Source organism: Streptomyces sp. NPDC059248 (assembly GCF_042753905.1).
GTDB lineage: Bacteria > Actinomycetota > Actinomycetes > Streptomycetales > Streptomycetaceae > Streptomyces.
This window is the reverse complement of record NZ_JBHYZV010000018.1, coordinates 62,913-104,898: the sequence shown is the minus strand read 5'-3', so window position 1 is coordinate 104,898 and position 41,986 is coordinate 62,913. Positions and strand designations below refer to the sequence as shown.

Annotated in this window: 37 protein-coding genes; 23 read left to right on the top strand and 14 right to left on the bottom strand. The window is 72.3% G+C overall.

Translation table 11 applies throughout. The features are described from left to right. Positions 1-223 precede the first annotated feature (223 nt). From ACFXG1_RS10570 to ACFXG1_RS10515, 12 genes are all read left to right on the top strand, one after another. On the top strand, positions 224-790 hold the full coding sequence (locus ACFXG1_RS10570) for a GNAT family N-acetyltransferase (protein ID WP_384714227.1): 567 nt from the start codon (positions 224-226) through the stop codon (positions 788-790). Between the two features lie 746 nt (positions 791-1,536). Beyond that, complete coding sequence (locus ACFXG1_RS10565; protein ID WP_384742049.1) at positions 1,537-3,234, top strand: nitrite/sulfite reductase; 1,698 nt, start codon at positions 1,537-1,539, stop codon at positions 3,232-3,234. Then, positions 3,231-3,428, top strand: coding sequence for a hypothetical protein (locus tag ACFXG1_RS10560; protein ID WP_384714233.1), 198 nt, complete (start codon positions 3,231-3,233; stop codon positions 3,426-3,428). The genes ACFXG1_RS10565 and ACFXG1_RS10560 overlap by 4 nt, the downstream gene beginning before the upstream one ends. Beyond that, positions 3,425-4,123: a phosphoadenylyl-sulfate reductase gene (locus ACFXG1_RS10555; RefSeq protein WP_384714236.1), complete on the top strand. Its 699-nt coding sequence runs from the start codon at positions 3,425-3,427 to the stop codon at positions 4,121-4,123. Before ACFXG1_RS10560 ends, ACFXG1_RS10555 begins: the two co-directional genes overlap by 4 nt. A gap of 79 nt (positions 4,124-4,202) precedes the next feature. After that, complete coding sequence (gene cysC / locus ACFXG1_RS10550) at positions 4,203-4,772, top strand: adenylyl-sulfate kinase (RefSeq protein WP_384714239.1); 570 nt, start codon at positions 4,203-4,205, stop codon at positions 4,770-4,772. Between the two features lie 5 nt (positions 4,773-4,777). Continuing rightward, entirely contained in the window at positions 4,778-5,710 is a 933-nt protein-coding gene (gene cysD, locus ACFXG1_RS10545; protein WP_384714251.1) for a sulfate adenylyltransferase subunit CysD, read from the top strand. 2 nt (positions 5,711-5,712) lie between these two features. Next, positions 5,713-7,089, top strand: a complete 1,377-nt coding sequence (locus ACFXG1_RS10540; protein ID WP_384714242.1) for a sulfate adenylyltransferase subunit 1 — start codon at positions 5,713-5,715, stop codon at positions 7,087-7,089. 204 nt (positions 7,090-7,293) lie between these two features. After that, a complete protein-coding gene (locus ACFXG1_RS10535) occupies positions 7,294-8,406 on the top strand; it encodes an aliphatic sulfonate ABC transporter substrate-binding protein (protein WP_384714245.1) in 1,113 nt (370 codons plus the stop codon). Positions 8,407-8,439: 33 nt separating this feature from the next. Then, entirely contained in the window at positions 8,440-9,243 is an 804-nt protein-coding gene (locus tag ACFXG1_RS10530; RefSeq protein ID WP_384742046.1) for an ABC transporter ATP-binding protein, read from the top strand. Further along, entirely contained in the window at positions 9,230-10,144 is a 915-nt protein-coding gene (locus ACFXG1_RS10525) for an ABC transporter permease (protein WP_384742044.1), read from the top strand. Before ACFXG1_RS10530 ends, ACFXG1_RS10525 begins: the two co-directional genes overlap by 14 nt. Positions 10,145-10,153: 9 nt before the next feature. Further along, positions 10,154-10,957 (top strand): sirohydrochlorin chelatase, encoded by an 804-nt coding sequence (locus ACFXG1_RS10520; RefSeq protein ID WP_384724025.1) that lies wholly within the window; start codon positions 10,154-10,156, stop codon positions 10,955-10,957. 169 nt (positions 10,958-11,126) lie between these two features. Then, the gene (locus tag ACFXG1_RS10515; protein WP_384742042.1) at positions 11,127-11,321 is read left to right on the top strand and encodes a DUF4236 domain-containing protein; all 195 of its coding nucleotides are present in this window, start codon (positions 11,127-11,129) and stop codon (positions 11,319-11,321) included. 24 nt (positions 11,322-11,345) lie between these two features. Here the strand turns inward: ACFXG1_RS10515 and ACFXG1_RS10510 are convergent, their stop codons facing one another. Beyond that, entirely contained in the window at positions 11,346-11,891 is a 546-nt protein-coding gene (locus tag ACFXG1_RS10510; protein WP_384722798.1) for a DUF1697 domain-containing protein, read from the bottom strand. Between the two features lie 224 nt (positions 11,892-12,115). Between ACFXG1_RS10510 and ACFXG1_RS10505 the strand changes: the two genes are divergently transcribed. Then, positions 12,116-14,440 carry an MMPL family transporter gene (locus ACFXG1_RS10505; RefSeq protein ID WP_384742040.1) on the top strand — a complete coding sequence of 775 codons (2,325 nt, stop codon included), beginning with the start codon at positions 12,116-12,118 and terminating at the stop codon, positions 14,438-14,440. A 167-nt stretch (positions 14,441-14,607) separates the two neighbouring features. Here the strand turns inward: ACFXG1_RS10505 and ACFXG1_RS10500 are convergent, their stop codons facing one another. Genes ACFXG1_RS10500 through ACFXG1_RS10490 form a run of 3 tightly spaced genes read right to left on the bottom strand, consistent with a single transcriptional unit; the run spans position 14,608 to position 17,710 of the window. After that, a complete protein-coding gene (locus ACFXG1_RS10500; protein WP_384742038.1) occupies positions 14,608-15,909 on the bottom strand; it encodes an ABC transporter substrate-binding protein in 1,302 nt (433 codons plus the stop codon). Next, positions 15,909-16,811, bottom strand: coding sequence for a carbohydrate ABC transporter permease (locus tag ACFXG1_RS10495; protein WP_384742036.1), 903 nt, complete (start codon positions 16,809-16,811; stop codon positions 15,909-15,911). Before ACFXG1_RS10495 ends, ACFXG1_RS10500 begins: the two co-directional genes overlap by 1 nt. Beyond that, positions 16,808-17,710, bottom strand: coding sequence for a carbohydrate ABC transporter permease (locus ACFXG1_RS10490; protein WP_384718275.1), 903 nt, complete (start codon positions 17,708-17,710; stop codon positions 16,808-16,810). The genes ACFXG1_RS10495 and ACFXG1_RS10490 overlap by 4 nt, the downstream gene beginning before the upstream one ends. A gap of 215 nt (positions 17,711-17,925) precedes the next feature. Here ACFXG1_RS10490 and ACFXG1_RS10485 point away from each other — a divergent pair, with 215 nt between their 5' ends. Continuing rightward, positions 17,926-18,777, top strand: a complete 852-nt coding sequence (locus ACFXG1_RS10485) for a phosphotransferase enzyme family protein (RefSeq protein ID WP_384718273.1) — start codon at positions 17,926-17,928, stop codon at positions 18,775-18,777. 164 nt (positions 18,778-18,941) lie between these two features. On the opposite strand, the gene ACFXG1_RS10480 is transcribed toward ACFXG1_RS10485, so the two are convergent. Together ACFXG1_RS10480 and ACFXG1_RS10475 are read right to left on the bottom strand one after the other, a co-directional pair. Next, the gene (locus tag ACFXG1_RS10480; RefSeq protein ID WP_384742033.1) at positions 18,942-19,664 is read right to left on the bottom strand and encodes an exonuclease domain-containing protein; all 723 of its coding nucleotides are present in this window, start codon (positions 19,662-19,664) and stop codon (positions 18,942-18,944) included. Between the two features lie 66 nt (positions 19,665-19,730). Next, positions 19,731-20,975 carry an SAV2148 family HEPN domain-containing protein gene (locus ACFXG1_RS10475; protein WP_384742031.1) on the bottom strand — a complete coding sequence of 415 codons (1,245 nt, stop codon included), beginning with the start codon at positions 20,973-20,975 and terminating at the stop codon, positions 19,731-19,733. A 433-nt stretch (positions 20,976-21,408) separates the two neighbouring features. Here ACFXG1_RS10475 and glgX point away from each other — a divergent pair, with 433 nt between their 5' ends. Continuing rightward, complete coding sequence (gene glgX / locus ACFXG1_RS10470; RefSeq protein WP_384716743.1) at positions 21,409-23,655, top strand: glycogen debranching protein GlgX; 2,247 nt, start codon at positions 21,409-21,411, stop codon at positions 23,653-23,655. Between the two features lie 81 nt (positions 23,656-23,736). After that, positions 23,737-26,136, top strand: coding sequence for a malto-oligosyltrehalose synthase (gene treY / locus ACFXG1_RS10465; protein ID WP_384742029.1), 2,400 nt, complete (start codon positions 23,737-23,739; stop codon positions 26,134-26,136). Positions 26,137-26,199: 63 nt separating this feature from the next. On the opposite strand, the gene ACFXG1_RS10460 is transcribed toward treY, so the two are convergent. Next, positions 26,200-26,769: an FHA domain-containing protein gene (locus tag ACFXG1_RS10460; protein WP_384716737.1), complete on the bottom strand. Its 570-nt coding sequence runs from the start codon at positions 26,767-26,769 to the stop codon at positions 26,200-26,202. Between the two features lie 427 nt (positions 26,770-27,196). On the opposite strand from ACFXG1_RS10460, the gene ACFXG1_RS10455 reads away from it, so the two are divergent. The 4 genes from ACFXG1_RS10455 to ACFXG1_RS10440 all read left to right on the top strand — a co-directional run bounded on the left by ACFXG1_RS10455 (position 27,197) and on the right by ACFXG1_RS10440 (position 31,994). Continuing rightward, positions 27,197-28,087, top strand: a complete 891-nt coding sequence (locus ACFXG1_RS10455) for a GNAT family N-acetyltransferase (protein ID WP_384724452.1) — start codon at positions 27,197-27,199, stop codon at positions 28,085-28,087. 96 nt (positions 28,088-28,183) lie between these two features. After that, positions 28,184-29,038: a DUF4253 domain-containing protein gene (locus ACFXG1_RS10450; protein ID WP_384742027.1), complete on the top strand. Its 855-nt coding sequence runs from the start codon at positions 28,184-28,186 to the stop codon at positions 29,036-29,038. Between the two features lie 108 nt (positions 29,039-29,146). Beyond that, positions 29,147-30,928: a malto-oligosyltrehalose trehalohydrolase gene (treZ, locus tag ACFXG1_RS10445; RefSeq protein ID WP_384711822.1), complete on the top strand. Its 1,782-nt coding sequence runs from the start codon at positions 29,147-29,149 to the stop codon at positions 30,926-30,928. A gap of 70 nt (positions 30,929-30,998) precedes the next feature. Further along, positions 30,999-31,994: an aldo/keto reductase gene (locus tag ACFXG1_RS10440; RefSeq protein ID WP_384711791.1), complete on the top strand. Its 996-nt coding sequence runs from the start codon at positions 30,999-31,001 to the stop codon at positions 31,992-31,994. A gap of 90 nt (positions 31,995-32,084) precedes the next feature. Here the strand turns inward: ACFXG1_RS10440 and ACFXG1_RS10435 are convergent, their stop codons facing one another. The 7 genes from ACFXG1_RS10435 to ACFXG1_RS10405 form a co-directional block, all read right to left on the bottom strand. After that, on the bottom strand, positions 32,085-33,233 hold the full coding sequence (locus ACFXG1_RS10435) for a M24 family metallopeptidase (protein WP_384742025.1): 1,149 nt from the start codon (positions 33,231-33,233) through the stop codon (positions 32,085-32,087). 95 nt (positions 33,234-33,328) lie between these two features. Beyond that, positions 33,329-34,282, bottom strand: a complete 954-nt coding sequence (locus ACFXG1_RS10430) for a hypothetical protein (protein ID WP_384711797.1) — start codon at positions 34,280-34,282, stop codon at positions 33,329-33,331. Positions 34,283-34,462: 180 nt separating this feature from the next. Then, positions 34,463-35,122, bottom strand: a complete 660-nt coding sequence (locus tag ACFXG1_RS10425; RefSeq protein WP_384711800.1) for a nucleoside/nucleotide kinase family protein — start codon at positions 35,120-35,122, stop codon at positions 34,463-34,465. A 13-nt stretch (positions 35,123-35,135) separates the two neighbouring features. Then, positions 35,136-35,591: a peptide-methionine (R)-S-oxide reductase MsrB gene (gene msrB / locus ACFXG1_RS10420; protein ID WP_384711803.1), complete on the bottom strand. Its 456-nt coding sequence runs from the start codon at positions 35,589-35,591 to the stop codon at positions 35,136-35,138. 13 nt (positions 35,592-35,604) lie between these two features. After that, entirely contained in the window at positions 35,605-37,017 is a 1,413-nt protein-coding gene (gene murC, locus ACFXG1_RS10415) for a UDP-N-acetylmuramate--L-alanine ligase (protein ID WP_384711806.1), read from the bottom strand. A 58-nt stretch (positions 37,018-37,075) separates the two neighbouring features. Next, complete coding sequence (locus tag ACFXG1_RS10410) at positions 37,076-37,546, bottom strand: indole-3-glycerol phosphate synthase (RefSeq protein ID WP_384711809.1); 471 nt, start codon at positions 37,544-37,546, stop codon at positions 37,076-37,078. A 107-nt stretch (positions 37,547-37,653) separates the two neighbouring features. Beyond that, complete coding sequence (locus ACFXG1_RS10405; protein WP_384742022.1) at positions 37,654-38,427, bottom strand: pyrimidine reductase family protein; 774 nt, start codon at positions 38,425-38,427, stop codon at positions 37,654-37,656. A gap of 37 nt (positions 38,428-38,464) precedes the next feature. On the opposite strand from ACFXG1_RS10405, the gene zapE reads away from it, so the two are divergent. The 3 genes from zapE to ACFXG1_RS10390 all read left to right on the top strand — a co-directional run bounded on the left by zapE (position 38,465) and on the right by ACFXG1_RS10390 (position 41,833). Continuing rightward, on the top strand, positions 38,465-39,610 hold the full coding sequence (gene zapE, locus ACFXG1_RS10400; RefSeq protein WP_384711812.1) for a cell division protein ZapE: 1,146 nt from the start codon (positions 38,465-38,467) through the stop codon (positions 39,608-39,610). 127 nt (positions 39,611-39,737) lie between these two features. After that, entirely contained in the window at positions 39,738-40,163 is a 426-nt protein-coding gene (locus ACFXG1_RS10395; protein WP_384711815.1) for an OsmC family peroxiredoxin, read from the top strand. 308 nt (positions 40,164-40,471) lie between these two features. Continuing rightward, complete coding sequence (locus tag ACFXG1_RS10390; RefSeq protein ID WP_384742020.1) at positions 40,472-41,833, top strand: alkaline phosphatase PhoX; 1,362 nt, start codon at positions 40,472-40,474, stop codon at positions 41,831-41,833. The last annotated feature ends 153 nt before the right edge of the window (positions 41,834-41,986 follow it).

The window sequence follows — 41,986 nt, the reverse complement described above, 5'->3', positions numbered from 1 at the left end:
CCGGTCCGGCAGCAACGGCTCGATCCGCGCCCACTGCGCGTCAGTCAACGACACACATCAACCAACGATCAGATGATCCGAGAGAAACGCCCTAGTGCTGTGACCGGAAGGGTTCACCGGCCCACGACGCCCGGCACGGCACGCCCCCGGGGCGGGACACTGTGTCCCGCGTCCCTCCCGTCCACCCTTCCGGGCCGGGCCCCGCCCGTGATTCCCTGGCCACATGAGCATCACCGTCACCACCTGGTCTCTTGAGCAGACCTCGGCCGCCGATCTGCGGCCCGCCGTGCCCACCGGGCCCGATGTCACGATCACCCGGTCGTCGATCCCGTCGCCCGAGTTCAGCCGATTCCTGTACTCCGCCGTCGGCGGGGATGTGACCTGGACCGATCGGCTCGGGATGACCTACGCCGAGTGGGAGGCGGTGCTCGACCGGCCCGGCACGGAGACCTGGGTGGCGTACGAGAAGGGGACACCCGCCGGATACGCGGAGCTCCAGGCCCAGGACGACGGCACGGTGGAGATCCTCTACTTCGGACTGATCGCCGCCTTCAGGGGCCGCCGGATCGGCGGTCATCTGCTCTCCTACGCGACCGCGCGCGCCTGGGACCTGGCGGACCGCTGGCCCGGGCTCACCCCCACGAAGCGGGTCTGGGTGCACACCTGTTCCAAGGACGGCCCCCACGCCATGGACAACTATCTGCGGCGCGGCTTCACGCTCTTCGACACGGCGGTGGCCGAGGAGCCGGAGACGGCGACCCCCGGCCCGTGGCCCGGCGCCCACGGCTGATCCACCGGCCCCTCCGTAGATCCTCTACGCCCTTCCTCACGCCCCCTGGTGTACGTCCTCTTTTGTGCGTCCCTTTTATACGCCCCGCCCTCCCGGGCCCGCTCCGCCCACAGGGCTCCCCCCTGTCCCGCACAACCCCGCGGCCCCTCGGACATCACGTCCGGGGGGCCGTGGGAGTTTCCGGCGCGGCCGTGCAACGCGCACTCCGGCGCGCCCGGCGGCATCCGGTCCCGTACGGGAGGTCTTCCGATGCGGCTCCCCTATCCCGGATCGGCCATAAGGAACAAGCCATCGTGTGACCGCCGCCACGCGTCTCACAAGGCGAGATACTTTTGTCCATCATGCGGATAACGGTGGACTCTCCTCCAATCGCCGTGCCACGCTTTCGCCATGGATCGAGCTGGAATTGCCTTGGTGAGTCGGCGGCACGTCGACCACGGCCGCATGTCCAGCGCCATCTGTCCCGCCTGCTGAGACCCCAGCACCGCCGCACACCCGGGTAGCCGTCACCGGCCGAGCACCCAGCCGCCGGATCCGCCGAGAACGCCGATCCTCCCGCCCGCTCCACCTGCGCGTTCGCACCAGTTCCGACTGAACACCGCCTGATCGCCGTCTGAGCACCGCCCGATCTCCGCCCTGTTCTCCGCCTGCCCCATCCCCGCACCTCCGCACCCCGCGCACCGTCGCGCGGACCGTCAGTGTGCGGTCGCGAGCCGCCCTCCCGTTGCTTCGAAGGACATACCGCCATGGCCGCCACACCGGACAAGCCCGCTCCCGCAGCGTCCCGCCGCAAGGCCGGGCGCCACCGCGGCGAAGGACAGTGGGCCGCAGGCCATCTGACGCCGCTGAACGCCAATGAGCAGACCAAAAAGGACGACGACGGTCTCAATGTGCGGACACGCATTGAGACGATCTACGCCAAGCGGGGCTTCGACTCCATCGACGGCGCCGACCTCCGCGGCCGGATGCGCTGGTGGGGTCTGTACACCCAGCGGAAGCCCGGGATCGACGGCGGGAAGACCGCGATCCTGGAGCCCGAGGAGCTGGACGACAGCTACTTCATGCTCCGGGTCCGGATCGACGGCGGTCGGCTGACCACCCGCCAGCTCCGGGTCATCGGCGAGATCTCCGAGGAGTTCGCCCGCGGCACCGCCGACATCACCGACCGGCAGAACGTCCAGTACCACTGGATCCGGATCGAGGACATGCCGGAGATCTGGCGGCGCCTCGAAGCCGTCGGGCTCTCCACCACCGAGGCGTGCGGCGACACCCCGCGGGTCATCCTCGGCTCCCCGGTCGCCGGGATCGCCGAGGACGAGATCATCGACGGCACGCCCGCGATCGACGAGATCTACCGCCGGATCGTCGGCAACAAGGACTTCTCCAATCTGCCGCGGAAGTTCAAGTCCGCGATCTCCGGCTCGCCGCTGCTGGACGTGGCCCACGAGATCAACGACATCGCCTTCGTCGGGGTGGACCACCCCCAGCACGGCCCCGGCTTCGACGTCTGGGTCGGCGGCGGGCTCTCCACCAACCCCAAGATCGGTGTCCGGCTGGGCACCTGGGTGTCCCTCGACGACGTACCCGATGTGTACGAGGGCGTCATCTCCATCTTTCGCGACTACGGCTACCGCCGGCTCCGCAACCGCGCCCGGCTGAAGTTCCTGGTCGCGGACTGGGGGCCGGAGAAGTTCCGCCAGGTGCTGGAGGACCAGTACCTGCTGCGCAAGCTGCACGACGGGCCCGCGCCCGAGGTACCCGTCCAGCAGTGGCGCGACCACGTCGGGGTCCACCGCCAGCAGGACGGCCGGTTCTACATCGGCTTCGCCCCACGCGTCGGCCGGGTGGACGGCACGATCCTCACCAAGATCGCCGACCTGGCCGAGGCGCACGGCTCCGGCCGGGTACGGACCACGGCCGAGCAGAAGATGATCGTCCTCGATATCGAGGAGGACCAGGTCGAGTCGGTGGTCTCCGGTCTTGAGGCGCTGGACCTGCGGGTCACCCCGTCCCCCTTCCGGCGCGGCACCATGGCCTGCACGGGCATCGAGTTCTGCAAGCTGGCGATCGTCGAGACCAAGGGGCGCGGCGCGTCCCTCATCGACGAGATGGAGCGACGCCTGCCGGAGTTCGACCAGCCCATCACCATCAACCTCAACGGCTGCCCCAACGCCTGCGCCCGTATCCAGGTGGCGGACATCGGTCTCAAGGGCCAGCTGATGCTCGGTGACGACGGCAGTCAGGTCGAGGGCTACCAGGTCCACCTCGGTGGCGCGCTCGGCCTCGAACCCGGCTTCGGCCGCAAGGTCCGCGGCCTGAAGGTGACGGCCGCCGACCTCCCCGACTACGTGGAGCGCGTCCTGCGCCGCTTCCAGGAGGAGCGCGAGGACGGCGAGCGGTTCGCCCAGTGGGCGGCTCGTGCCTCCGAGGAAGCCCTCTCATGAGTGAGCGCGCGGCGCCGTTCTACTGCCCGTACTGCGGGGACGAGGATCTGCGGCCGAGTGAGCAGGGGCACGGCTCCTGGGAGTGCGCGGCGTGCAATCGGGCGTTCCAGGTGAAGTTTCTCGGGCTGCTGGCCCGGGGGCTGCGCGGGCGCGGCAGTGGTGACGGGGACGACCGGGGAGGGGACGCGATATGACGGTCACGGAGACGGCGGGGCTGCGCGCCCTGGCCGAGCGGGCCGGGCGCGATCTGGAGGACGCCCCGGCCCTGGAGATCCTGACCTGGGCCACCGAGAATTTCGGTGACCGGTTCTGTGTGACCTCCTCCATGGAGGACGCGGTCGTGGCGCATCTCGCCTCCCGGGCCGCGCCCGGAGTGGACGTCGTATTCCTCGACACCGGCTACCACTTCCCGGAGACCATCGGCACCCGCGACGCCGTCGAGGCCGTGATGGACGTCCGCGTCATCACGCTCCTCCCCCGGCAGACCGTCGCCGAGCAGGACGCCGAGTACGGGCCGCGGCTGCACGACCGCGACCCCGACCGCTGCTGCGCGCTGCGGAAGGTCAGACCGCTGGAGGAGGGCCTGACCGGGTACGACGCCTGGGCCACGGGGCTTCGCCGCGACGAGTCCCCGACCCGGGCGAACACCCCGGTGGTGGGCTGGGACGAGCGCCGGCGGAAGGTGAAGATCTCACCGATCGCCCGCTGGACCCAGGACGACGTGGACGCCTATGTCGCCGAGCACGGTGTGCTCACCAATCCGCTGCTGATGGACGGCTACGCCTCCGTGGGCTGCGCCCCCTGCACCCGCCGGGTGGAGGAGGGCGAGGACGCCCGGGCCGGGCGCTGGGCCGGGCGCGGCAAGACGGAGTGCGGGCTGCACGGCTGACCGCCGACGACAAGGCGGACGACGGCGGGCCGACGAAGGCCGCGCCGCACCGCACCGCCGACCCATGACGATGTCACCCATGACAGAGCCGCTGATGACGAATCGGGAGAATCACATGACCGGGGCCACGATCTGGCTCACCGGCCTGCCGAGCGCCGGAAAGACCACGATCGCGCACGAGGTCGCCGGACGGCTGCGTGCCCGTGGGAGACGTACCGAGGTACTCGACGGGGACGAGATCCGCGAGTTCCTCTCCGCCGGTCTCGGCTTCGACCGGGCCGACCGTGACACGAACGTCCAGCGGATCGGCTTCGTCGCCGAGCTGCTCGCCTCCCACGGTGTGGTCGTCCTGGTGCCGGTGATCGCGCCGTACGCGGACAGCCGTGAGGCGGTCCGCAAGCGGCATCGGACCACGGGTACCGGCTATGCCGAGGTGCATGTGGCGACACCGGTGGAGATCTGCTCCGAGCGGGATGTGAAGGGGCTCTACGCCAAGCAGGCGGCGGGTGAGATCAGCGGGCTTACCGGGGTCGACGACCCCTACGAGGTCCCGGACGCGCCCGATCTGACGATCGAGTCGCAGAACCAGACCGTGACCCAGTCCGCGGACGCGGTGTGGGCGTTGCTGGCGGAGAGGGGCCTGGTGTGAGTGGCGTGGTGACGGGCGTGGGTCAGGGCGTGGACGACAGTCCGTACGCGCTGACGCATCTGGACGCCCTGGAGTCGGAGTCGGTGCATATCTTCCGCGAGGTGGCGGGCGAGTTCGAGCGGCCGGTGCTCCTGTTCTCCGGCGGCAAGGACTCCATCGTCATGCTGCATCTGGCGCTGAAGGCGTTCGCCCCGGCCAAGGTGCCCTTCGCCCTGCTGCATGTGGACACCGGGCACAACTTCCCCGAGGTGCTGGAGTACCGGGACCGGGTGGTGGACCGGCACGGGCTGCGGCTGCATGTGGCGTCGGTGCAGGACTACATCGACCGGGGTGTGCTGCGGGAGCGGCCCGACGGCACCCGTAATCCGCTCCAGACGCTGCCGCTGACGGAGAAGATCGCGGCCGACCGGTTCGACGCGGTGTTCGGCGGCGGGCGGCGCGACGAGGAGAAGGCGCGGGCGAAGGAGCGGGTGTTCTCGCTCCGGGACGAGTTCTCGCAGTGGGATCCGCGACGCCAGCGCCCGGAGCTGTGGCAGCTCTACAACGGCAAGCACGCGCCCGGTGAGCACGTCCGGGTCTTCCCCCTCTCCAACTGGACCGAGCTGGACGTCTGGCAGTACATCGCCCGGGAGAAGATCGAGCTGCCGGCGATCTACTTCGCCCATGAGCGCGAGGTCTTCCCGCGCGGCGGGATGTGGCTGGCCGGGGGAGACTGGGGCGGCCCGGCCGACGACGAGCCGGTGGAGCGGCGACTGGTGCGCTACCGCACGGTGGGCGATATGTCGTGCACCGGTGCCGTGGACTCGGACGCCACCACCCTGGAGGCGGTGATCGCGGAAATCGCCGCGTCCCGGCTCACGGAACGGGGCGCGACCCGCGCGGACGACAAGCTGTCCGAGGCGGCGATGGAGGATCGCAAGCGGGAAGGCTACTTCTAGTCATGACATCCACCCCCCTCACCGACGACGGGAGCGCCGCCGAGGCGCTGCTTTCGGCGACGACGCTGCTGCGGTTCGCCACCGCCGGTTCGGTCGACGACGGTAAGTCGACCCTGGTCGGACGGCTTCTCCATGACTCCAAGTCGATCCTGACCGACCAGTTGGAGGCGGTCGAGCACGCCTCGCGGAGCCGGGGCGCCGAGGGCCCCGATCTGGCGCTGCTCACGGACGGTCTGCGGGCGGAGCGGGAGCAGGGCATCACCATCGATGTCGCGTACCGCTACTTCGCGACCACCCGGCGGCGGTTCATCCTCGCGGACACCCCGGGGCATGTGCAGTACACCCGGAACATGGTGACCGGCGCGTCCACCGCCGATCTGGCGGTGGTCCTGGTCGACGCCCGCAACGGGGTGGTCGAGCAGACCCGCCGCCATGCCGCCGTCGCCGCCCTGCTGCGGGTGCCGCATGTGGTGCTCGCGGTCAACAAGATGGACCTGGCGGGGTACGCGGAGGACGTGTTCGCCGCGATCGCCGAGGAGTTCACCGCGTACGCCACGGCTCTCGGCGTCCCCGAGATCACCGCGATCCCGATCTCGGCCCTGGCCGGGGACAATGTGGTCGAGCCTTCGGCGACGATGGACTGGTACGGCGGCCCCACGGTGCTGGAGCATCTGGAGACCGTGCCGGTGAGCCACGATCTGGCGTCGTGCCACGCGCGGCTCCCGGTGCAGTACGTGATCCGGCCGCAGAGCGCCGAACACCCGGACTACCGGGGGTACGCGGGGCAGATCGCGGCGGGCACGTTCCGTACCGGTGAGGCCGTGACGGTCCTGCCGAGCGGGCGGACGTCCACCGTGCGGGGGATCGATCTGCTGGGCGAGGCGGTGGACGTCGCCTGGTCCCCGCAGTCGGTGACCGTCCTGCTGGAGGACGACATCGACATCTCGCGCGGTGATCTCATCGTGCCCTCGTCGGACACGCCGCGGCAGACGCGGGACGTGGAGGCCACGGTCTGCCATGTCGCCGACCAGCCGCTGACCGTGGGCCACCGGGTGCTGCTGAAGCACACGACCCGGACGGTGAAGGCGATCGTCAAGGAGATACCGGCCCTGGTCACCCTCGACGATCTCTCCCATCACCCGGAGCCGGGCCGGCTGGTCGCCAACGACATCGGTCTGGTGAAGCTGCGGACCGCCGAGCCGATCGCGCTGGACTCCTACGCGGAGTCCCGCCGTACCGGCTCCTTCCTTCTGATCGACCCCGCCGACGGCACCACGCTGGCGGCGGGGATGGCGGGCGATTCCTTCGCCACCGCCGACAGGTCCGCGACAGCGGATCCGAACACCACGACCGGCCAGGACGCGGAGTGGGATTTCTGATGACGAACGTATTCGCCACCTTCGCCATCGAAGGTGGCCGGGTGGGCAGCGGAAGGCTCGGCTCGGGGTCGGGGGGTGTCGCGCGATGTGTGCGATGACCCGACGACCGAACCATCCGATCCGGACACGACCGACGACCACCCTTGTCCCGGCCGCCGCGCCCGCGCGGCGGGTGCGCCGGGGCTTACGAGAGGAAACCCTCGCGTGCCTGCTCTTCCGAGAACCCGCCTTCGCCGCTCGCTCGCCGCGGCCGCCGCACTGCCGCTGCTGATCGGGGCCGTCGCGTCCTGCGGCTACGGCTCCGACAAGGACGACAAGGACGACAAGGCCCCCGTGGCCAAGGGTGAGAAGCTCTCCGCCGACACCGTGCGGGTGGGCTACTTCCCCAATCTGACGCATGCCACCGCGCTCGTCGGCGAGCAGGAGGGCATCCTCCAGAAGGAGCTGGGCGGCACCCAGATCAAGTCGACCACCTTCAACGCCGGTCCCTCCGAGATCGAGGCGCTGAACGCGGGCTCCATCGACATCGGGTTCATCGGCCCCTCCCCCGCCGTCAACGGCTTCACCAAGTCCAAGGGCGAGAACCTGCGGATCGTGGCCGGTTCGGCGTCCGGGGGCGTGAAGCTGGTCGTCAACCCGGAGAAGATCAAGACCCTGGACGATCTCAAGGGCAAGAAGATCGCCACGCCGCAGCTCGGCAACACCCAGGACGTGGCCTTCCTCAACTGGATCGCGACCCGGGGCTGGAAGACCGACGCCCAGAGCGGCAAGGGCGACGTCTCCGTCGTCCGTACGGACAACAAGATCGCCCCGGACGCCTACAAGTCGGGCTCCATAGACGGCGCCTGGGCGCCGGAGCCGACCGCGTCCCGGCTGGTCGCCCAGGGCGCGAAGGTCCTGCTGGACGAGTCGACCCTGTGGCCGGACAAGAAGTTCGTGATCACCCATGTGATCGTCTCCCAGAAGTTCCTGAAGGACCACCCGGACGTGGTGGAGGCGTTCGTCCGCGGCACGGTGAAGACCAATGCCTGGATCAACGCCGACCCGGCCCGTGCCAAGGCGTCCGCCAACGCCCGGCTGAAGGCGCTGACCGGCAAGGAACTGCCCAAGGAGATCATCGACGGCGCCTGGCCCTCGATCACGTTCCTCGACGACCCGCTGGCGTCGACGCTTCAGACGCAGGCCGACTACGCGGTCAAGGCCGGACTGCTGAAGGAGCCCGACCTGATCGGGATCTACGACCTCAAGAGCCTGAACAAGGTGCTCAAGGCGGCGGGCAAGCCCGAGGTCGCCGATGCCGGACTCGGCGTCAAGTAGCCGTACGCGCAGGAATCCCAGGAGGTGACGATCATGGCCAGCACAACGCTGCCGAAGGGCCGGACGGAAGCCGGCACCGAGCCCGCCCCGGATTACGCGGCGCGTATCGAGCACGTGTCGAAGTCCTTCGCCGCGCCCGGGGGGCGGCAGCTCGTCCTCGACGACATCAGCATCGATGTCGCGCCGGGCGAGTTCGTCACCCTCCTGGGGGCGTCGGGCTGCGGCAAGTCCACACTGCTCAATCTGGTGGCGGGCCTCGACGCGCCCTCCGCGGGGTCGATCGAGACCCCCGGCGGGCGGCCCGCCCTGATGTTCCAGGAACACGCCCTGTTCCCGTGGCTGACGGCGGGCAAGAACATCGAACTGGCGCTGCGGCTGCGCGGCGTCCCCAAGGCCGAGCGGCGCCCGGAGGCGGAGCGGCTGCTGGAGCTGGTCCGGCTCTCGGGCTCGTACGGCAAGCGGGTGCACGAACTGTCGGGCGGGATGCGGCAGCGGGTCGCCCTGGCCAGGGCGCTGGCCCAGGACAGCCAGCTGCTGCTGATGGACGAGCCGTTCGCGGCGCTGGACGCCATCACCCGGGACGTGCTCCACGACGAGCTGACCCGGATCTGGCGGGAGACCCGGGTATCGGTGCTCTTCGTCACCCACAACGTCCGTGAGGCCGTGCGGCTGGCCGAGCGGGTGGTGCTGCTGTCGTCACGACCGGGCCGGATCGCCCGGGAGTGGCGGGTCGCCATCGAACAGCCGCGCAGGATCGAGGACTCGGCGGTCGCCGAACTGTCCGTCGAGATCACCGAGGAACTGCGGGGGGAGATCCGCCGACATGGCCAGCACTGAGACACCGTCCCCGGCGAAAGGCCGGTCGGGGGATGACGGCGGGAATCACGATCTCGCCGGTCTGGAGGCCGGGCTCGACGCCCTGGACTCCGTCGAGACACAGCGGGCCTCCTTCGGGGAGGTCCTGCTGACCAAGGTGGTGCCACCGCTGACGGCGGTGGCGCTGGTCCTGATCATCTGGCAGACCCTGGTCTGGACGGAGGTCACGGACGAGGGCAGCCTGCCGTCCCCGTCCGCGGTCTGGGACAGCGTGTCCGATCTGTGGATGAAGGGCACGCTGCTCGAAATCGTCTGGACGAGTGTCTCGCGCGGTCTGCTGGGCTTCCTGCTGGCCCTGGCCATCGGCACGCCGCTGGGCCTGCTGGTCGCCCGGGTGAAGTTCGTCAAGGCGGCGATCGGGCCGATCCTCTCCGGTCTCCAGTCGCTGCCCTCGGTGGCGTGGGTGCCGCCGGCGGTGATCTGGCTCGGGCTCAACAACCAGATGATGTACGCGGTCATCCTGCTGGGCGCCGTGCCGTCGATCGCCAACGGCCTGGTGTCCGGGGTGAACCAGGTTCCGCCGCTGTTCCTGCGGGCGGGCCGCACCATGGGCGCGACCGGTATGAAGGGCACCTGGTTCATCGTGATGCCGGCCGCGCTGCCGGGTTACGTCGCGGGGCTCAAGCAGGGCTGGGCGTTCTCCTGGCGGTCCCTGATGGCGGCGGAGATCATCGCCTCGTCGCCGGATCTGGGCCTCGGGCTCGGCCAGTTGCTGGAGAACGGACGGAACAACTCCGATATGCCCGGGGTGTTCCTGGCGATCCTGCTGATCCTGGTGGTCGGTATCGCCATCGATCTCCTGATCTTCAGTCCGCTGGAGCGCGCGGTCCTCCGGGGCCGCGGTCTCCTCGTCAAGAGCTGAGCGCCCGTCATGGACCGACCCCGTCTCCTCGTCGTCGCCCACGGCAGCCGTGATCCCCGGCACGCCGCGACCGTCCACGCCCTGGTGCGCCGGGTCCGGTCGCTGCGGCCCGGGCTGCGGGTGGAGACGGGGTTCCTGGACTTCAACACGCCGTCCGTGCCGCGGGTACTCGAACGGCTCGCCGCCGAGGACCCGACCGCGGACGTCGTGGCGCTCCCCCTGCTGCTGACCCGGGCCTTCCACGCCAAGTCCGACATCCCGGTGGTCCTGGCGGACGCGTCCGCCGGGCTGCCGGGACTGCGGATCCGGCAGGCCGGGGTGCTGGGCCCGTCACCACTGCTGACGGGCGCGATACGGCGGCGGCTGTACGAGGCGGGGGCCGGGCGCACCCTCGCCGACCGACGCTCGACGGGGCTCGTCCTGGCCTCGGCGGGCTCCACGGACCCGGAGGCGATCGCAGCGATCGCAGCCATGGCGCGGGAGCTGGGGCGCACCGGTTGGTGCTCCGTGCGGCCTGCGTTCGCCTCCGCATCCCTTCCGCGTACGGAGGACGCCGTACGCGGGCTCCGGGACGACGGCTGCGCCCGGGTGGCCGTCGCCCCGTTCGTGATCGCGCCCGGCCGGCTGCCGGACCGGATCGCGGCGGGCGCCCGGGACGCGGACGTCCTCGCGGACGTCCTGGGGCCCTGCGCCGAGCTGGCCCGGCTGATCGTACGGCGCTACGAAGAGGCGGCGGCCACGGCCGCACCCGTGAAGAACGAGGCCACCGCGGCCGCTTCGGAGGCGCTCGGACGCCTCGGGGTTACCGCCTGATCCACCGGTGCCCGACCCCGAGTCCTTCTCGGGGTCGGAGCCGGGGCCGCGCCCCGGCCCGGCCGCCGGTGACACGATCGTGGCGGGGCGGTGACGGACACGGGCCGGAGACGGCGCATCATGGAGCCACGACCTTGGGGTAGGCGTCCCGAGGGGAAGGAGGCCCGGCATGCCGTTCCACTACCACAAGCGGATCACCGTGATCCCGAAGCTGCTCCATGTCACCATCAGCCGCCACGGCTGGTCCTGGTCGTTCGGCGGACGCCGGGCGCACATCACGGGCGACCGGCGCGGGCCGCGCGGAGGCGCGGTCAGGCTGCCCGGCGGCTTCACACTGCGGCGGGACCGCCGCCGCCACCACTGACGGCCCTCCTCGTCGGCCACCGGATCAGCCCGTCAGCTCGGCCAGCTTTCCGACGGTGTTCCAGTTACGGGTGGTGGCGACGAGGCCCCTGGTCAGCGTGGGGCGCGCCAGGGCATCGGCCAGCTTGGAGCGGCCCAGTCCATCGGGCGCGTACAGATAGAGCGCCCGGTCGCCCAGCCGGAAGTCCTCGGGGGCGTGGGCCCGCCGGTCGACGCCGGCGAACCGCTCGGCGGACACGGGCTGCGAGAAAAAAGTGACATGCAGCTGGCGGCCTTCCAGCTCGGCGGCCGGGAACGGGCAGTCGTCGACGACGGCCCTCAGATAGGCCGCGTTCCGTACCAGGATGTCGACGGCGAACCCGAAGTGCTCGTCGACGGCGCTTTCCAGCTCCCGGGCGAGGGCGTCCTCGTCGTCGGAGGCGCTGGTGAAGACGGCGTTGCCGCTCTGCAGATAGGTGACGACCCCACCGTGGCCCAGCCCTTCGATGATCCCCCGCAGCTCGGCCATGGGCACCTTCCGGTGCCCTCCGACGTTGATCCCCCGCAGCAGCGCCGCGTATCCGGTGGTCATGGGCTCAGCCTAGACAGCCGGTGCCCGGCCCGTCAGCCCGATAGGTGTAAGGGGCCGAGAGTTTCCGCGTCGGGGACGTGACCGGTACCGGCGGAGGAGAACGGCGGCTCCCGGCTCACCGGTGAGACGGATCCCCCGGCCGGTGGCCGCCCCTAGCGTCGATGTCCGTGGCGGGAAGTCGTCGGCGCGAGGCCGACGCGTTGCCGGGAGGGGCACGGACGCACATGGCGCACACAGTGGGACACACCGGGACGGCCGGAGGGCCGGGCGGAAGACCGGGGAGCGGCGGGGGGCGGGGCCGGCGACCGCGCGGTTTCGCGGCGCGGGCCGGTGGCTGGAGCGCCCGTCACCGCTGGGCCGCCGTGGGGATCTGGGTGCTGTTCGTCCTGGTGACGATGGTCGCGGGTTCGGCGGTCGGACAGAAGGACCTCAAGGAGAGCGACCAGCTCAAGGGGGAGACCTCCCAGGCGGCGCGGATCATCGAGGACGCGGACATCGAGGACCCGGCGACCGAGCAGGTGCTGCTCACGGCGCGGGACGCCGAAGGACCGAAGGCGAAGGACCCGGAGTTCAGGGCCGCCGTCGCCGCGGTGATCAAGGAGGTCGGGGCGACCGGCGAGGCGACCGAGCCCACGTCGCCGTATACGACCGGGGCGATCTCCGCGGACGGTCGCAGCGCGCTCGTCCAGTTCGACGTCCGCGGGGACCCGGAGACGGCGGCCGACCGGGTCGAGCCGCTGCTGAAGGCCGTCGCCGAGGCGCAGGACCGGCACCCGGAGCTGCGGATCGAGCAGGTCGGCGGCGCCAGTATGAAGCGCGTCGTCGACAAGGCGTTCGGCGACGACTTCAAGCAGGCCGAGTACTCCGCCGTACCCGTCGCCCTGGGCATTCTGCTGATCGCCTTCGGCGCGCTGGTGGCCGCCCTGGTTCCGGTCGTGCTGGCGATCACCGCGATCATGGCGACGATCGGGCTGATGGGCCTGGTCAGCCAGGTCATGCCGCTGACGGACACCGCGAACTCGGTGATGCTCCTGGTGGGTCTCGCGGTCGGCGTCGACTACTGCCTGTTCTATCTGCGGCGCGAGCGCGAGGAGCGGGCGGCGGGACGGGACGCGGAGACGGCGCTGCGGATCGCCGCGGCGACCAGCGGCCGGGCCGTGGTGGTGTCGGGTGTGACGGTCTGTGTGGCCATGGGCGGCATGCTGTTCACCGGTATCGGCGAATTCAAGTCGATGGGCCTGGCGTCGCTGATCGTGGTCGCGGTGGCGATGGTCGGCTCGGTGACCGTGCTTCCGGCGCTGCTGTCGCTCCTCGGCGACCGGGTCGAGAAGGGCCGGGTGCCGTTCCTGGCCCGGCTGAAGAAGGGCAACGGCGAGAGCCGGTTCTGGCGCGCGGTGCTCGGCCGGGTCCTGAAGCGCCCCGTGGTGTCCCTGGTGGTCGCCACCGGCGCGCTGGCGGCGATCGCGCTGCCCGCGATCGGGATGAAGACCGCGGACCTGAAGCTGAACCAGGAGTTCGGGTCCTCGGTACCGATCGTGGCGACGTACGAGCGGCTCAACAAGGCGTTCCCCGGCGGTGCGGAACCCGCGACGGTCGTGGTGAGCGCCGACGACATCGACGCGGCGCCGGTGAAGGCCGCGATCGACACCTTCACGAAGCGCGCGGTCGCGTCGGGCGCGTCCCAGGGCCCCGTGAAGGTCCAGGTCCATGCCGACCAGGACGTCGCGTTCATCTCCGTACCGCTGATCGGCGGCTCCGACCAGGAGCGGGCCGAGAAGAGTCTCGACCTCCTGCGGAACGAGGTCAGGCCCGCGGCCTTCGGCTCACTCTCCGGCGTGGAGGCGCCGGTGACCGGTCAGGTCGCCGGGTCGAAGGACTTCAACGACCAGCTGTCGGGCTCGGTGGCCCCGGTCTTCGCCTTCGTCGTGGTCTTCGCCTTCGTCCTGATGCTGCTGTCGTTCCGCTCGCTGACCATCGCGGTCACCTCCATCGTGCTCAACCTCCTCTCGGTGGGCGCCGCGTACGGCATCCTGACCGCGGTCTTCCAGCACGGCTGGGGCGCGTCGCTGGTGGGCGCCGAGGGCGTCGGCGCGGTCGTGGCCTGGCTGCCGCTGTTCCTCTTCGTGATCCTGTTCGGACTCTCGATGGACTACCACGTCTTCGTGGTCTCCCGGATCCGTGAGGCGAAGCTCCGCGGCCTGGACACCCGGGACGCGATCACCCACGGGGTCGTCACCACGGCGGGCGTCGTCACCAGCGCCGCCGTCATCATGGTCGCCGTCTTCGCGATCTTCGGCACCCTGTCGATGCAGTCGATGAAGCAGATGGGCGTCGGCCTCGCGGCGGCGGTGCTGATCGACGCGACGGTCATCCGGGGGGTGCTGCTGCCGGCGGTGATGGCGCTGCTGGGCGACGCGAACTGGTACTTCCCGAAGTGGCTCCACTGGCTCCCGGACCTCACCCACGACGAACCGCCGCGTGCGGCGGAGCCGGAGGTTCTGGGGGCGCCCGAGGAGGACGGCGACCGCCGGGCGCCGGTGGGCGTCTGACGGGGTAGCCCCGGTTCGCTCGGTTCCCCGCGCCCCTTCAACAGCAAGGCCGCTGAGCCCAGGGCTTTCAGGGGCGCGGGGAACTGCGCGACAAGCCACCATCAGGCTGCGGACGGCTGACGGCGGTCATCGGGCAGACGGTCTCCGATACCCCCGGGGCTCAAGCGTCAGCGGCGTTGGTAGCGCGCAAGGACGAGGTTGCCGTCGCGCTCCAGGCGGCGCTTCAGTTCTCGTTCGCCGATCGCACCGCTGTAGTACTCCTGGTACGCCGGGGTCGCCACCTTGTCCTTCCACTCCGGGTAGCCCCGTACCGACTGCGCGGGCGCCGAGCGCAGGCCCGCGGCCAGCGCCGTACCGACGGACCAGCCGTCGTCGGTGACGCTCAGGGACGGGTCCGCCAGCGCCGTACGCCCCGTGGGCAGCATCCAGTCGCCCCGCGCGAGCCGTACCGTGTTCGCGGGCCGCAGCAGGAAGTCGACGAACCTCGCGGCCTCCCGCTTGTGCCGGGTCTCCTCGGCGACGGACAGCGTCTGCGGGCTGACGCCCTGCACCGCGCCCTCGGGCCCGACCGGCATCGGCAGGACCGTCCACTCGAAGCCGTCCGGCGCCTGCTGCGCGATCTGCTGACGGTACGAGAACCCGAGCGGGACCATCGCGTACTTGCCGCCGAAGAAGCCCGGCAGGGCGTCGGAGCCGCCGGAGCCCAGGATCGTCCGGGACGCCGTACCGTCCTCGTTGACCTGGTCGCGGATCACCTCGGGCACCAGCGCGTCCCCCGTGCCGAAGCGGATGCGGACCTTCCCGTCGGACTCGCGGTGGAACAGCCGGCCGCCCGCCGAGAGCCCGAGGTTGAGCGTCGTGGCCACCGGCTCCTTCAGCGGCCAGGCCACCGCGTGCTTCCCCTCCCCCATCGACCGGGTCAGCTCCCGGCTGACCTCCCGGAACTCCTCCCAGGTCCATGGCCGCTGGGGCGTCGGCAGTCGTACGCCCGACTCCTCGACGAGCTTCCGGTTGGCGATGAGGACCTTCGGCTCCTGGAGGAACGGCACCCCGTAGACGCCCTCGCCGAACGTCGTGGTCTCCCAGCTCGCCGCCGGGATGTCGGCCGTCAGCCGCTCCGGCAGCAGTGGCCGCAGATCCGCGAGATAGCCGCCGTAGGCGAAGTCCGCCAGGTCGTCTGAGGCGTTGTGGATGATGTCGGGGGCCTCACCGCCCTCGAACGAGGTCAGCAGCTGGTCGTGGACGCTGCTCCAGCTCCCCTGGACGTACTGGACCCGCACCCCGGGGTTGGCCGCGTTCCACTCCCGTACCAGCTCCTTGTTGGCGTCGACGGACTCCTGCTGCCAGGCCAGCGACAGGAACCGGAGCCGGATCACCCCGTCCCCGGAGCCCTCGTCGCCGGTGACGCAGGCGGCGGCGGCGGTCCAGATCAGCAGTACGGCCGCGACAGCCGCGAGCGCGCGCCGCATCACTTCACCGCCCCCGCGAGTACGCCGCCGGTGATCCGCCGCTGGATCACCGCGAAGATCACCAGCGATGGCAGGGTGGCCAGGAACGCCGCCGCCGCGAGGGGCCCGAGGTCGGCGACGCCCTCCGCGCCCAGGAAGTGCGTCAGCACCACCGGGAGGGTCTGTTTCTCCGGTGACTTCAGCAGCACCAGGGCGAAGAAGAACTCGTTCCACGCGATGACGAAGGCGAACAGCGCCGTGACCACGATCCCCGGCGCGAGCAGCGGTGCCGTCACCGAGACCAGGGTCCGCAGCCGCCCGGCGCCGTCGACGGCCGCGGCCTCCTCCAGCTCCTTCGGTACGGCGCGGACGTAGCCGACGAGCATCCACAGCGCGAACGGCAGCGCCCAGACCACGTACACCAGGATCAGCCCCCACAGGGTGTTGATCATCCGGAGGTTCTTCAGGACCAGGAACAGCGGGATGATCAGCAGGACGAAGGGGAACGCCTGGCTCACCACCACCCAGGCCGTGGTGGCGGTGGCGAGCCGGCCGCGGATCCGGGCGACGATATACGCGGCCGGGGTCGCGATCAGTACCGCGATCGCGGCGGCCGCAGGCGCGACGAGAAGGCTGTTCCCGGCCGCCCGCAGCAGCGGATGCTCGTCGAACGCCTGCCGGAAGTTGCCGAGCGTCGGATCGTGGGGGATCCACGTCGGATCGAGGGACGCCAGCTCGCGCGCCGGTTTGAAGGCGGTGGAGACCAGCCACAGGAACGGCAGCGCGAGGAAGAGGAGATAGCCGGCGAGGGCGGCGTACTGTCCGGCCCGGCCGAGCGCCCGGCGCGGATTCCGGGGGCGCCCGGCCGCGGGTGTCGCCGCGGGTGCCGGCGCGGGTGCCGCCGTGGGTGGACGCGTCCTCACTCGTCGCCTCCTCTGAGCCGCCCCACCAGATACACGGCGAGCATCACGGAGACCACCGCGACCATCGCCAGACCCATCGCGGCGGCGTAGCCGAACTGGCCGTACCGGAAAGCCTGCTCGTAGGCGAAGAGCGTGGGCAGCCGGGTACGGCCGCCTGGTCCGCCGCTGGTGAGCACCCATACCAGGGCGAAGGCGTTGAAATTCCAGATGAAGTTGAGCGCCGTGATCGCCAGCGCGACGGGCCGCAACGCGGGCCAGGTGACGGTACGGAACCGGCGCCAGGCGCCCGCGCCGTCGAGCGCGGCGGCCTCGTGCAGTTCGCGCGGGGTGTTCTGGAGCCCGGCGAGCAGGGCGACCGTGGTCTGCGGCATACCCGCCCAGATCCCCACGACGATCACCGCGGGCAGGGCCGTGCCCAGACCGGTCAGCCAGTCCCGGCCGTCCCCGAAGCCGAAGTTCCCGAGGGTCTCGTTGAGTACGCCCGCGTCCGGGTGGTACACCAGCCGCCAGATGATGCCGACGACGACCTCCGGCATCGCCCACGGAATGATCGCCAGGGACCGCGCCAGCCAGCGCAGCCGCAGCCGCTGGGTGAGCAGCAGGGCCAGACCGAGGGCGAGCAGGAACTGGGGGACGGTCACCCCGACGGCCCACACCAGGCCGATCCCGAAGGACTCCCAGAAGAGGGTGTCCTGCCGCAGATCGCGGAAGTTGAGGAGCCCGATCCACTGGGTGGACTCCGTTCGGCCCGACTGGGCGTCCGTGAAGGCGAGCCCCACGCCGTACAGCAGCGGGCCGACGCTGAGGATCAGGATGGGGATCAGTGCGGGGAGTACGAGGAACCAGGCACCGCGGTCGAGAGGTCTCGCCGCCTCGGGCGCGGCCTGCGCACCTGTCACCGATTCGGCTCCTTCGCCTCGTGGCCGTGGACCGGGTGCGGTCGGTGTGACCCCCGTCACGGACCCAGGTCATGGTCCTGACCTGCCGGGGGCGCGTCAAGAACGCGTGCCGCGGATGCGACACTTTGGCGTGTTCGCACGGGTGGGAAGCGGTGTGGACGCGGGCGCGAGTGCGGGTGCGGAGTACGGAACGCGGAAGGACGGCGGGCACGGCGGTGGACGGGACAAGGGCACGGGAGGTGCTGGCGGCGGCCGGGCTGCCGGAGGGCGAACTGATCGCCCTCGGGGAGAACGCGGTCTTCGCCGTCGGCGACCTCGTCGTCAAGATCGGCCGGACGGCGGAGCTGCTGGCGCGGGCGGAGCGGGAGGTGGCGGTCGGCCGGTGGCTGGCGGAGGCCGATGTGCCCGCGGTACGTCCGGCGGAGCACGCGGCCCGGCTCGTGGACGGTCACCCGGTGACGGTCTGGCACCGGCTGCCGGACGCGGTACGCCCCGCGGGCCCGGCGGACCTCGGCGCGCTGCTGCGCCGGGTCCACGCCCTTCAGTCCCCGCCGCCCGGGCCGGTGCTGCCGCCGCGTGAGCTGCTCGGCGGGGTGGAGCGCTGGCTGCGGCTCGCGGGCGACGCGATCGATCCGGCGGACGCGGCGTATCTGCGGGAGCGGCGGGACGGTTTCGCGGCGGCGGCCGCGGCGCTGACACCCCGGCTGGCGCCGGGCCCGATCCACGGGGACGCCCTGCCGCGCAATGTCCATGTCGGCCCCGACGGTCCGGCCCTGGTCGACCTGGAGACCTTCTCGGTGGATCTGCGCGAGCACGATCTGGTGGTGATGGCCCTTTCCCACGACCGGTACGGGCTGTCGGCGGAGGCGTACGACGCGTTTGTGACGGCGTACGGCTGGGACGTCCGCGAGTGGGACGGCTGCGGGGTGCTGCGCGGCGCGCGGGAGACGGCGAGCTGTGCGTGGGTGGCCCAGCACGCCCCGGCGAACCCCGCGGCCCGCGCCGAGTTCACCCGCCGCGTCCACTCCCTCCGGGACGGCTCCCCCACCCGGTGGTACCCCTTCTGACGAACGCCTCCCCCCGCGGGGAAGCGCCTGGGGGGCTCCGAGGGCGATCAGCTCGGAATCCAGGGGCGCGAGGAACTGCGCGAGCAACCAGCAGCGGCCCGCGGTCGACAACGGTCATGAGCGTGCCGCTCCTGCTCGCGGCACCCCGCGGCGGGAGGCGTCCGTCAGGTGAGGGCCTGTGCCGGGGCGCGGAAGGGCCAGGCGCCGTCCACCACGGCGGAGGCGTCGCCCTTGCGGCGGAGGAAGGACTCGAAGTCCCTCGCCCATGCCTCGTACCACCGCACCTGCCGCTCGTGCAGCTCCGTGACGGAGAGCGCCGCCACCGAGGGGTGACGGTCCGCCAGCGCGCGGGCGACCGCGACCGCCGCCTCCGCGTCCGCCGTGGCGTCGTGGGCGTCGGCGAGCGCGACACCGTACTCCGCGGCGGCGGCTTCCAGGGTGCGCTTCCCCTTGCGGTAGCGGTCGACCGCCCGGTCGATCGTCAGCGGGTCGACGACCGGTCCCGGGGCCCCGCCGTCCAGCCGGTCGGCGAGGGACGGCAGCCCGTGGCGGGCCAGCTCGGCACCGAGGAGGGTGAGGTCGAACGACGCGTTGTACGCCACCACCGGCACCCCCCGCGCCCAGTGCCCGCACAGCGCCGCCGCGACCTCGTCGGCGACCTCGCGGGCCGGGCGGCCGTCCGCCGTCGCGCGCTCGGTCGTGATGCCGTGGATCGCCGCGGCCTGTTCGGGGATGCGGATCCCGGGGTCGGCGAGCCAGACCCGGCGGTCGAGGACGCCGCCGGGGCCGGTCCTGACGACCGCCGCGGTGACGATCCGGGCCTCCCGGGGCTCCGTACCCGTCGTCTCCAGGTCGAAGCCGACGAGTTCTTCCGTGTGCCAGGTCATGGTGGACCCCTCCTCGGTGGTGCTGTTCCCCGTAATGCCGTTCACCCTGTCATGTGCCACTGACACTCAGGAGACGGGGCGGGAATCGGCCCACACCGACTCGAACTCCTCGCGGTAGGTCTGGAAGAGTCCGTGCTCGCCCGGGTCGTCCGGCTGTCCCGCGCGGACCACGGAGCGCCGTCCGCCGCCCCGCAGCACCAGGACGGGCGCCTCCATGCCGCGCGCGTTGCGCAGATACGTCTGGACGACGGCGACCCCGTCGGGCCCGTCGCCGTCGACGAGGTAGGCGGTGAATCGGGGGGTCTCGTCGAAGACCTGGATCTCGAAGGCGCCGGGGTCGCGCAGCCGGGAGCGGACCCGGCGCATATGGAGGATGTTCATCTCCACGGTGCGGCTCAGCTCGCCCTTTCTGAGGCCGAGTTCGCGTTCGCGGCGTTTGACGGCGCTGCTCGCGGGGTTGAGGAAGAGCAGCCGGACCCGGGCACCGCCCTCGGCGAGCCGGACGAGCCGGCGGCCGGAGAAGTTCTGGACGAGGAGGTTGAGCCCGATGCCGATCGCGTCGAGCCTGCGCGCCCCGCCGAAGAGGTCCTCCGCGGGGAGCTGGCGCTGGAGGCGGACCCGGTCGGGGTGGACGGAGACCACGTCCGCGTACCGGTCGCCGACGAGGTCCTCGACGGCGTCGACGGGCATCCGGTCCGCCGACCGGGAGCCCGTGCCGCTGCCGAGTATCTCCAGCAGCCGGGCGGAGGCCCGCTCCGCCTGGGCGAGCACGGCCTCGTTGAGGGCCCGGTTGCGGGAGACCACGTTACGCGCGACCTCCAGTTCATCGAGCGCCAGCTCGACGTCCCGGCGGTCGTCGAGATAGGGCTCGAAGCAGGGCCAGTGCTGGACCATCAGCTCCCGCAGCTGCGGCAGGGTGAGGAAGGAGAGCACATTGTCGTCGGCGGGGTCGAGGAGATAGCCCTTGCGGCGGGAGACCTCGCGTACGGCGACGGCCCGCTGGACCCATTCCTGTCCGGCCGGGCCCGCCGCCGCGACCACCCAGTCGTCGCCGTGCACCGGCTCGTACACCGGCCGCAGGACCGCGGCGACCACGGCGCGCAGCCGCTGCTCGACCAGATTGAGCCAGATGTACGCCCGGCCCGCGCGCTGGGCCCGGGTACGCACCTCGGCCCAGGAGTCGGCGTCCCAGTCCAGTTCCGCCCCGATCTCCAGCGGTCTGGCGACGGACACGGCCCCCGGCGGGACATCGGCCGGGTCCCCCTCGTGACCACCGCCACCGGGGGGTAGCTCCAGCCCTCCCGCGCTCACCCGCGTCCCCTTCCCGTCCCCCACCAAAGATCAACGCAGACTACTCCGGGAGCGGGACGAGGTGCAGCCGGATCGTCGGGCCGCTTTCCCAACTACCGCGTGTATCGCGGGCGTTCCGGCCTGTGAAGGGGTCCGGAGTGAGCGGATTCATAGCGGATCCGTCCCGGACGCCCCCGGATCCGCCCCGTACGCGCCCCGGACGAGGCGCCCGGTACGGCGCGAACGAGCCACGGGCGTCACCCGGGACGTCCGGTGTCCCATCGCACCGGCACCGGCACCGGCACCCGGGGTAGGCCGTTCGGGTGACGGTCGGAACGCATGGTTGACGCGGCGTCGTCCGACAGCGCGCGCCGGGGATGCTCACGGTACGTTCGAGCGGGATCCGGGCGCCCTGTCCCCCACCCACCCGGATCGGAAGGGGCGGAGTTCATCCATGCAGGTCTGGCCGGGGCAGGCGTATCCCCTCGGTGCCGCTTTCGACGGCGCCGGCACGAATTTCGCGGTGTTCTCCGAGGCGGCGCGGCGCGTCGAGCTGTGTCTGCTGGGGGACGACGGCTCGGAGGAGCGGGTGGAGCTGCGCGAGGCGGACGCGTTTGTCCGGCACGCGTATCTGCCGGGGGTGATGCCGGGTCAGCGGTACGGCTTCCGGGTGCACGGCCCCTACGCCCCCGGGCAGGGGCAGCGGTGCAACGCGTCGAAGCTGCTCGTCGATCCGTACGCACGGGCCCTCAGCGGCTCGGTGAGCTGGGGCGAGCCGGTGTACGGCTATCACTTCGGCCGCCCGGAGTCGCGCAACGACCTGGACTCGGCCCGGCACACGCTCGCGTCGGTCGTGGTGAATCCGTACTTCGACTGGGGGGACGACCGGTCCCCCCGGACGGAGTACCACCGGACGGTGATCTACGAGGCCCATGTGAAGGGTCTGACGATGCTCCATCCGGAGCTGCCGCCGGAGCTGCGCGGCACCTATGCGGGCCTCGCCCATCCGGCGGTGATCTCGCATCTGACGGAGCTGGGCGTGACGACGCTCGAACTGATGCCGGTCCATCAGTTCGTCGACGACCACCGGCTGGTGGACGCGGGCCTGAGCAACTACTGGGGCTACAACACCATCGGTTTCTTCGCGCCGCACAACGCCTATGCCTCCTGGGGCGAGCGGGGCGAGCAGGTCCTGGAGTTCAAACACGCGGTCCGGGCCCTGCACCAGGCGGGGATCGAGGTCATCCTCGACGTGGTCTACAACCACACGGCGGAGGGCAACCATCTGGGCCCGACGCTCTCCTTCCGGGGCCTGGACAACGCCTCGTACTACCGTCTCGCGGAGGACCGGCGGCACTACACGGACACCACCGGTACCGGTAACTCCCTGCTGATGCGCTCCCCGCACGTCCTTCAGCTGATCATGGACTCCCTGCGGTACTGGGTGACGGAGATGCACGTCGACGGGTTCCGCTTCGATCTGGCGGCGACGCTGGCCCGGCAGTTCCACGAGGTGGACCGGCTGTCGTCCTTCTTCGACCTGGTGCAGCAGGATCCGGTGGTGAGCCAGGTGAAGCTGATCGCCGAGCCGTGGGACGTCGGCGAGGGCGGCTACCAGGTGGGGAACTTCCCGCCGCTGTGGACCGAGTGGAACGGCAAGTACCGGGACACGGTACGGGATCTGTGGCGCGGCGAGCCGAAGACGCTGGCCGAGTTCGCGTCCCGGCTCACCGGCTCGTCCGATCTGTACCAGTGCGACGGCCGCCGCCCGCTGGCCTCCATCAACTTCGTCACCTGCCACGACGGTTTCACCCTGCGGGACCTGGTGTCGTACGACGGCAAGCACAACGAGGCCAACGGTGAGGGGAACCGCGACGGCGAGAGCCACAACCGGTCGTGGAACTGCGGGGCGGAGGGCGAGACGGACGATCCGGAGATCCTCGCGCTGCGGGACCGCCAGACGCGGAACCTGCTCGCGACCCTGATGCTGTCGCAGGGTGTGCCGATGCTCGGACACGGCGACGAGTTCGCCCGTACGCAGCACGGCAACAACAACGCCTACTGCCAGGACAACGAGCTGTCCTGGGTGCGCTGGCCCAAGCCGGGCGAGGTCGCGGTGCCCGGCGAGCAGTCGCTGCTCGACTTCACCCGGACGATGGTGTGGCTCCGCCGCGACCATCCGGTCTTCCGGCGCCGCCGCTTCTTCCGGGGGCTCCCCCTCGCCCCGGAGGGACCCGAAGGACCGGAAGGACCGGAAGGACCGGAGGTGCCTGGAGGACCGGACGTCGAGGGTCCCGGCGGCGGAAACCCCGGCGCGCTGACCGATATCGCCTGGTTCACCCCTGAGGGCGATCCGATGACGCAACGGGACTGGCAGGCGGCCCGGCCCGGGGCCCTGTCGGTGTTCCTCAACGGCGACGCGATCTCGGAGCCGGGACCGCGCGGGGAGCGGATCGTCGACGACTCGTTCCTGCTGATGTTCAACGCGGGGCCGCTGGACCTCGATTTCACGGTCCCGGCCCGGCACGGCCGCCGCTGGCGGGTGATCGTGGACACCGCCCGTCCCGAGGGCGTTGTGCCCGGGGGCGGGGCGGAGGTCGCGGCGGGGGCCCGGCTGCGGCTGGTGAACCGCAGTCTGACGGTGCTGCGCCGCCCCGTCCGGGCCGTGGCGGGCGGTCGCGCCGGGGCCCCGTCCGGGTGATCCGCCGGGCTCCCCCGTCCGGCCCAGTGCCGGGCGGGGGTCGATGACAGGGACGGCGGCCCGGCGGGTACGTACGGCTCCATGACCCCCACGCCCGTCCCCACCGCGACGTACCGGCTCCAGCTCCAGCCCGACTTCCCGTTCGCCCGCGCCGCCGCCGTCGTGCCGTATCTCGCCGGTCTCGGGGTGTCCCATCTCCATCTGTCGCCGGTCCTGGAGGCCGTCCCCGGCTCGACGCACGGCTACGACGTCACCGACCCCACCCGGGTCCGGGAGGAGCTGGGCGGCGAGGCGGGCCTGCGGGCGCTCGCCGATGCCGCGCGGGAGCACGGCCTCGGCCTGGTCGTGGACATCGTGCCCAACCACATGGCGCTGGAGCCGGCCCACAGCCCGGCCCTGTGGGACGTGCTGCGCCACGGCCCGGAGTCCCCGTACGCGCGCTGGTTCGCGGTGGACTGGGAGGCGGGCGGCGGGTGGGTGCTGCTGCCGGTACTGGCCGGGCCGTTCGGCGAGGAGCTGGGACGGCTGCGGATCGCGGGGGACGTCCTGGAGTACGGGGAGCGGAGCTTCCCCCTGCGGCCGGGCACCGTGCCCGACGGACCCGACGCCGACCTGGTCTCCGTGCTGGACGCCCAGTGGTACCGGCTCGGCTGGTGGAGGCTGGCCCGTACCGAGCTGACGTACCGGCGGTTCTTCACCGTGTCCGGGCTGATCGGGGTGCGGGTCGAGGACCCCGGGGTCTTCGACGCCACCCACGCCAAGATCGTGGAGCTGGTCCGGGACGGGGTCGTGGAAGGGTTGCGGGTGGACCATCCGGACGGTCTCGCGGACCCGGAGGGATATCTGCGGCGGCTGGCGGAGGCGACGGGCGGCGCGTGCTGGACGGTGGTCGAGAAGATCCTCTCCGGCGACGAGCGGCTGCCGCAGTCCTGGCCGGTGGCCGGGACGACCGGGTACGACGCGCTGTACCGGATCGACGGCCTGTTCACCGACCCGGCGGGCGCGGCGGAGCTGACGAGTCTGTACCGGGAGTTCACCGGCGTACCGGCGGACCTGGGCGGCCGGTGGGAGCCGACGCGGCTGCGCGCCGCGTACCGGATGGTCTCCCACGAGCTGGCGGCGGAGGTCTCGGCGCTGACCCGGCTGGCGGCCCGGGTCTGCGCCGGGGACCCGGGGCTGCGGGACCACGCGCCGTGGGCGCTGGCGACCGCGATCCGCGAACTGCTGGTCCGGCTGCCGGTGTACCGGCCGTACGGGACCGGCGGCTCCGGCGGCTCGGTCGGCTTCGGCCCCTCCGGCGAAGAGGTGCTCACCCTCGCGGCAGCGGCGGCGGCGAAGGCCGCGTTCCCGGTGGCGGCGGAGAGCACGGCGGTGGACGCGGTACGGGAGCTGGCGCTCGGGCGACGCGGCGCGGGACCGGACCACGAGGCGTTCCGGGCCCGGTTCGCGCAGACCGCGGCCGCGGTACGGGCCAAGTCCGTGGAGGACACCGCGTACTACCGCTACACACCGCTGCTGAGCGCGAACGAGGTCGGCGGCGACCCGGCGCGCCCTGCGGTGTCCCCGGCCGGGTTCCACGCCCACGCGGAGCGGATCGCCCGGGACCTGCCCGCGACGGGCACCGTACTGACGACGCACGACACCAAGCGGAGCGCGGACGTCCGGGCCGGGATCGCCGTTCTGTCGCAGTGCCCGGAGCGGTGGGCGGCCTTTCTGCGGGAGGTCACCGAGGAGACGGCCCGTCAGGACGGCGGCCGGGCACCGGATCCGCATACGGCGTGGACGGCGTGGCAGACGGCGGTCGGCTTCGGCTTCCCTTACGAGGACCGGCTGGCGGCGGCCCTGTTGAAGGGCGCGCGGGAGGCGGCCGTACGGACGGACTGGTCGGAGCCGGACACTGCGTTCGAGGCGGCGCTGGCGGTGTTCGTGGCGGCGGGCCCGGCGGGTCCCCCGCTGTACTCGGTGGCCCGGTTCGTCCGGGAACTGGAGCCGTACGTCCGGGCGGACGCGCTGGGCGCGGCGCTGCTGCATCTGACGATGCCGGGGGTGCCGGACCTCTACCAGGGCACCGAGCGGGAGTACCGGGCCCTGGTCGACCCGGACAACCGGGCGCCGTTCGAGGAGGGCACGGCCACGGAGCGTACGAAGCTGACCCGGGCGGCGCTGCGGCTGCGCCGGGAGCGGCCCCGTGTCTTCGGCCCCGCGGGTACGTACGTCCCGCTGGCGGTGTCGGGCCCGGCGGCCGGGCACTGTCTGGCGTACTGCCGTACGGGCGAGGTCGTCGCGGCCGTCACCCGGCTGTCGCTGCGGCTCACGGAGGCCGGCGGCTGGCGGGGGACGGAGGTGGAGCTGCCGGAGGGGCCGTGGTCGGACCTGCTGTCGGAGCGGCGGGTCCGGGGCGGCCGGGTCGCGGCGGCCGAGCTGTTCCTCGAAGGACCGGTGGCGCTGCTGGTCCGGGACGAACCCTCCGGCGGCCGGTGACCGGGCCCCGGTCGGCTCCGGTCGGCTCCGATCGGCTCCGGTCGGCTCCGGTCGGCTCCGGGGTCAGCGCTTGGTGAGCCGGAAGGCGATCTGGCCGAAGGACACCACGTCACCGTCGCGTACGGGCACCGAGCCGGTCACCCGCAGCCCGTTGACGGTGGTCCCGTTCATCGACCCGAGGTCGCGCAGCACCCAGACGGGCCCGTGCGGGATCAGCTCGGCGTGCATCCGGGAGACGCTCTCATGGGTCAGCCGGAGACCGCTCCCCGGGTCGCGGCCTATCCGCAGGGGATGCGGTCCGGGCTCCGGGAACAGCAATGGCGGCAGTTTCTCGGCGGCCCAGGCGCGGCGCAGCCGGACGAGGAACGCGGACACCCCGCCCACCGAGCGGACCACCCGCCCGGACAGCCCGTCGTCGGCCCGCAGATCGGCGGTGAGGACCTTCAGCTCCTCGGGGCTGCGGGCGGCGAGCGCCAGCTCCATCCGGCGCACGAAGGTGTCGTGCGAGATGCGCCCCGCCGCGGCGCCTTCCTTCAACACGTCCACCGCCCGGTCCCGTTCGGCGTCGGAGGGCCGCAGCGGAACGGGCTGACCGGAGAACCCGGGCGACGGGGACGGCAGGGAGGAGGTCACCCGGCAATTGTCGGCCCGGGGGCGGTGGAGTGTCCAGAAAGGCGAGGGCGATATCGCCCCGAAACCTCGCCTGACCTGCGTGGAAGGAACAGTTCCGAGACATTGTCCCGGCTTGGTTCCGGTGTGGCGACCGGCCGCGACGGTCCGTCGGATCGGCGCCTCGTACGTCGGCGGGGACGCCGATGGATCCGGAGCCGCCCCGCCCCGCCCCGCCCGCCGGCCGGCCGGCCGGCCGCGGGAAAACCTCTGGACGTCCGCCGGGTCATCCGGATAACGTGATCACCACGCCGCTGAACGAACGGAAGGAGGCGAGTGCCGTGCAGTCCATCCACATTTCGCGCTCCCTCCTTGTCCGCCGGGCGTTCGTCGACTGATCCCCGGGAGCGCGGAGCACTTTTCCGCAATTCTTTCCGGAGGAACACCTCTTATGACCGAGACGGTCATCCGCGCGCTCTCCGAGAGCGACGCCCATCTCTTCGACACCCTGCCCGACCCGCTGGGCATCGGCAGTGTGCTGGCCCATGTCACCCACCGTCCCGCGTGGAAGCGGGTCGCCCTGCGCGACGGCCGGGTCGTCGCCCGCGCCGCCTGGTGGGGCGCCGACGACGACACCTCCCCCGTCAATGTGAACTGGTTCGACGTCGCCGACGGCGAGGAGGAGGCGGGTGCCGAGCTGCTGCGCACCGCGCCGTACCAGGTGGACTACGAACTGCTGCTGCCGCCCGGCTGGCGGGACGACCCGGAGCTGAAGGCCGCGGGCGAGATCCGGATCCGGGCGGCCGAGGCGGCCGGGATGCGGGTACTCGTCGAGCGCTACCGCTACCGCTGGACCCCGGAGCGGGGCCTCCCGGAGCGCCTCTCCCGGCTGGTGTACCGCCCGGAGCCGGACGACGAGGTGATCCTCGACATCCTGCGCCGCGTGCACTCTGCGACCCTCGACGCGCACGCCCTGCGCGCGATCGAACAGGGCGGCGTCGACCAGGCGGCCCGTGAGGAGCTGGAGTTCTTCCACTGGTGCCCGTCGCCGCGCGAGTGGTGGCGCGTCGCCCACACCCCCGAGGGCGAACTGGTGGGCCTGCACATCCCGGCCCGGGTCCCGGCCGGCGCCACCGCCGGCTTCATCGGTGTCGTCCCCGAGGCCCGGGGCCACGGCTACGCCTACGACCTGCTGACGGAGTGCCTCCACTTCCTCGTCGACGAGGGCGTGGACTCCGTCCTGGGCGCCACGGACCAGGGGAACATCCCCATGGCCAAGCACTTCGCCCGTGCGGGCTTCCCGGTGATCCAGGAACGGATCGACTTCGTGCCGGGAGCCTGACCCGATCCCCGTGGCGGGCCCGTCGCCGGGCCCGCCACGGGCCGCGCGCCACAGCTCCCGGCGGCGATGTCAGTGGTGGGGTCTAGCGTTCCCGTTGTGAACCTTCGACCTCTTCCCGCCGAACTGCACCCCCTCTTCCCGCCGGGCGGCGCCGACGAACGGCGGCTGTCCGCGGAGTTGCCCGCAGGACGTGTCATACGGTCCGACGAACGCGAGGGCGGGGCGCCGGTGCTCTGGCTCGGCGACGGGCCGGCAACCGCCGCCGCGTATGCGCGGTTCCGCGCCGACCACGCCCGTTCCGGGCTCCAGCCGCTGCTGCTGGACGCGCTCGATCCCGACGACGACGCGTACCGGCCGTGGGCGTGCGGTGAGCTGTTCCCGCCGAAGGAGTCCGGGGGCGAGCGGGATCCCGCCGCCGTACTCGCCGAGTGGTGGCGGGGGCATACGGGGGTGGCCGACGGCGACGAGGCCGAGCAGGACGACGACGAACGGTTCTCGGAGGTGTTCGCGCCGTTCGGGACGGGCTGGCCGGGGCTCGCGCCCGCGCCGGCCCCGGCCGGTGATCCGGGGCGGCTCGCCGACGCGCTCGCCCGTGAGCTGCTCGCCATGTCCCCCTGGCTGCGGCTCGGGCTGGTCGCGGCGCCGTCGGCCGCCGCCGCGCTCACCGTCGCGGGGTGGTCGGGGCCGGTCAATATGAGCGGGGACATCACGGCCTTCTCCGCGGTCCTCGACGACTGGGAGCGCCGGTTCGGGGCCCGGGTGGTCGCGGTCGGCTTCGCCACCCTGCGGCTGAGCGTCGCCGCGCCGCCTGTCGGCCGGGAGGCGGCGCTGGCCCTCGCCGCCGAGCACTTCGCCTTCTGCCCCGACAACATATGGCAGGGCGCGGGCAGCGTCGGCGCGTACGCGGAGGCGATCGACGGGATGCGGGAGTGGTACTTCTGGTGGGACTGAGCCCCGAGGCGGCCATGACCTCAACGGCGGTACGGACCGCCCGTCGCGGCCCGGGTCTTGCCAGGATGGGCGGGAGGCAAGGGTGCCGACGACGGACGGGGTGTGCCGGTGCTGTTCGAGGTGTGGGCGCCGACGGCGCGCGAGCGGGTCGCGCTGCGGACCGGCGGTGACGCCGGCCGTGACGACGGATCGACGACGGAGCTGGCGCGGGATCCCGACCGTGCCGGCTGGTGGACGGCGGAGGCGGCGGCCGGGGACGGCACCCGGTACGCCTTCGTGATCGACGACGGGCCGCCGCTGCCGGATCCCCGGGCCCGGCGGCTGCCCGACGGGCCGGGGAGACCGGGCGCGGTGGTCCTCCCGGACACCCATGTCTGGCGGTACGACTGGCCGGGCCGTGGGCTGCGCGGCGCGGTGCTGTACGAGCTGCACATCGGCACCTACACCCCCGACGGCACCCTCGACGCGGCCGTCGCACACCTCGGTGAGCTGGCGGAGCTGGGCGTCACCCATGTGGAGCTGATGCCGGTCTGCCCGTTCCCCGGAACGCACGGCTGGGGGTACGACGGTGTGGCGCCCTGGGCCGTGCACGAGCCGTACGGCGGGCCCGCGGCGCTGAAGCGGTTCGTGGACGCCGCCCACGGGCACGGCATCGGGGTGGTGCTGGACGTCGTCCACAACCACTTCGGCCCGTCCGGAAACGTCCTGCCCGCCTTCGGCCCGTATCTGACGGACACCCGGCGCACCCCGTGGGGCGCCGCGGTCAATCTCGACGGGCCCGGCTCGGACGAGGTCCGGGCCTTTCTGCTGGGCAGCGCGCTGATGTGGCTGCGCGAGTACCGGATCGACGGGCTGCGGCTCGACGCGGTGCACGCCCTCGCCGACGACCGGGCGCTCACCTTCCTGGAGGAGCTCTCGGCCGCGGTGGACCGGCTCGCGGGCGAGCTGGGCCGACCGCTGTTCCTGGTCGCCGAGTCCGACCGGAACGATCCGCGGACGACCGAGCCGCGGGCGACGGGCGGTATCGGGCTGCACGCCCAGTGGAACGACGACTTCCATCACGGGCTGCACACCCTGCTCACAGGGGAGTCGCAGGGCTACTACACCGATTTCGCGCGGGCCGAAGGGGGCCCGCGGGCGGCGCTGGCCCGGTCGCTGACGCGGGTGTGGTTCCACGACGGTACGTACTCCTCGTTCCGGGGCCGTACCCACGGCCGCCCGGTGGACCCGGCGACTACCCCCCTCGGGCGCTTCGTCGGGTTCGCCCAGTCCCATGACCAGATCGGCAACCGGGCGGCGGGCGACCGTCTCACGGCGCTCCTCTCCCCCGGTCTGCTGGCGTGCGCGGCGGCCCTGGTGCTGACGGGTCCTTTCACCCCGATGCTGTTCATGGGCGAGGAGTGGGGCGCGGGCACACCGTGGCAGTACTTCACCGACCACACCGACCCGGCGACGGCCGGCCTGGTGCGCGCGGGTCGGCGGGACGAGTTCGCGGCGCACGGCTGGGATCCCGGGGACGTGCCCGATCCGCAGGATCCGGAGACCCGGCGCCGTTCGTGTCTCGACCGGGCCGAGCGGACCCGCCCCCCGCACGCCCGGCTGCTGGCCTGGTACCGGGAGCTGATCGCGCTCCGCCGGGACCAGCCCGATCTGACCGACCCCGATCCGGCCGCGGTGGACGCGGCGTACGACGCCGAGGGCGAGGGCGGCCGGTTCGTCGTGCGCCGGGGCGAGCTGAGGGTCCTGTACAACCTGGCGGGGTCACCGGCCCGGTTCGCGGTCGGCACGGGCGCCCAGGTCCTCGCGTCGTGGGAGCCTTCGCCGGGTCCTGACGCGGCGGGGGAGCTGACGCTGGGCCCGGAGTCCTGCGCGGTGGTCCTGGCGCCGTGAGGGACCGTCGGCCGGGTTCACCCGGTGATGGGTTGCCCGGCGGCCGGGCATGCTTCTACGGTCGCCCGTCATGAAGCAGAAGAACCTCGGCAGGAGCGGTCTGCGGGTCGGTGAGCTGTGTCTGGGCACGATGAGCTTCGCCGGTGACGAGGACGGGCACCGGATCCTCGACGCCTTCGCGGAGGCGGGCGGTACGTTCGTCGACACCGCCGATATGTACGCGCGGGGCGCGTCGGAGGAGATCCTCGGGCGCTGGCTGGCGAAGCGGCGGCGGGAGGACGTCGTCGTGGCCACCAAGGTGTGGGGGCCGATGGGCGACGCCGCCAACGACCGGGGGCTCGGCCGCAAGCACGTCGTCGCGGCCGTGGAGGCCAGTCTGCGACGGCTGCGTACCGACTACATCGATCTGTACCAGACCCATATCTGGGACGCGACGACTCCGCTGGATGAGACCCTGGCGACCCTGGACTCCCTGGTGACGGCGGGCAAGGTGCGGTACGTGGGGACGAGCAATGTGACGGCGTCCCAGCTCCAGCGCGCCCTGGACACCTCCCGCCACCGGGGCTGGGAGCCGTATGTCTGCCTCCAGCCGCGGTACAGCCTGCTGAGCCGGGAGACGGAGTGGGAACTGCTGCCGCTCTGCGCCGAGCAGGGCGTCGGGGTCATTCCGTGGGGGCCGCTGGCGGGCGGCTGGCTGACGGGCAAGTACCGGCGCGGTATGGAGTCCGTCCCGACCGGCTCCCGGGAGGCGTACCGGCAGCAACGGAGCGGGAAGGAGGGCTGGCGGGAGCGGGCGACGGAGGAGACCTGGCGGGTGGTGGACGCCCTCGACGAGGTGGGCGCCGAGGCCGGGCGTACGCCGTCGCAGGTGGCCCTGCGCTGGCTGATGGAGCGCCCCGGGGTCACCGCCCCGATCATCGGGCCGCGCACCCCGGAGCAGTTGGCCGACCATCTGGGCGCGGTCGGCTGGGAGCTGACGGACGGGCAGCGGAAGCGGCTGGACGAGGCGAGTGCGCGCCCGCTGCCGTACCCGTACGACATGCTGGCGAACCTCGACGGCGTGTGACGCCGCCGCGGTGCCGGAGGGCGGCGGACCGGGGGCTTGCGGCCGCGACCGCGGCTACGGCTACGGCTACGGCTACGGCTACGGCTACGGCTACGCGACGATCGCCATCGCGCGGTCGGTGTTGTTGAGCCGCCGCCCGCCGTCCTCCGTCACCGCGACGATGTCCTCGATCCGGACCCCGAAGCGGCCGGGCAGATAGATCCCCGGCTCGACGGAGAAGCACATCCCGGGGACGAGCGGCTGCTCCTCGCCCTCGATCATGTACGGCGGTTCATGGGTGGTGACCCCGATGCCGTGTCCGGTGCGGTGGATGAACAGGTCCCCGTACCCGGCCGCCTCGATGATCTCGCGGGCCGCCCGGTCGACGTCCTGGCAGGCGGCGCCGGGCCGGACCGCCTCGTATCCGGCCTGCTGCGCCTCGCGGACGACGTCGTGGACGTGCTGCTCGGCGGGGGTCGGCTCGCCGACGTGGACCGTGCGGCTGGTGTCGGAGCCGTAGCCGTCCTTGAGTCCGCCGAAGTCCAGGACGACCGTGTCGCCGGGCTCGATGGTCCGGTCCCCGGCCTCGTGGTGCGGGTTGGCGCCGTTGGGGCCCGAGCCGACGATGGTGAAGTCGACCTGGGAATGGCCGAAGTCCCGCAGCAGACCGGCGAGGTCGGCGGCGACCTCGGTCTCGCGGCGGCCCGCGAAACGGACTTCGAGGATCTTCTCGTACGCCGCGTCGGCCGCGGCGCCCGCGGCGGCGAGCCGCTCCAGCTCCCGGGCGTCCTTGACGGCGCGCAGCATGGGGAGGGCGTCGGTGAGGGCCGTGTACGCCGTGCCGGGCAGGGCCGTGCCGAGGCCGAGGAGGTGCAGGGCCCAGGTGTTGTCGCTGACCGCGAACCGGCCCGCCGGGTCCAGCAGCCCGGCCGTCACGGCGTACGGGTCCTTGCCGTCGGCCCAGTCGCGCAGGGCGATCCCGGGCGCGCCGGCGGCCTTCTCGGCGTCGGGGGCCTCCAGGGCGGGGACGACGAGGACGGGTTCGCGTCCGGCGACGAGGACGAGGAGGGTGAGGCGCTCGGTGGTGGGCGGCGCGTAGCCGGTGAGATGGACCAGGTCGGGTCCTGGGGCGACGAGGACGCCCGCGAGTCCGGCGTCGGCGGCGGCGCGGGCGGCCCGGTCCATCCGGGCGCGGTAGTCGTCGGCCGTGAAGGGCGCGGGGGGCGTCTGCGTTTGCGTCGGCGGCGGCGTCATCGGCATGGCTCCATCCTGCCCGGGGCGCGGAAGGGGCGCGAGCCCGGTGGGCCGTGCCCCGTACCCCCGTACCGCGATACCCCCGTACCGCCGTACGTCGGTCAGCCGTCGTCGTCGCCGACGAGACGTTCCAGCAGTTCCTGGAACTCCTCCCCCACCACGATCCGCAGCCCCTCCCCGTCCTCGTCGTGGTCGCTGAGCTGGGTGAGGGTGCCGTCGCGCCACCAGTAGACGTACGGCGAGATCGCTCCGGGTGTGTCGGCGAAGCCGGACGCCGCGAACGACGTCATGGCGTTGAGGGCCGGGATCAGTCCGGCGTCCCGGATGACGTGGAAGGCGAGCTGGTGCCGGAAGGGGAAGGCGACCAGGGCGCCGTCGGACGACAGCGTCTCGCCCGTCACCTCCCGGACGACGCTCTCCAGCGTCAGGACCCGGCTGGCGGTGTAGAAGGAGTCCCCGATGACGACCTCGAAGCGGAGCCCGTCGCCGCCCTTGACGGTCTCATGGCCCTCCAGTGGCAGTCCGCGCAGGTTGTACAGGGCCTGTTGGCGCAGGTACGGCAGATCGCCGAGGGGGGCGAGGGCGTCGTCGGTGAGCATCATGACGCTCTCCGGCAGGTCGAGGGCGATGATCTCGTAGAGGCCGGGCGCGATCCGGCGGGCGTAGTGGAAGTTCTCCGGGTCGAAGCCCTCGGCGCCCAGGACCCGGGGGTAGAGCTGGGCGCGGATCTGCTCGGTGGAGAGGGTGTCGAGGGCGGAGGGCGCGTCCATGGTCCGCAGCACCATGCCCACATGCCGCCGGACGAGTTCCGGCCAGGCGCGCGGCCCCCGGTCGTCGTTGTGAAGGACGGCGGCGAGATTGGCGAGTCCGAACTGGCGTCCGGCGCTGTCGGTGACGACGTCGGTGTAGACCGTCACTTCGAGGCCCTGTTCGGCGAAGGCCTCCCGGACCTGGGCGCGGAACCGGGTGCCCTCGTCGGCCGACAGGTAGGAGAACTCGGGGTCCCGTGGCGCGTCGCTGCGGTCGCGCTTCGACCCCCGCCGGAACAACCCCACGTCAACCGCCTCCCGCTCGACCCGCCACACCTCGGGATCGAGCCTACCCACCCCGGTAGCCCGGCCCGGCAAAGATCCGTTCAACAGATCGGTTCGGGGCCGGGGCGGGATCCGGACCAAAGCGCGGCCGGGGACGCGGACCGAGACGGGCGCAGGGGCGCGACCGGGTCGGGGCAGGAGTCAGGGCAGGGGGACGACGAGGTCGGCGCGGGCCCGGCCGCGGGCCACGAGCCGGGCGTTGGGCTGGTCGGATTCGGTCACCCAGCGCCGGGCGTGACCGGGTTCCTTGCCGTAGGCAATATGCCGGGCGACGAGCCGCCGCAGCCGGGTGGCCTCGTCGGGTTCCACGTACCAGATCTCGTCGATCAGGGGCCGTACCCGGCTCCAGGGCCCTTCGTCGTGGAGGAGGTAGTTGCCCTCGGTGACGACGAGGGGGACATCGGGCGGTACGGGCACGGCTCCCGCGACCGGCTCCTCCAGGGCCCGGTCGAAGGCGGGGGCGTAGACGGTGACTCCGGCTTCGGCGGCGCGCAGCCGGGTGAGCAGGGCGACGTATCCGTCGGCGTCGAAGGTGTCGGGCGCCCCTTTGCGGTGGTCGCGTCCCAGCCGCCGCAGCTCGGCCCCGGCCAGGTGGAAGCCGTCCATGGGGACGAGGACGGCGGCCGGTCCCCCGCCGAGCGCGGCGACCAGCCGGGCGGCGAGGGTGGACTTCCCGGCGCCGGGCGCCCCGGCGATACCGAGGATCCGCCGCCGCCCGGGCACGGCGAGGGCCCGGGCGCGGGCGGTCAGCTGCTCGGGAAGGACGGCGGTGGGCCCGGTGTCGGGCCCGTTGGCTGACACGGTCGGCGCGCCGCTAGACGGCGCCGCCGGAACCCTCGGAACCGCCGGAGCCTTCGGGGCCTTCGGAACCGTCAGGGGTCAGCCGGAGGGAGATGCTGTTGATGCAGTAGCGCTGGTCCGTCGGGGTCGGATACCCCTCACCTTCGAACACATGTCCGAGGTGGGATCCGCACCGGGCGCATCGGACCTCCGTACGGGCCATGCCGTGCGAGCGGTCCTCCAGCAGCTCCACCGCGTCGGAGTCCTTCGGATCGAAGAAGGACGGCCAGCCGCAGTGGGAGGCGAACTTGGTGTCGGAGCGGAACAGCTCGGCGCCGCAGGCACGACAGGAGTACACACCCTCGGTGGTGGTGTCGGTGTACTCACCGGTGAACGCGGGCTCGGTGCCCGCCTGCCGCAGGACCTGGTACTCGGCGGGGCTCAGCTCCACGCGCCACTGCTCGTCCGGCTTCTGGATCTCGTACGCCATGGGAACCGCTTCCTCAGCTCGACGAAAGGGTCCGGCCGGAGAGCCGGGCCAGGATCACGGGGCCGAGGTCGGTCACGTCCCCGGCTCCCATGGTGAGAACGAGATCGCCGGGCCGGGCCATTCCCGCGATCGTGTCGGCGACCGCCGCCTGGTCGTGCACGGGAGTGACGTCGGCGCCCGCGGCCCGGGCGGCGTCCACGATCAGGGCGCTGGTGACACCGGGGATCGGGTCCTCACGCGCCGGGTAGACGTCCAGGACGACGGAGGCGTCGGCCAGGGCGAGCGCGTCGCCCATCTCCTTGCCCAGCTCCCGGGTGCGGGAGAACAGGTGCGGCTGGAAGACGACGAGCAGCCGGGAGTCGGCAGCGGCGCCCCGCATGGCCTCCAGGTCGGCGGTCATCTCGGTGGGGTGGTGGGCGTACGAGTCGATGACCCGCACCCCGTCCGCCTCGCCCTTGAGCTGGAGGCGGCGGCCGACGCCGGTGTACGTGCCGAGGGCGGAGGCCAGATTGTGCGCCGGGATGCCGAGGGCGACCCCGGCGGCCAGCGCGGCGACCGCGTTGTGCGCGTAGTGGCTGCCGGGGACCGAGACCGTGAAGGTCAGGAACCGGCCGTCGAGCAGGACCGTGACCTCGGTGGTCAGCCCACGCGGGGTGATCCGGTGGATGCGGATGTCGGCGGTCTCGGACTCGCCGTAGGTGACCACGTTCAGCCCGTCCCGGCCGCGGACCCGCTCGGTCAGCTCGACCGCGCCGGCCTGGTCGGCGGAGACCACCAGCGTGCCGCCGGGGACGATCCGGCCGGCGAAGGTGTCGAAGGACTCGTGGATCTCGGCCATGGAGGCGTAGTTGGCGTGGTGGTCCAGCTCCACATTGAGGACGATCGCGACCTCGGGGGCGTACTTGTGGAAGCTGCGGTCGCTCTCGTCGGCCTCGGCGACGAAGATCTCGCCGTCGCCGTGCCGGGCGTTGGTCCCGGGGCCGGCCAGATCGCCGCCGATCGCGTACGAGGGGTCGAGGCCCAGCTCCGAGAGGGCGACCGCCAGCATGGACGTGGTGGTGGTCTTGCCGTGCGTACCGGCGACGGCGATCGGGCGGAGCCCGTCCATCAGGGACGCCAGCGCGTCGGCGCGGTGGACCACCGGCACCGAGAGCCCGGCGGCGCGCACCAGCTCGGGGTTGTCGGCGCGGATCGCGCTGGAGACGACGACACAGCTGGCGTCGTCGGCGAGGTGCTCGGCCGCGTGTCCGATGTGGACGGTGGCGCCGAGGGCCCGCAGGGCATCCGCCGTGGCCGACTCCTTGGCGTCGCTGCCCGCCACCTGCGCGCCGCGGCGGGCGAGGATCTTCGCGATACCGGACATCCCGGCGCCGCCGATGCCGATGAAGTGGGGGCGTGCCATGGCGGTGGGGATGGCGGATGCCATGCGTGTCTCCGCTTTCTGTTCGGGTCTGCGGCCGGTCGCTCTCCGGCCGGTGACCACCCTATTCGCTGTGGGCGAAGAGCTTGAGCACCGGGACGCCGACCTTGTGCCGGGCCCTGGAGGCCCAGTCCCGGTGGAAGAACTCCTCCACGTAGTGCGGGGCGGTCAGCACGATCACCTCGTCGGCGTTCGACTCGTCGACCACGGTCCTCAGCATGTCGAGGGGGTGGTCCTCGACGACCTGGCCCACGGCCTCGGAGCCGGCCCCGCGCAGGGCGCGCAGGGAGTGTTCCAGGGCCAGCTCGGCGGGGGCGACCGCGTCGTCGCCCTCGGGTACGTCGCCCTCGCGCACGGCGTCCTTCAGCTCGCCGAGGGCCACGTCGTCGATCGCGCGCAGCAGGACATCGGCCTGGGCACCGCGGGGCTGCATCAGCACGACGAACGAGACGGCCTCGTCCCCGTGGAGGGTTGTCACAAAATCCACATCGACGGACGTCAGGGGCTTCTCGATCATCAGTACGCTTGTGAACACGTTCAGGAGCCCTTCTGCGGAAACCATCCTTCCCCGTGACCGCACGGGGTCTGCGAAAGTAAGTCTGCCCAGCCGAAGCTAACCGGAACGGGAAATTCCGCCGATTGTCAGATGCGACGGTAGCGGGTGAAGAGGAACCCCGCCTCCTCCAGTACGGACACCAGTGCGAACCGTTCGGGAACGGTCACTCCCGGGCCGTCGGTGATCCGCTGGGCGTCGCCCGCGGTCATCACGGGCGCCACCGTCAGACACAGCTCGTCCAGTACGCCGGCGGCCACGAACCGGCCCAGCAGCCGGGGGCCGCCCTCGACGAGCTGCCGGGTCAGTCCCCGCCCGGCCAGCGCCGCCACGGCCTGCGCCGGGTCCACCCCGGGCCCGTCACCCGCGATCACGACCTCGGCGCCCGCCCGCTCGGCGGCCCGCACCCGCTCCGGCGCCGCCCCCGCGCCGGTGAGGATCAGCGTCGGCACCAGCGGCTCGGTGAAGAGCGGAGCCGTCAGATCGAGGTCGAGGGACGCGCTGACCACCGCGATCGCCGGGGCGGGCGCCTGCCCGGCGGCGGCCCGGCGGGCCGCGAACGCCTCCCGGGCCTTCGCGGGCCGGTACCCCTCACTGCGGACCGTCTCGGCCCCCGCGATCACCACATCGCTCAGCGCCCGCAGTACCCCGAAGATCCGCATATCGGCGGCGCCGGACAGCGGCTGGGACGCTCCGCCGTGCTGGGCCGCGCCGTCCAGCGACGCGACCATGTTCGCCCGCAGCCACGCCCCCGGCCCCCCGGCGGCCGGCGGGGGGTAGCCGTACAGCTCCGCCAGCTCTTCCAGCGACCACTCACGGTCGCGGTCGGGTGTCTGATCGGTCACAGGGAGCAGGCGTCGCATGCCCAGCAGTCTCCCATGACGCTTACAGTGGATAACTGTGCCGACCCCTGCCACCAGCCCCATAACCGCCGGTCCGCCGCATTCGCTGGCCGCGCGCCGCCCCCATGTCTCCGTCGAGCAGATGGTGGCCGCGCTGGAGCCGCCGTGGCGCTTCGACACCGTCCGCTTCGATACGTACATACCGGATCCGAACCACCCCAGCCAGGCCGAGGCGGTCACCCGGCTGGCCGCCTTCGCGGCCGGGATCGGCCGGGGTCCCGCGGCGGAGACGGGCCTGCGCCGCTGGCTCTCCCGCAAGCCCGCCGCGCCCACCGGGCCGAGCGGTGTCTATCTCGACGGCGGCTACGGCGTCGGCAAGACGCATCTGCTGGCCTCCGTGTGGCACGCCGCGGCCGTCCCGGTCCACCAGAAGGCGTTCTGCACCTTCGTGGAGCTGACGAACCTGGTCGGCGCGCTGGGCTTCCAGGAGACCGTCCGCGTCCTCGGCCGGTACCGGCTGCTCTGCATCGACGAGTTCGAGCTGGACGACCCGGGCGATACGGTCCTGGTGTCGTCGCTGCTGTCGAAGCTGGTGGCGGCCGGGGTGTCGCTGGCGGCCACCTCCAACACCCTGCCGGGCAAGCTGGGCGAGGGCCGGTTCGCCGCCGCCGACTTCCTGCGCGAGATCCAGGGGCTCTCCGCCCACTTCCGGCCGCTGCGGATCGACGGCGAGGACTACCGCCACCGGGGGCTGCCCGAGGCCCCGCACCCGTACGCCGACGAAGTCGTCACCAAGACGGCGCGGACCACCCCCGGCGCGTCCCTCGACCACTTCCCCCATCTGCTCGGGCACCTCTCCCAGGTGCACCCCAGCCGCTACGGGATGCTGATCGAGGGCGTCGAGCTGGTCTGTCTGACCGGTGTCGAGCCCGTACCGGACCAGTCGACGGCGCTGCGGCTGGTCGTCCTCGCCGACCGGCTCTACGACGCCGAGGTGCCCGTGGTGACCTCCGGGGTCCCCTTCGACCGGCTGTTCGGCGAGGAGATGCTCAACGGCGGCTACCGCAAGAAGTACTTCCGGGCGATCTCCCGCCTCACGGCGCTGGCCCGCGACGCCCAGGGCCCCGCCGGCGAGGAGCCCGGCGCGAAGAGTTCGCGTACCACGCGCGCGAAGGGCTCCGGGGACTCCCCCGGCGGCTCCTGAACCGACGCCCCGTCAGGGCTCGCGGGCCGGTTTCCGGTCCGGCCGGTTTTCCCGAGCACCGTCGCGACCAGTAGGTTCGAGGGGCGCAACCAGCGCTCCAACAGAAGGTCAGAAGGGATTTCACACCATGGCCACGACTCGCACGGCGCACACGGTCTGGGAAGGCGATCTGCTGAAGGGGTCGGGCGAGGTCACCTTCGACTCGTCCGGCATCGGTACGCAGCCGGTCTCCTGGCCGTCCCGCGCCGAGCAGGCCAATGGCAAGACCAGCCCCGAAGAGCTGATCGCCGCGGCCCACTCCAGCTGCTTCTCGATGGCCCTCTCGCACGGTCTGGCCGGCGCGGGCAACCCGCCCACCCGTCTGGAGACCAAGGCGGACGTCACCTTCCAGCCGGGTGAGGGCATCACCGGCATTCATCTGACCGTCCGCGGCGAGGTGCCCGGGATCGACGCGGAGGCCTTCGCCGCCGCCGCGGAGAACGCCAAGAAGAACTGCCCGGTGAGCCAGGCCCTGACCGGCACCACCATCACCCTCACCGCCGAACTGGCCTGATCCCGGCGGCCGGGGAAACGGCTGAAGATCCCCCGGCGGACGTCCAGTTTCAGACTTCACAGCCGTCCCGGTGACCCGCACGGTTCACGCACCCACCAGGTGCGTGCTACATACGTGCGGGTCACTTTTTGTGTCCCGGATCACTCGCCCAGGATCACACCACCGCGTTTCCCCCGTCCCCGTTCCACCGTTCTCCCTTCCGTCGGCCGCCCCCATCCGGGCCGTACGTCCCGCACGACCCCGCACGACCTCGCACGACCCCGCTCCGCCGTCAGTCGTCATTCCTGTCCGCCACAGGGAGTTGCCTCATGCCGGAAACCTCACGTCGCAACGTTCTCGCCGGAACCGGCGCGCTGGGCGCGTCGATCGCCTTCGCCGGAACGCTCTCCGAACTCTTCGCGGGTACGGCCGCGGCCCACAGCCGGGCCGGCTACGGCCCGCTCGTCCCCGACCCCGCCGGACTCCTCGACCTGCCGAAGGGCTTCCGCTACCGGGTGCTGTCCCGGGAGGGGCAGCCCCTGTCGTCGGGCGAGGGCACGATCCCGGGCAACCACGACGGGATGGCCGCCTTCGCCGGGCGCGGCGGCCGGACCTATCTCGTCCGCAACCACGAGAACGACCCCACCGACCCGCTGCCCGTACCTGCGGTGCCGGGGCTGACCTACGACCCGGCGGCCACCGGTGGCTGTACCGTCCTCGAACTCGACGACGACAACCGGGTGCTGTCCGAGCGGGTCGCCATCGCCGGTACGGCGGTGAACTGCGCGGGCGGCCCCACCCCGTGGGGCACCTGGCTCACCTGCGAGGAGGACGAGAGCCGCGCCGGTACCGGCGGCTACACCAAGGACCACGGCTTCGTCTTCGAGGTCGACGGCGCCGACCCGCGCAGATCCGGCGCCGTACCGCTGACCGCGATGGGCCGCTTCGAACACGAGGCCGTCGCGGTCGACCCCAGGACGGGCATCATCTACGAGACCGAGGACGCCAAGCGCCCCTTCGGTCTCTTCTTCCGCTTCCTCCCCGACCGCCCGCTCGGCGGCCCCGGTTCGCTCCGCGCGGGCGGCCGGCTGGAGGCGATGCGGGTCCCCGGGCTGGCCGATCTGTCGGCGGTCTCCGAACCCGGGACCTCGTTCGACCGGGTCGAATGGGTGCCGGTGCCCGACAGCCAGGCCGTCACGACCTCCGTACGCTCCCAGGACTACGGCCCCGGCGGTATCACCCGCGCCCAGAAGCTGGAGGGCGCGTGGTGGGGCGGCCGCTCGGTCTACTTCGTCTCCAGCTACGCCCGCAGCAGCCAGGGCTCCGCCGGTGACCACTTCGGCCAGGTGTGGAAGTACGAGCCGGGCCGGCGGCGGCTCACCCTGGTGGTGATCTTCGGGCCCGGCCACGACATCCAGACCCCCGGCGAGAACCCGGACAACATCTGCCTGGCCCCCGGCGGCAACCTGATGGTCTGCGAGGACGGCGCCGGCGCCCAGCACGTGTACGGGGTGTCGCGCCGGGGCGAGATCTACGAGATGGCCCGCAACCGCCAGAACATCGGCACCCCCGAGCTGCCCGAGTGGGGCGAGTTCGCGGGCGTGGTGTTCTCCCCGGACAACGAGACGATGTTCGTCAACTGCTACCGCCCCGGCACGACCTTCGCCATCACGGGCCCCTGGCGCGACTGACCTCCGTCCGGCGGCCCGGGACACGTTCCCGGGCCGCCGCGCCCCCGGGCGGGGGGGCCCCGGGGGGGGGGGCCGGGTGGGGTACCGGGGAGGGCACCCGCCGGGGCCGCCCCCCCCGCGCGCGGTACACCGCGCCCCTGGCGTGCGCGGGGC

Excerpts from the sequence above, each read along its gene's own strand:
- ACFXG1_RS10570 (WP_384714227.1), top strand. The coding sequence starts at position 224 with ATGAGCATCACCGTCACCACCTGGTCTCTTGAGCAGACCTCGGCCGCC.
- ACFXG1_RS10565 (WP_384742049.1), top strand. The coding sequence starts at position 1,537 with ATGGCCGCCACACCGGACAAGCCCGCTCCCGCAGCGTCCCGCCGCAAG.
- ACFXG1_RS10560 (WP_384714233.1), top strand. The coding sequence starts at position 3,231 with ATGAGTGAGCGCGCGGCGCCGTTCTACTGCCCGTACTGCGGGGACGAG.
- ACFXG1_RS10555 (WP_384714236.1), top strand. The coding sequence starts at position 3,425 with ATGACGGTCACGGAGACGGCGGGGCTGCGCGCCCTGGCCGAGCGGGCC.
- cysC (WP_384714239.1), top strand. The coding sequence starts at position 4,203 with ATGACAGAGCCGCTGATGACGAATCGGGAGAATCACATGACCGGGGCC.
- ACFXG1_RS10540 (WP_384714242.1), top strand. The coding sequence starts at position 5,713 with ATGACATCCACCCCCCTCACCGACGACGGGAGCGCCGCCGAGGCGCTG.
- ACFXG1_RS10530 (WP_384742046.1), top strand. The coding sequence starts at position 8,440 with ATGGCCAGCACAACGCTGCCGAAGGGCCGGACGGAAGCCGGCACCGAG.
- ACFXG1_RS10525 (WP_384742044.1), top strand. The coding sequence starts at position 9,230 with ATGGCCAGCACTGAGACACCGTCCCCGGCGAAAGGCCGGTCGGGGGAT.
- ACFXG1_RS10520 (WP_384724025.1), top strand. The coding sequence starts at position 10,154 with ATGGACCGACCCCGTCTCCTCGTCGTCGCCCACGGCAGCCGTGATCCC.
- ACFXG1_RS10515 (WP_384742042.1), top strand. The coding sequence starts at position 11,127 with ATGCCGTTCCACTACCACAAGCGGATCACCGTGATCCCGAAGCTGCTC.
- ACFXG1_RS10510 (WP_384722798.1), bottom strand. The coding sequence starts at position 11,891 with ATGACCACCGGATACGCGGCGCTGCTGCGGGGGATCAACGTCGGAGGG.
- ACFXG1_RS10505 (WP_384742040.1), top strand. The coding sequence starts at position 12,116 with ATGGCGCACACAGTGGGACACACCGGGACGGCCGGAGGGCCGGGCGGA.
- ACFXG1_RS10500 (WP_384742038.1), bottom strand. The coding sequence starts at position 15,909 with ATGCGGCGCGCGCTCGCGGCTGTCGCGGCCGTACTGCTGATCTGGACC.
- ACFXG1_RS10480 (WP_384742033.1), bottom strand. The coding sequence starts at position 19,664 with ATGACCTGGCACACGGAAGAACTCGTCGGCTTCGACCTGGAGACGACG.
- glgX (WP_384716743.1), top strand. The coding sequence starts at position 21,409 with ATGCAGGTCTGGCCGGGGCAGGCGTATCCCCTCGGTGCCGCTTTCGAC.
- treY (WP_384742029.1), top strand. The coding sequence starts at position 23,737 with ATGACCCCCACGCCCGTCCCCACCGCGACGTACCGGCTCCAGCTCCAG.
- ACFXG1_RS10455 (WP_384724452.1), top strand. The coding sequence starts at position 27,197 with ATGACCGAGACGGTCATCCGCGCGCTCTCCGAGAGCGACGCCCATCTC.
- ACFXG1_RS10440 (WP_384711791.1), top strand. The coding sequence starts at position 30,999 with ATGAAGCAGAAGAACCTCGGCAGGAGCGGTCTGCGGGTCGGTGAGCTG.
- ACFXG1_RS10435 (WP_384742025.1), bottom strand. The coding sequence starts at position 33,233 with ATGCCGATGACGCCGCCGCCGACGCAAACGCAGACGCCCCCCGCGCCC.
- msrB (WP_384711803.1), bottom strand. The coding sequence starts at position 35,591 with ATGGCGTACGAGATCCAGAAGCCGGACGAGCAGTGGCGCGTGGAGCTG.
- murC (WP_384711806.1), bottom strand. The coding sequence starts at position 37,017 with ATGGCATCCGCCATCCCCACCGCCATGGCACGCCCCCACTTCATCGGC.
- ACFXG1_RS10405 (WP_384742022.1), bottom strand. The coding sequence starts at position 38,427 with ATGCGACGCCTGCTCCCTGTGACCGATCAGACACCCGACCGCGACCGT.
- ACFXG1_RS10395 (WP_384711815.1), top strand. The coding sequence starts at position 39,738 with ATGGCCACGACTCGCACGGCGCACACGGTCTGGGAAGGCGATCTGCTG.
- ACFXG1_RS10390 (WP_384742020.1), top strand. The coding sequence starts at position 40,472 with ATGCCGGAAACCTCACGTCGCAACGTTCTCGCCGGAACCGGCGCGCTG.